This is a genomic window from Pseudomonas sp. LJDD11 (assembly GCF_024584215.1).
GTDB lineage: Bacteria > Pseudomonadota > Gammaproteobacteria > Pseudomonadales > Pseudomonadaceae > Aquipseudomonas.
The window spans coordinates 33,978-90,137 of record NZ_JANJFL010000020.1 but is presented as its reverse complement, the minus strand read 5'-3'; the positions used below and the strand labels follow the sequence as shown (position 1 = coordinate 90,137).

The window sequence follows — 56,160 nt, the reverse complement described above, 5'->3', positions numbered from 1 at the left end:
TGCTCGGGTTGACGCTGTTGGCAACTGCTGGCGCTGTAGCCGGGGCGGCTGGCGCAGCAGGTGCCGACGTGCTTGCAGTTGCAGCCGGGGCGGCTTCAGGTTTGGCGGCGGCTGGTTTGGCTGGGGCCTTGGCAGCAGCAGGCTTGGCAGCGGCTGGTTTGGCCGGGGCCTTGGCAGCAGCAGGCTTGGCGGCGGCTGGTTTGGCCGGGGCCTTGGCGGCAGCGGGCTTGGCAGCGGCTGGTTTGGCCGGGGCCTTGGCGGCAACAGGCTTGGCGGCGGCTGGTTTGGCCGGGGCCTTGGCGGCAGCAGGCTTGGCGGCGGCTGGTTTAGCGGCGGCGGCCTTGGCTGGTGCTTTGGCAGCAGCAGGTTTGGCGGCTGGTGCCTTGCTGGCAGCGGGCTTGGCTGCGGCTGACGCCTTGGCAGCAGCGGGTTTGGCAGCTGGCTTGGCGGCAGCAGGTTTGGCAGCTGCGGTTTTCGCTGGCGCCTTGGCAGCGGCAGATTTGGCAGCCGGCTTGGCTTCGCGCGAGCTCAACACTTTACTGACAGCTTCGCCTACGCGGCCCACGCCTTGGGCCAGCTTGAGGCTTTCCTGCACATCACGCTTGAGTTGCTGAATGTAGTTGCGCGTCTCGGTCTGACGATCTTTGAGGGTGTCGAGCAGCGTTTCAAGTTCTTCGACAGCGGTCTTGGCTTTGGCCTGAGCCTTGGTTTTTCCGGAGGCAGCAGCGTCTTGAATGCGGGTGCGCGACTTGTGCAGTTTTTCCTGGGCCTTGACCCGTTGTTTTTCCAGCTTGGCGAGCAGTTTCTCGGCATCGGCCTGAGCTTGAGTGCAGGCGTCTTCCAGATGCTCGAGCAAGCTGCTCGACAGTTGTTGGAGCAAATGCAATGGGGTATTTACTGGCTTCTTTTTGGCCGACATGATTTACCTCCTGGCTGACGAAATTGCGGCCCATACTAGCCCTCTGCCCGAAGCGCCGCTAGCGCATCTTGACAGCATTGCAAGCCCGCTGTTGCATCATCACCCGCAAGATTGTGCAAGTTCATGGCCTGTCTGAAAAATTTCACCTCTACAGGTTGCTCATCCAGCCCGCCAGCACTGGCATAATCTTCAGGCTTTTTCATTACTGGCCGGAGAGCAGCCATGTCGCGCTACCTGTTAATGTCGTTGGTTCTGGTTGTGCAACTGGCCCAGGCCAGTGAGCCCCCGGCGTCCAGCGATACCCGTGATCTGGCCTACAGCCTGGGCGCCAGCCTGGGTGAACGGATGCGCCAGGAGGTCCCGGACCTTGATCTGGATGCGTTGGTCGAGGGTTTGAAGCAGTCCTATCAGGGCAAGCCGCTGGCACTCAAACAAGCACGCATCGACAAGATCCTCGCCGACCACGATGCGGCCATGACCCAGGCCGAAGCCGCCGGCACCGATTCGCAGACCGAAGCCGCACTGGCTGCGGAGCGGCGTTTCATGGACGCGGAAAAAGCCAAGCCGGGCGTCAAGGTTCTGGCTGACGGAATCCTCATGAGCGAACTGGTCGCCGGCAGCGGCCCTCGACCCGACCCCAATGGCCGGGTCGAGGTGCGTTACACCGGGCGTCTGCCAGACGGCACGGTGTTCGATCAAAGCAGCCAGCCCCAGTGGTTCCGCCTCGACAGCGTGATCAGCGGCTGGACCACCGCCCTGCAAGGCATGCCGGTCGGAGCCAAATGGCGTCTGGTGATTCCATCGGCACAGGCCTATGGCGCCGAAGGCGCAGGTGACCTGATTGACCCGTTCACGCCGCTGGTGTTCGAAATCGAGTTACTGGCTGTTTCGCACTGAACGAAAAAGGGTGCCGAAGCACCCTTTTTCACAACGCTCTGAAAACTCTTTTAAACGCTCAGGCTTCAGCGCTGGCCTCTTCCTTGTGCGAGTTGTGCAGCACCTCGATCAGGCAGTCTTCGAGTTCGAAGCGCTCGTGCAGCAGCCCGCCAAGTTTCTTGAACTCAGTGGCGCAATCTGAAGATTCATTCTTGTCGCAGCGATCATTGAACGCCAGAGCAAACTGGGTGATGACCTCCAGACGCGGGAACAGTGTGTCGGCCAACTCAAGACCCCGCTCGTCGTTAAACGCCCGGGCTTCATCGCTGAGTTGTTCATAGACTTCGAAGTGACCGGCAGAGACATAGTCGACCAGCAACTGGCAGAAGCGTTGCTTTGCCTTGCGCTCGCCAAGCGATTGCGGAGAACCGCCAAGGGCATCATAGGCCCGGATCAGTTCATGACGTTCGAGGAGCCAACGATCAATCAGCAGGTTGACCCCACCCCAACGCTCCTGAGCACTCTCGCAGCTTTCCAGCATGATGTTCTCTCTTCCCTTAAGGGCATGCGGTCCTGTAGCGGCCTCAAGGCACGAAACAGGCCAGGTGAACCGAGCCTGACGGCGTCATGAGAGCCGAGTTTCTCGACGCTTGCGAGCCAGATTATGCCCGCAGGATAAGCCCATCAAGTCAAGAAAACGAGAAAGTTCATACAAGTGTTTGATCCTGATCCTGACCAATGCCCCGGATCCTGCGGCCTATCTGGCCTGACAAGGGATACAGTGCCAATAGCATCAGCCCTGCAAAACACAAAAGACTCCACTCCGGCAGGCTGATGCCGAACAGTGACCAGTTGATCTCGGCGCACAAGCGTGATTCGCCTTGCAGCAGGTCACCCCAGGCATCCAGCGCCAGATTATCGAAGCTACGCTCCAGCGCATTGGTGACCGCCAGAAATTGTTCGGGCGATGAGGTCTGCAACCAGACCTGAGCCCCGGCCACACCAGCCCCCGCAACAGCCGCAAGCAGAAGGCCCCCCGCATAACGGCGCCAGCCGCGCACCGAAGGGCCGTGTAAAGCGGCTGCCAGGCAGATCAGACCGGCAAGCGCCAGCAAGACCCGTTGCCAGCGGCAGAGCAGGCATGGCTCGAGGTTAAAGCCATGCTGCAGCCAGAGCGCCGCCCCCAGGGACAATGCGCATGCAATGAACGCCATGAGAAAGAGAACGCGTGTGCGGGCCAGATGCATGGCAAATCCGTAACAGAAAACGAAGGCCGCTACGGTAGAGGAAAGCGCCTTACGCTTTCAAGGCGCTGACCTTCCGATGTTTCGCTGAAAACAAAAGGAAAAATACACACACAAATGCAGGATTTTTACCTTATAGCGTAGGAATATTCCTGGACGCATTTCTGTCAACCACGCAACACCACTGAAAAATGCGGTCAATCGCCGCAGGAGCCCGCCATCGGCCCCTGCATGACGCATTTTCAGGCGCGACTCAATGCGGGCAACGGCCGGGCCAGCAGGCGCTCATCGAGCATGCCCAGACCTTGCTGGAACAACTGGTTGCTGCGCTCGGTTTCACCCAACTGAGCCAACAGCCGCGCCAGTTCAGCGCAGGTCTCCGGATTGGGCTCAAAGCGCAGGCTGCTTTCCAGATAATCCCGCGCCTTGCCCCATAGGCGCCCTTGCAGGCAAATGCGCCCCAGGGTCAGCAGCAGGCTGGGATCTTCGGGGTGCTGTTTCAGCCAGCCTTCGGCTGCCTGCAACTGCTTGCCGTTGTCGGCGCCACGCACCAGACCATACAGACGGGCCAGATGGCTGTTGTAGTCGCGCTTGAGCGCGGAGCGCAATACATCTTCGGCCTGAGCCTCGGCATTCAGACGTCGCAACTGCTCGGCGTAGGCCAACACCAGGGCCGGTTCCTGACGCTGCGCAGAACTGAGCGCCTTCCAGGCCTGGTCCAGCGACGCCAGGCCACTGGCGCTGGCATTGTCGGTTTCACGCCAGGCTGCCAGGCTGAGGTTTTCGCCCCAGGCACGGCGCTCCAGCTCGGCCAGCTCGGCCGCCGGCAGCACTTTGTCTTTGCGCAACTCAGGCATCAGACGCACCAGTTCGGACCAGTCGCCGCGCAGCAGGTACAGACGTTGCAACTGACGCAGCACCTGCGGGTTATGCCGGTGACGCTCCTGCATCGCCTGCAGGGTCACCAGCGCACCATCGGTATCGCCACGGTCCTGCTGCAACTGGGCATGACTCAGGGCTACTGCCAGTTCGGCTTGCGGCTGACGCTGCAAGGCACGCTCGAGCAGACTGTCGCAGTCCTCGTAACGGCCTTGCTCATTGGCGGCGCGGGCAGCCCCGAGGTAATAGAGCAGCGGCTGCGGATCAGCCTCTGCGGCGCGATGCAGATGACGCTGGGCGCTGGCCCAGCGGCCTTCAGCCAGGTCCATCTGGCCCTGTTCGACCGCGATCTGCACCCGGCGGCTGCGGTTGTGTCGCGACCAGGGATTGACCAGGCCGCTGGAGGCGCTGACCAACCCGATCAACAAACGCGCAACCAGCAGCACCAGCCAGAGCGCCAGCAACAGACCCAGGGCCGCCCAGAGGCTCGATTCGTAACGGAAGTTCTGATAGGAAATCAGTACATAGCCAGCGTGCTCGGCCATGGCGACCCCGATCAGGGCCGCGACAGCAATGGCAATAAAGAGCAGGATGTAAAAGCGCTTCATGGGCTGGTCCCCCGCTGCGTTTCAGCCGGCTGTGGCGACATCTGGCGACGCTCCAGGTAAGCCTGTACCGCGCTGAGGCTTTGCGCCAGGTCCGGAGTCAGCACCGACACCTGCTGGCCGGCCAGGGCCGCCAGACGCTCGGCGATGACCTTGCTCTGCGGATTGTCTTTGTTGAAGTTGGTATCCAGCACGCTGCGCGCCTCGCCAATCGACTTGGCGTAGACCTGCGGCTCGCCATTGAGCGCAGCCCACTGCGCCTGCTCCAACGCCAGGGTCAGGGCCAGACGCACCTGCGCCAGGCTCTGCCCGGCGAGCAGCGGGCGAATGTCCTTGTCGGCATTGAAGTCGATGCGGATGTAGTGGGAAATCTGCTTCCACCAGCGGCTCCAGTAGCTGTCTTCGCTCTGGCTGGAGGTCAGGCCGAACAGCGACTCGCCCTTGTCCTGGTACTCCGGCGCCAGCGCGTTGAGCTGCAAGGCCTGCTCACGCAGCGCCGACAGTTGCAGGAACAGGCCGGTACGGTCAGGTTGCTCGACACTGCGCAGCGCCGTCATGCTCCGCGCCAGCTGCTCGCGGGCAGCGAAAGCCCCCGGATCATCCTGCTCACGCAGGATTTCGTCGGCACCCTGGACCAGCGCGCGGGCACTGTTGATGTCCTGCAACGCCGACAGACGCAGGCTGGCCAGACGCAGCAGATGCTCGGCCTCAGCCAGACGCCAGTCTTTGCGGCTGGCACCGAGTACGGTTTCCAGGCGCTGGCTCAGGCGTTGCTGGTCACCCTGCAACTGCGCCACCAAGCGGCGGTTGTCTTCAAGCTGGGCGGCCGGCGGAAACTGCGCCAGACGCGCGTTCAGTTGCTGGTCAGTACGCGCCAGAGCCAGGGTCTGCTCGGCGATATCCTGCACCTGACTGCGCTGCTGCAGATGGCCCGCCTGGAGCATGCGTAATTGCCATACTCCCCAACCGGCTACACCGACACCGGCAATCCCCAGCAACAGGGCCAGAACCGCCAGACCACTGCCTCGGTTACCGCTGCGCTTGGGGGCGGGAGTTGCTGGCGAAGTCTTCGACAACGCTTCTTCGTCTTTGGGCAAGGCTGTTTCGCTCACGTGTCCATCCTTTGCAGTTAGGCGTCGTTTTCCACAACGCTTGATCGATCAGGGCGCCGCCACCGCGGGTTCAGGGGTTGCCTGTACGGCTTGTAACAAGGCCGCAGTACTGGCACCACGGCAATCGACGACAATACGGGCACCGGCATCACGTGCCAGCTCCGCGACCCGGGGGCTCGGTACGAATAACGGCAGACCCGCCAATTCAGGCCAGCAGTCTCCCGCCATCTGCAGCAAATGCTCAAGACCCTGCCCACTGCTGACCACCAGCCCGTTCAAGCGTTCCCCCGCCACGCGCTGTGGCAACGCAGCGACGGGGTAATCGGGCCTGAAGCGGCGGTACAATGGCAGGTAGTCGACCCGCACACCCGACTCGCGCAACCGCTCGGCCATCCACTCGCGTCCGTCTTCACCGCGCATGATTAACACACGACTTCCCGGTATGGCGATGGCCTGATGCAATTGCGGCAAATCGAGCAAGGCTTCGCTGTCGTCACCCTGCACTGGCCAGGTCACATCCAGCAGACCGTAATCAAGCAAGATCTGCCCGGTGCCGCGGCCTACGCAAAACCACGGCTGGATGGGCGGCTGCGGCCAGATTTCATCCAGCAGTTCGACGACCAGACGCGCTGCCGGCTTGCTGACCACGATCACCGCCTGGTAGTGCATCAATTCGAAGATCTTTGCGCGCTGCGCGTCATCGAGCACAAGCGGCTCGGTCTCCAGCAGCGGCAGGCTGCTGGAAAAGATCCCTGCTGCGGCCAGCTCATGCGCCACCTGCGCCGATTCTTCGGCAGGCCGGGTCAGCAACAGGCGCCAGGCGCTCATCACTCTGCGGCCTGACCATAAATGGCGTGCAGAATGCGCTCTGCGCCCTGCGCCAGCAGGTCCTCGGCCACCTGCACACCCAACGCCTGGGCCGCGTCCCGGGAGGCACGTGCCTCAGCGCGCAGCAGCACACCGCCAGCCGGCTCGCCGACCAGGCCGCGCAACCACAACTGTTCGCCTTCAAGCACCGCATAACAGGCGATCGGCACCTGGCAGCCGCCGTTGAGGTGACGATTGAGCGCACGCTCAGCACTCACCCGCGCCGCCGTGTCGGCGTGGTGCAGCGGCGCCAGCAACGCATGGATTTGCGCATCGGCGCTGCGGCATTCAATGCCCACCGCGCCCTGGCCGCCGGCAGGCAGGCTGTTTTCGATACTCAGGTTGGCGGTGATACGCGCCTCGAAGCCCAGCCGTATCAAACCGGCAGCGGCGAGGATAATCGCGTCGTACTCACCCGCATCAAGCTTGGCCAGGCGCGTATTGACGTTGCCGCGCAAGAACTGAATCTTCAGGTCAGGACGCAAGGCCAGCAACTGGGCCTGACGGCGCAGGCTTGAAGTGCCCACCACACTGCCCGGCGGCAGCGCATCAAGACTGACAAAATGGTTGGAAACGAACGCATCACGCGGGTCTTCACGCTCACAGATGCAAAACAGGCCCAACCCCTCGGGGAAGTCCATGGGCACGTCTTTCATTGAGTGCACAGCGATATCGGCCTGATTTTCCAGCAGCGCCGTTTCCAGCTCTTTGACGAACAGGCCTTTGCCACCGATTTTCGACAGCGGTGAGTCGAGCAGTTTGTCGCCACGGCTGACCATCGGCACCAAGGTCACGATCAGCCCCGGATGGGCCTGTTCCAGGCGGGCTTTGACATACTCGGCCTGCCACAGGGCCAGTGCGCTTTTGCGGGTAGCGATGCGGATCTCGCGAATGGACATGGATCAATCCGTACAGGGTAAAGACCGCCGATGATAACAGTTCGGCCGCGTGCGCTTGGAGTGCTGCCGGTGAACTCCCGGCAGGTCACTGACACGAATCAACGAAAACACTGCCCATACCCGTCCGGGGCCGCGTTTTGGCGAGGCCAGTGACGATAGTCGTCCTGCGCACAGTCTGCTTTGTCGAAAACAGCGTCGAAATGTCCATTTACGCCAGACAGGTACGGACGAGCCGCGAATCGTCCGTCCTGAAGAACGTCAAAGCTGCTGCATCATCTTGCGCACGCCGGCCACATGCCGACGACTGACCACCAGGGCATCGCCGTTGAGACCCTTGAGGTACAACTGAAAATGCCCAAGGGGCGTTCGCTGCAGGCGCTCGATTCGCTCACGGGCCACCAGAGCATTGCGGTGGATGCGCACGAATCGGTCGCCGAACTCGTCCTCAAGCGCCTTGAGCGGCTCATCGAGCAAGACCTCTCCCCCCTCATGGCGCAGGGTGACGTACTTGTGGTCGGCGATGAAATAGATCACCTGCTCCAGGGGAATCAGCTCGATTCCCTTGCGGGTCCGGGCACTGATATGCGTGCGCGGACCGTTGCCACTCTCGGCGGCAGGGCGGGTCATCGCGGCCAGTTGCACGCGATTGGGTCGTTCGGCTTTTTTCAGCGCTTCGGCCAGGTGCTCGGGGCGCACCGGCTTGACCAGGTAGCCGACCGCGCTGACCTGAAACGCATCCAGGGCAAATTCACCGTGTGCGGTGCAGAATACAACGGCGGGCGGGGTTTCCCGCTCGCACAGTCTGGCAGCGACCTGCAGGCCATCGAGGCCTGGCATAAGGATGTCGAGCAGCACGATATCGGGCTTGTGGCTTTCAATCAGCGCCAGGGCTTCTTCGCCATTGGCAGCGCTGGGTTCAAGAACCCGGTAGCCTTCGATTTCACCGACCAGGCGGCTCAATCGTTCGCGGGCCAGGGGTTCGTCATCAACGATCAGGACATTCATATTGCTTTGGCTTCCTGCGTGAGTCTCGCACAAGGATAGCGTAGACAGGTGTAGTGACGACCGTCACGGCGCTCCACGCTCAGACTGGCATGAGGACCAAAAAGTGCCGTAATTCGCGCACCTATGTTCAACAAAGCCTGCTGGGTGCCGTTGGACGTCTGCCGCGGGGCAACTTCGTCATAAGGATTGCTGACACACAATATGAACTCTCCCCCTTCGTAATCTGCCTCGACCCTGACCACCCCTCCATCAACACGAGGAGCAATGCCATAGGTCAAAGCGTTTTCCAGCAACGGTTGCAAGGTTAGCTGGGGAATCGGCAAGTCATCCGCGATTGCACTTACCGCCCAATCCAACTGTAGACGCTCGCCAAGACGATATTGTTCGATCGACAAATATCTTCTCGCCAGTTCCAGTTCCTCACCCCAGGTCACCAGCGTGCCCGGCCGGGCCAGGCTGGCACGAAACAGGTCAGACAGATCCAGCACCGCCTGCTCGGCCTTGACCGGGTTGCTCACCACCAGGCTGGCGATACTGTTGAGCGTATTGAACAGAAAGTGCGGCCGGATACGCGCCTGGAGCGCCTCGATCCTGGCCAGAGACTCGGCCTGTTGCTGCTTGCGCCACTGACTCTGTAGATAAAAATAGCGCAACATCAGCGCCGACATGATCAAGGCAATCACCGAATAGCGAATATAGCGCTCGACCATGCCCTCCAGGCTGATCCGCCCCGACAACTGACAGACATCGGTGATCACGGTACACAGCAGCGTCAACCCCACCACCATCAGGCACCCCGACAGCCCGGCCAGACCGCTTGGCAAGCGTGCCAGCCAGGGACGCAGGCCGCACAGCAGCGCCGCCGAGAGCAGCACGATCCACTGCACGAACAACGACATCAGGGCCAGCCGCACCCATGGAAAGCCGTCAGGGATCGGCTCGACCAGTATCAGTGCCAGCACCAGCAGCTCGGCCAGCAGTATCAGTACCAGCAGCGTCTGGGGCAGGCACAGTTCGGGTAAAAAGAAGTCCTGTTGCGCAGCGGATTGATCGTTTTCGGTTTTCATAGGGCCCTCACGCATGGCGTCCAGTCTCTGCCCGGCACATGACGGCAGCAAGCGCTGCAAGGATAAAAACACACCATCCTGCTATGATCGACGCACTTCGTAACCAAAAGCAGAGCAACGAGCGAAATCATGAGCACCGACAAGACCAACCAGTCCTGGGGCGGCCGTTTCAGTGAGCCCGTCGACGCGTTCGTCGCGCGATTCACCGCCTCCGTCAACTTTGACCAGCGCCTGTATCGTCATGACATCATGGGTTCTGTCGCCCATGCCACCATGCTGGCCAAGGTCGGCGTGTTGAGCGATGCCGAACGCGACACCATCATCGACGGCCTGACGACCATCCAGGGTGAAATCGAGGCTGGCCAGTTCGAATGGCGCGTCGACCTGGAAGACGTGCACATGAACATCGAAGCCCGCCTGACCGACCGCATCGGCATCACCGGTAAAAAGCTGCACACCGGGCGGAGCCGTAACGACCAGGTGGCCACCGACATCCGCCTGTGGCTGCGCGATGAAATCGACCTGATCCTCGGCGAAATCACCCGCCTGCAACAAGGTTTGCTGGAGCAGGCCGAGCGCGAAGCCGACACCATCATGCCCGGCTTCACGCACCTGCAGACCGCTCAGCCAGTGACCTTTGGCCACCATCTGCTGGCCTGGTTCGAGATGCTCAGCCGCGACCATGAGCGCCTGGTCGACTGCCGCAAGCGTACCAATCGCATGCCGCTGGGCAGCGCTGCGCTGGCGGGCACCACCTACCCGATCGACCGTGAGCTGACCTGCCAGTTGCTGGGTTTCGAAGCGGTCAGCGGCAACTCGCTGGACGGCGTGTCGGACCGCGATTTCGCTATCGAATTCTGCGCCGCCGCATCGCTGGCGATGATGCACCTGTCGCGCTTCTCGGAAGAGTTGGTGCTGTGGACCAGCGCCCAGTTCCAGTTCATTGACCTGCCGGATCGTTTCTGCACCGGCAGCTCGATCATGCCGCAGAAGAAAAACCCTGACGTACCTGAGCTGGTGCGCGGCAAGAGCGGCCGCGTGTTCGGCGCCCTGACCGGGCTGCTGACGTTGATGAAAGGCCAGCCACTGGCCTACAACAAGGACAACCAGGAAGACAAGGAACCGCTGTTCGACGCCGCCGACACCCTGCGCGACTCGCTGCGGGCGTTTGCCGACATGATCCCGGCGATCAAGCCGCGTCACGCCATCATGCGCGAAGCCGCGTTGCGCGGGTTCTCCACTGCCACCGACCTGGCCGACTATCTGGTGCGCCGCGGCCTGCCGTTTCGCGACTGCCACGAAATCGTCGGGCATGCCGTGAAGTACGGCGTCGAAACCGGCAAGGATCTGGCTGAAATGAGCCTGGACGAGCTGCGCCAGTTCAGTGACCAGATCGAGCAGGACGTGTTCGCGGTACTGACCCTGGAAGGTTCGGTCAACGCCCGTAACCATATCGGCGGGACCGCACCGGCCCAGGTTCGCGCCGCCGTAGCCCGCGGCCAGGCGCTGCTGGCTGCACGCTGAGCTATCGCCACCCGGTCGCCGTGGGAGCGAAGCTTGCTCCCACGAGCGCCTTCAGCCGCGATGCTTCACAGGAGAACCTCCATGAGCAACACCCCCGAACACGACATCGATGCCGATGACGAAGAGCAGTTCGCCGCTTCGACCCTGATCCAGGCCATCGAAAACCAGCTTGAGTCCGACAATCCGCCGGCCGCCAAGGCGGTGTACAACAAGCTGACCCTGGTGGGTTATGAACGTGACGACATTCTCGAAATGATGGCCCATGTACTGGCCGTCGAGATCGACGCCATGCTTGAAGCCGACCGACCCTTCGACAGCCAGTGGTACGAGACCGCCTTGCGCGCCTTGCCGGAGCTCCCGCCACAAGACTGATAGGCAAAGCTCCAGAACCGGGACTACACTGCCAAGGCCCCCTGCCACGATCTGTTCGAGGGGCTACGCTTGAAGATACCCACTATAAAAAGTCTGGAGCGCCTATGTCTTATACCCCTGAGCTGGTTGCTGAACTGGAAATCCTTGCCCTGTTCAACCTGGACAACACCCTTGAAGGCCTCAAGATCCATCACGTGGCAGCCCCCAGTGCGATTGCCGCTGCGCAGCGACTCAATGAAAAAGGCCTGACCACCCAGGTCGACGGTGGCTATCTGACCAGCCTGGGACTGGAAGCCGCACGCCACGCCCAGGCCCTGCTGACCATTCTCGACGTTTCCCGCAAGGCAGCCTGATTCGCGGCAGCCATCAGAGCCTGGCGATAAAAAAGCTTGCCGGGCTTTTCACCTGAACCACCCGAAGCGCTATAAAATTGGCGTCATTTTTCAATTACGCCGTTCAAGCCCAGCGCATCAGCCCGTTCGGGGTAACGGCATCAATACTTACAACAAAACCTGAACCGGGTTTGAGTGGCGATGACGCACCCATTTGAAATTCGCCCCGACCTTGATCAGGGCATTGACCGCAAAGTCCTCAGCCAACTCAAAGACCGCTTCCTGAGCCTCAACGAGCGCCGTCTGGCACGCGCCATGGAAGGACTCTCCTCACGCCAGCAAAGCGTCCTGACCCTGCTGCCGCTGCTGTTTCACGTCAATCACCCGCTATTGCCCGGTTATGTATCCGGCAATACGCCAGCCGGTGTGTCGAATTACGAGCCGGCGGCCCCGGTCCTGGCCGAAGCACAACGGCTGACCCGGTCTTTCTCGCACAAGCCACGCCATGGTCATGCGGTGCAGCCAATCCACGGACTGTTCCTGATGGGCAGCCTGGGGACGCTGGCACAGGCCGAGCAAAGCGATATGGACGTCTGGGTCTGCCACGACAGCGAACTGACACCCGAAGCCATTGCCGAGCTGCGCAAGAAATGCCAGGCACTGGAAGCCTGGGCCGCCACCCAAGGCGCCGAAGCACACTTCTTTCTGGTCGACCCACAACGCTTTCGCGAGGGCGAACGCGAGACGCAACTGAGTTCAGACGATTGCGGCACCACCCAGCACTACCTGTTGCTCGATGAGTTCTACCGCACCGCCATCTGGCTTGCCGGGCGCATTCCACTGTGGTGGCTGGTGCCAGCCTACGAAGAAGCCCGTTACGAGCAGTATTCGCACACCCTGCTGTCCAAGCGCTTCATCCGCGCCGATGAAGTGCTCGACCTGGGCAATATGGCCCACATTCCGGCGGGTGAGTTCGTCGGCGCCGGGCTCTGGCAGTTGTACAAGGGCATCGAGTCACCTTACAAGTCGGTGCTCAAGCTCTTGCTGATCGAGGTCTATGCCAGCGAGTACCCGCATGTTCAGTGCCTGAGCCTGCGTTACAAACAAGAGGTGTTCGCCCACCGCCTCGACCCGGACGAACTCGACCCCTACATCGTGGCGTACCGACGCATCGAAGAGCACCTGCTGGCCCGCAACGAGCCCGAACGTCTGGAACTGGTGCGGCATAGCCTGTACTTGAAGGTCAATAAAAAGCTGACCGGCCGGCAGCGCAGCAGCGGCTGGCAACGCCAGTTGCTGGAACATCTGACCCGGCAATGGGGTTGGAGTGAACAGCAACTGACCCTGCTCGACAACCGTAACCACTGGAAAGTCCGGCAAGTCAGCCACGAACGTCGCGCGCTGGTCAACGAACTCAATTACAGCTACCGCTTCCTGACCCAGTTTGCCCGCACCCGGCAGGTCGCCAACTCGATCAATACCAGAGACATGAGCGTGCTGGGCCGTCGCCTGTATGCCGCTTTCGAGCGTAAAGCGGGCAAGATCGAGTTCATCAACCCCGGTATCGCTCCGGATCTGGCCGAGGACACCCTGACCCTGATCCACCTGCCCAACCCGCGTGAGCCGGGCAAACACCAGTGGAGCCTGTACAACGGCAATCTCGGCGTGCAGGAGTATGAAAACCATGCGCCGATCAAACGCAGCCGCGAGCTGATCGAGCTGCTGACCTGGTGTCATCGTAACGGCGTCATCGACAGCACAACGCGCCTGGCACTGCATCCCGGCAGCAGCGATCTGAGCGAGATTGAGCTGTTCAACCTGATCGGCGCCTTGCAGCAGAGCATCCCGCTACCGTTGCCGAGCGTCAGCGACGAGCAACTGTTGCAACCCAGCGAGCCTGCGCAAATTCTCTTGTTGGTCAATGTCGGGGTCGACCCACTGCGCCATCACCGCGACCTGAATATCCTGATGACCACTGAGCGTACCGACTCGCTGAGCTATGCCGGGACGCGCGAAAACCTGGTGCTGACCCTCGACCAGGTGACCCTCAATAGCTGGAACGAGACGCTGGTCAGCCGCTATGAGGGGCCGCACGCGCTGCTCGACTGCCTGACCGAATTGCTCGGCAGCCTGCCCGACGGCGCCACGCAGCCGCGCATCCAGGTGCGCTGCTTCTGCCATAACCGCGCACCGGCCATTGCCCAACGAGTCGAGGAAATCATCGATACCGCCCGCTTGTTGCAGGCCCGTCGCCTGAACCACCGCTACCTGTTCCAGGTCCAGCAGCAGTACCACGTTCTGGCCTTGCTGCCCGACCAGACAACCCAGGTGGTGGTCAACAGTGTGGCGGGGCTGTTCACCTATCTGGGCGAAGAACTGCCTTGCTACAGCCCGCTGTATCTGGACCCGCATGCCCTGGACGATCAAGACCTGCCGTTGATCATGCCCTACGGTCAGCCAGAATGCCTGCAGGTGTTCTATCGGGTTATCGACCGTTACGCCGACCTTTATGTGCTCGACGAGCACAACGCACTCTGGCATCAGCGCCTGCCATGGCACGACGAGCAAAGCCTGTTAATGCCCTTGCAGCGTTTCTTCCACTCACTCATTTACCGGCGCGGCGCCTCGCTGCCCCTGGATAATCCGCACGAGCCGGTGTCGCTTGAGGTGCTGTATTACCAGATCCTGCCTTCAGGCAGCGGCCATGCCCGCAGCATCGAACCGCGTCAGGCGCCGACCACAGCGGACAAGCCGTTCTATGACGTGCAGGCGATTATCGAAGAGGCTTCACCGGGGCAGATGAACGTCTCGCTGTACTGCAATAACCGGGAGTTCACCGAACTGGAGCATGGCGACCAGCTGTACGCCGTGGTCGCCCGGCAGATCCTTGCCCAGCGTCAGGAACCGGAGCGCTACCGCTGCTACATCACCGACCTGGACTTGTCAGGGCTGCTCGATGACGGCCACGGCCAGAGCATCCTTTACCTGCGCCACAAGGCGCGGCTGGAAAAGCTGCTGAATGAGGCGATGGATCAGGCCTGAGCCTGCAGCCTGCGCTGCTCGGCGGCATGACGGATCTGCCGGCGCCGCTCGTCATCGGCCGAGCGCCACTCGCGAATGTCTTCCACATGCCGGAAACAGCCCAGGCAGACCTTGTCTTCATCCAGCCGGCAGAGGCTGACGCACGGCGAAGCAACAGCCGGGCTGACGTTGCTGTACAGCGGTTTGGGAGGTCGTGGAGCGGCGCCGGTGGTCATCATCAGATCTCGTCGAATTCCAGTTCGACGCCCGCCTGCTCAAGAGTGATGCGCGGCAGCATTTCGCTCAGCAGTTCATCACTGGTATCACAGACCCAGCGATTTTCTTCCTGGTCGTAGTCGAAGTGATAACCGCCTGAGCGCGCCGCCAGCCACAGCTGACGCAGGGGTTCCTGACGGCTGAAGATCAGTTGCGAGCCATTTTCGAACTTGACGGTCAGCACGCCGGCCGAATTTTCCAGATCAAGGTCCAGATCGCTCTCGTCGAAGATGTCCTCCAGGGCCTGCTGGGTGGCATCGACCAGATCGTGAAAACGCGCTTCGGTCAAACTCATGGGGGAACCTCGCAAAAGTGGTCAGGCATCACATGCCGCGCACGATACGGGCGCAGCCGGGCAAATGCAAAGCCTGGCCGCCTGCTTGTTCGTCAGGCGTCGATAATCCGCCATTTTTCTGGCCCGGCCAGTCATTGCCGCGCTAACCCCGCCAGACGGAAAGCCCGCTGCATAGGCAAGCCGTCAGGTGGCCGGTATACTCGGGCCCAATCAAAGCTTATACAAAGGATTTCGCCATGAAGCGCCTGATCTCTTCGCTTGCTGCGCTCGTCGCGGTTGCCTGTCTTGTCACCGCCTGCGGCCAGAAAGGCCCGCTGTACCTGCCTGACGACACCAAGTCTGCCGACGAACAAGCCAAGTCGCACTCGCACAAGCACAACTAAGGGACCTCAATGGACGCTTTCAACTACCGCGACGGCGAGCTGTTCGCGGAAGGCGTGGCGCTGTCTGCCATCGCCGAACGCTTCGGCACGCCGACCTACGTTTATTCGCGCGCGCACATCGAGGCGCAGTACAACGCCTATGCCGACGCCCTGAACGGCATGCCGCACCTGGTCTGCTTTGCAGTCAAAGCCAACTCCAACCTCGGCGTGCTCAACGTGCTGGCCCGCCTGGGCGCCGGCTTCGACATCGTTTCACGCGGTGAACTCGAACGCGTTCTGGCGGCTGGCGGGCGGGCTGACAAGATCGTCTTCTCTGGCGTGGGCAAGAGCCGCGACGACATGCGCCGGGCGCTGGAAGTCGGCGTGCACTGCTTCAACGTCGAGTCCACTGAAGAGCTGGAGCGCCTCCAGCTGGTGGCCGCCGAGCTGGGCGTACGCGCGCCGGTATCGCTGCGGGTCAACCCGGACGTCGACGCGGGCACCCACCCTTACATTTCTACGGGCCTGAAAGAGAACAAGTTCGGCATTGATATTGTTCAGGCCGAAGACGTCTACGTCCGCGCCTCGCAGTTGCCGAACCTGGAAGTGGTCGGCGTCGACTGCCATATCGGCTCGCAGCTGACCACTCTGGAACCGTTCATCGACGCGCTGGACCGCCTGCTGGATCTGGTCGACCGGCTGGGTGATTGCGGTATCCACTTGCGCCATATCGACCTGGGCGGCGGCCTGGGCGTGCGTTATCGCGATGAAGAGCCGCCTCTGGCCCAGGATTATATCCAGGCAGTGCGCAAGCGCCTTGAAGGCCGCGACCTGGGCCTGGTATTCGAGCCGGGCCGTTTCATTGTCGCCAATGCCGGCGCCTTGTTGACCCGTGTCGAGTACCTCAAGCACACCGAGCACAAGGACTTTGCCATTGTCGATGCGGCAATGAACGACTTGATCCGCCCGGCCCTGTATCAGGCCTGGATGGACGTTTCGGCGGTGCAGCCGCGTGACAGCGCGCCCCGCCTTTACGACATCGTCGGCCCGATCTGCGAAACCGGCGACTTCCTGGCCAAAGACCGCGAGCTGGCCCTGGCTGAAGGCGACCTGCTGGCCGTACGCTCGGCGGGCGCCTATGGTTTTGTCATGAGCTCGAACTACAACACCCGTGGCCGCGCCGCCGAGGTGCTGGTCGATGGCAATCAGGCCCATGAAGTGCGCCGCCGCGAAACCCTGACCGAGTTGTTCGCCGGCGAAAGCCTGCTGCCGGAGTAATCCATGCTGCTGCGTTTTACCAAAATGCACGGGCTGGGCAATGACTTCATGGTTCTGGACCTGGTCAGTCAGCACGCGCACATCCAGCCCAAGCACGCCAAACAATGGGGTGACCGGCATACCGGCATCGGCTTCGATCAACTGCTGATCGTCGAGGCACCGAGCAACCCGGACGTGGATTTTCGTTACCGGATCTTCAACTCCGATGGTTCCGAGGTCGAGCAGTGCGGCAACGGTGCGCGCTGCTTCGCGCGCTTCGTGCTGGACAAGCGCCTGACCGCCAAACGCAAGATCCGCGTCGAGACCAAGAGCGGGGTCATCGAGCTGGACGTCCGCAATGACGGCCAGATCAGCGTCGACATGGGCCCGCCACGGCTGGTTCCCGAGCAGATCCCGTTCCAGGCGCCGCAACAGGCCAGCAGTTATGATCTGCAGGTCGACGGCCAGACCGTGCAACTGGCGGCCATATCGATGGGCAACCCGCACGCGGTACTTCGCGTTGAAGACATCAACAAGGCCCCGGTGCATGAGCTGGGGCCGAAGATCGAACACCACCCGCGCTTCCCGGCCAGGGTCAATGTTGGTTTCCTGCATGTCGTAGACCGCCAGCGCGCGCAGTTGCGCGTCTGGGAGCGTGGCGCCGGGGAAACCCAGGCCTGCGGTACCGGTGCCTGTGCAGCCGCCGTCGCAGCCATCAGTCAGGGCTGGATGGATTCGCCGGTCATGATTGACCTGCCCGGTGGCCGCCTGAGCATCGAATGGGCCGGGCCGGGCCAACCGGTGTTGATGACCGGGCCGGCGGTACGGGTCTACGAGGGTCAGGTTCGTCTATGAGTGAGCAAATGCGATGACCGATCAGCCTCCAGCTTCAACCCTAGTCGAGCAGCCATCCACTGCGGATGCGCGGCTCAATCCTGAAGCGGAGGCGGTCATCGCCTACCTGCTTCAGCACCCGGAGTTTTTCTCCGAGCACGACGAACTGCTGGTAAGCATGCGCATCCCGCACCAGCGCGGCGACAGCGTGTCGCTGGTCGAACGCCAGCTCAAGCTGCTGCGCGAACGCAACATCGAGATGCGTCACCGACTGTCGCAGTTGATGGATGTCGCCCGCGACAACGACCGGCTATTCGAAAAAACCCGACGCCTGAACCTGACGCTGATGGACGCGGGCAGCCTCGAAGAGCTGATCATGGCCGTCGAAGACAGCCTGCGCCACGACTTTCAGGTGCCCTTTGTCAGCCTGATCCTGTTTGGCGACAACGGCATGCCAGTCGGCCGCTGGATCAGCAGCAGCGAAGCGCAGAAGGCCATCGGCGGGCTGATGGGCGACAAGGCTGTGTGCGGCGCACTGCGCGATCACGAGCTGGCATTTCTGTTCGGTGCCGAACCCGCCAAAGAAGTCGGCTCTACCGCGCTGGTGACCCTCAATCATCAGGGCCTGCATGGCGTGCTGGCCATCGGCAGCCGTGACCCGCAGCATTACAAGAGTTCCGTGGGCACGCTGTTTCTAGGCTATATCGGCGAAGTGCTGAGCCGTCTGTTGCCGCGCTTCACTCATGCCTTGCGCTCGGTGCGCTGAGATTGGAACAGCAACTGCAAGCCTACTGCGAACATCTGCGCAGTGAGCGTCAGGTGTCACCGCACACCCTGCTGGCTTATCGCCGCGACCTGGACAAGGTCCTGGCCTTCTGCCAGAAACAGGCGCTCGGCGACTGGAGCGCTCTGGACATTGCGTTGCTGCGCAGCTTTATCGCCCGCCAGCATCAGCAAGGCCAGTCTTCACGCAGCCTGGCGCGCCTGTTGTCGGCCGTGCGCGGGCTGTATCAGTATCTGAACCGTGAAGGCCTGTGCCAGCACGACCCGGCGGGCGGCCTGGCGCCCCCCAAAGGCGAACGGCGACTGCCCAAGACCCTTGACACCGACCGTACAGCGCAACTGCTCGATGGCGCGGTGGAAGACGATTTTCTGGCCCGTCGCGATCAGGCCATCATGGAGTTGTTCTACTCCTCAGGCCTGCGCCTCTCGGAGTTGACCGGCCTGGACACCGACCAGTTGGACCTTGCCGATGGCCTGGTACAAGTGCTGGGCAAAGGCAGCAAGACCCGGGTTCTGCCAATCGGCAGCAAGGCGCGTCAGGCGCTGGACGAGTGGCTCAAGCTGCGCGCCCTGGCCAACCCGCGCGACAACGCGGTGTTCATCAGCCAACAGGGCAAACGCCTGGGCCAGCGCGCGGTGCAGGTGCGCCTCAAGGCCGCCGGCGAGCGCGAACTGGGCCAGAATTTGCACCCGCACATGCTGCGCCACTCCTTCGCCAGCCACGTGCTGGAGTCCTCCCAGGACCTGCGTGCGGTGCAGGAGCTGCTCGGCCATGCCGACATCAGCACCACGCAAATCTACACTCATCTGGACTTCCAGCACCTGGCCACCGTGTACGACAGCGCCCATCCACGGGCCAAACGCAAAGGCAATGCCCATGATTAAGCTGATCACCTTCGACCTGGACGACACGCTCTGGGATAACGCCCCGGCCATTGCCGGCGCCGAAACCCTGCTGCGCGACTGGCTGATTGAACACGCACCGCGCCTTGGGCCAGTACCGGTCGAGCACCTGTGGGAAATCCGCACCCGGCTGATCAACGCCGAGCCCGGCCTCAAGCACCGGATCAGCGCCCTGCGCCGCAAAGTGCTGTTTCATGCCCTGCGCGACGTGGGTTACGACGAAGACCAGGCACTGGACCTGGCCGAGCGCAGCTTCGAAGCGTTTCTCCATGGCCGCCATCAGGTGCAGGTGTTCCCGGAGGTCCAGCCGACCCTGGAAATCCTTGCCAAGACCTATGCACTGGGCGTGATCACCAACGGCAACGCCGATGTGCGGCGCCTGGGCCTGGCCGACTACTTCAGGTTTGTGCTGTGCGCCGAGGACCTGGGCATCGGCAAACCCGACCCCGCACCGTTTCGCGAGGCGCTGCGCCGCGCCAACTGCGAGGCAGACCACGCGGTGCATATCGGTGACCACCCGGACGATGACATTGGCGGCGCCCAGCGCGCCGGGCTCAAAACCATCTGGTTCAACCCGCAGGGCAAGGTCTGGGAAGCCACCCATCGTCCGGATGCAGAGATCCATAACCTGTCGCAATTGCCCGAGGTGCTGGCTCGCTGGGGCTGACGAATTAGCGCCGCCGCGTCACAACTGCGATTGCACGAGGGGCCGGCGACGCTGCGCTTTAGCGGCGAAAAGCTTCGCAGCTAAAGCTGCTCCTGCGAGGGCCATGCGCGGATCACAGGCAAGAAAAAGCCCGCAGCGACAGCGGGCTTTTTCTTTACGCTCAAGACGCCTCAGATAGGGCGGCTGCCGTACTTGTTGTCCGGCTTCTTGGGCGGGTCGGCCACCACATTGGCCTCGACTTCCTGCACTTTGCCGCCACGAGAGAGAAACTCTTCCATGGCGCGTGCCAGAGCGTCGCGATCCTTTTGTTTGGCCTCGATGCTGGGCAGTTCATCGACCGATACTGCAGCCTTGGACTTGCCTTTGGCAGGCGCGGCCGTAACTTCGCCGCCATCATCAGCATCAGGAGCGTCGTCTTCAGGCGCTGCGCTGAGCTCCTCGCCTTCGTCCTCGCCTTCCAGGTCGTCTACCAGATCATCGTTATCGTTGTCGTCGTCGCTCATGTTCTACCTCATGACTTGCGAAAGCAGATTAGTTATAGCTCAGCAACCCGGAAAATCGAGCCGCCGTGAGAACCAGCAGCCGCTCAAACCAGCGGCTATTCCCGCTCACCCTGAAGGGTGGCCAGGACCCGGCGAGCACCACCGCGATCACGATGCTCACCGAGATAAACACCTTGCCATGTACCCAGCGCCAAACGTCCGGCCGTCACCGGCAAAATCAACTGGCAGCCTAGCAAACTGGCCTTGAAGTGCGCCGGCAGGTCATCAGGACCTTCATCGTTGTGTTCGAAGCCCGCCACACCCTGAGGCACCAGGCGGTTGAAAAATCGCTCGAAGTCACGACGCACAGCCGGGTCGGCGTTTTCGTTGACGGTCAACGACGCCGAGGTATGTTGCAACCACAGATGCAGCAATCCAACCCGACACTCCCGTAGCCCGGACACGCCGGCAACGATCTCATCGGTGACCAGGTGAAACCCGCGCGACCGCTCTCGCAGGGTGACCACTGATTGCTGCCACATACCGTTCTCCACACGTTCGGCGCGCATTCTAACTCGCCTGAGAAAAAAGCAAAGCGCCATAAACCTACATTACTGTCAGCAATAGCCGTTGCTGGCAAAAGTGCCGTCGAGACCGGCGCAAACGATCTATAACACTGCGTGATGCACAATCAATGACAGCATCGCAGCGCGGGTGATCCATAAATTTCAGACAAAAAAAATGCCCGGCTAGCCGGGCATTTTTCGCAGAAGGCTTACAGGTTGTAGCCGCGCTCGTTGTGTTGCGCAAGGTCCAGACCAACGACTTCTTCTTCTTCGTTGACCCGCAGCCCCATGACCACGTCCAGCACCTTGAGGATCACGTAGGTCACGATTGCGGTGTACACCACGGTGAAGGCGACACCCTTGAACTGCACCCAGACCTGGGTGCCGATGTCAGTCACGGTGCCGAAGCCGCCCAGAGCAGGGGCTGCAAACACGCCAGTGAGGATCGCACCGACGATACCGCCGACACCGTGCACGCCGAAGGCATCCAGCGAGTCGTCATAACCCAGTTTGCGCTTGAGGCTGGTGGCGCAGAAGAAACACACCACACCCGAGACCAGGCCGATCACCAGAGCGCCCATCGGGCCTGCGGTACCGGCGGCCGGGGTGATTGCCACCAGGCCTGCCACCACACCCGAGGCGATGCCCAGAGCACTTGGCTTGCCGTGGGTCAGCCACTCGGCGAACATCCAGCCCAACGCTGCAGCCGCGGTTGCGATCTGGGTGACCAGCATCGCCATGCCAGCGGTGCCGTTGGCGGCGGCAGCGGAGCCGGCGTTGAAGCCGAACCAGCCGATCCACAGCATGGCCGCGCCGATCAGGGTGTAACCCAGGTTGTGCGGAGCCATTGGCGTGGTCGGGTAGCCTTTACGTTTGCCCAGTACCAGGCAAGCCACCAGGCCCGCGATACCGGCATTGATGTGGACCACGGTGCCACCGGCAAAGTCCAGTACGCCCCAGTCCCACATCAGGCCACCAACACCGCCCCAGACCATGTGAGCGATCGGTGCGTAGACCAGGGTGAACCAGATGGCCATGAACACCAGCATCGCGGAGAACTTCATGCGCTCGGCGAAGGCACCGACGATCAACGCCGGCGTGATGATCGCGAAGGTCATCTGGAAGGTAATGAATACCGCCTCAGGGAACAGCGCAGCAGCGCCAGTCAGGCTCGAAGGGGTCAGGCCCGCCAGGAAGGCTTTCTCGAAGCCGCCGACAAACGAACTGAAGTTGACCACGCCTTCTTCCATGCCGGTCGTGTCGAACGCCAGGCTATAGCCGTAGACCACCCACAGGATGCTGATAAGACCGGTAATGGCAAAACACTGCATCATCACCGAGAGAACGTTTTTCGAGCGAACCATGCCGCTGTAGAACAGTGCCAGGCCCGGAATGGTCATGAACAGGACCAGCGCGGTGGCGGTCAGCATCCATGCGGTGTCACCGGAATTGAGTACAGGTTCTGCAGCAGGCTCAGCCGCCAGGGCCAGACCAGGTAAAGCGAGGGACAACAGGGCTCCAAGCCCTGCGAATTGACGCAGAGTCATAGTGTTTCTCCTGGGGCTTTAGGGGGGTTGGCGGCTTAGATCGCGTCGGTATCGGTTTCGCCGGTACGGATGCGGATCGCCTGTTCCAGATTCACGACGAAAATCTTGCCGTCGCCAATCTTGCCGGTGTTGGCAGCCTTGGTAATGGCTTCGATAACCCGGTCCAGATCCTTGTCGTCAATGGCGACATCGATCTTCACCTTGGGAAGGAAGTCGACAACGTATTCAGCACCGCGATACAGCTCAGTGTGACCTTTCTGACGTCCGAAGCCTTTGACCTCAGTGACAGTGATGCCCTGCACGCCGATCTCGGACAACGATTCGCGTACGTCATCGAGTTTGAACGGCTTGATGATTGCAGTGACTAGTTTCATGAAACTCTCTCCCGAATTGGTGGACTTGCCCCAGGAAAACAAACCCGTCTCAAGTCTAAGCTCAGTGCCTGGCTTTGTAACGTGTCGGTCGCCTGTTCAGGTCGACACCGACGCCAGATAAACGCATCTGACGATCTACTTCTCCGTTGTGCCTGCCGCACTGCATTTGTCACGTCGACTGCATCAGTGCAGGAGTCACGAAGGTCTATTGCAGAAAGCTTGCCATGTCGGAAAAAGTCACTGAATTCAGGTGGTTGTTGCCTTACAGGCCTGCAACACCTGGCATAGGCGGCCGCCGCCCGCACAATAACGGTGCGTCCGTGCACACCCTTGTGCGCAATAAACGTGCATCTGACCGAGGGAAAATGCCCCACAGCAGCTCGTGCTACACTGCCAGCCCTCTTGAGTCCGGGAATTGATCATGCTCGCCCCCAAAGCCCTCCTCGATGCCCTGAGCGACCACGCTTCGCGCCTGTTCAATGGCGAGACGCCGCTGCCGCGCAGCGAGTTCGAAAGCCAGTTCAAGATTGTGCTGCAAAGTGCTTTCAGCAAACTCGATCTGGTCAGCCGGGAAGAGTTCGACAGCCAGATGGCCGTCCTCGCCCGCACACGTGCGCGCCTTGAAGCACTGGAAGCCAAAGTTGCGCAACTGGAAAGCAAAATCAGCCCGACCACGCCGGACTGATCGGGGTCATGGTGCCCTTTGGCGCATGCCGGATAACGGCATGTTCGCCATCATCAACATGCCATCAACACACTAATTGCCAAGACCCTATCTATTAGAGGTCTTTATCACGGGCGTTTTCGTCTAAAATGCCCGGCTGAATCGTTCAGGCCCTGTTTCTGACGCCTCTAAAGCGCGCAGCACAGACTGCGACAGCCTGACGAAAGGGACTCGTGATCCACTGATGGGTGTGAGTTAAACAGGCTTGCCCTGGCGCCACGACGCCAGCCAGACCTGAGCAGACAAGTGTCATCGAAGTCGCTGAAGCCAACAACTTATAAGAAGTCAGCACGGGAGGGACATAACAATGAGGTCGATCGTTATCGATCTGGTGAGTCGCCCTTCCAGTCTTGTTGAGGATGGGTCCGGCCCCAATGGCATCTGATATGCCTGCGGCCAGGCCAGTCTCAGCCCAAGAATGGTGGGAGGACGGCATTAATCCTAGGAACTACAACATGTTTAAGAAAGTGAACACGGCCTTGCTGGGCTTGGCACTCTCGGCGGGTTTCATGTCTGCCCATGCTGCCGAAGCCAAAAAAGTGGATGTACTGCTGGTCGGCGGCGGCATCATGAGTTCGACCCTGGGTATCTGGCTTAACGAGCTGGAACCAGGCTGGTCGATCGAAATGGTCGAGCGCCTCGACGCGGTAGCCGAAGAAAGCTCCAACGGCTGGAACAACGCCGGTACCGGCCACTCCGCCCTGGCCGAGCTGAACTACACGCCAGAAGGCAAAGACGGCAAGATCGACATCTCCAAGGCGATCGAGATCAACGAGTCGTTCCAGATCTCCCGTCAGTTCTGGGCCTGGCAGGTCAAGAGCGGCGTGCTCAAGGACCCTCGCTCGTTCATCAACTACACACCGCACATGAGCTTTGTCTGGGGCGACGAGAACATCGCGTTCCTGAAAAAGCGCTATGAAGCGCTCAAAGCCAGCCCGCTGTTCAGCGGCATGGAATATTCCGAAGATCCGGCGCAAATCAAACAGTGGGTTCCACTGATGATGGAAGGCCGCGACCCGAGCCAGAAGATCGCCGCCACCTGGAGCCCGATCGGTACGGACATGAACTTCGGTGAGATCACTCGCCAGTTCGTCGGCCACCTGAAAACCAAGCCTAACTTCGACCTCAAGCTGTCCAGCGAAGTCGAAGAGATCAAGCGCAATGCCGACGGCACCTGGCGCGTGACCTACAAAAACCTCAAAGATGGCACCGAGAACTCGACCGACGCCAAGTTCCTGTTCATCGGCGCCGGCGGTGGTGCCCTGCACCTGCTGCAGGCATCCGGTATTCCTGAAGCCCAGGAATACGCCGGCTTCCCGGTGGGTGGCTCGTTCCTGGTGACCGAAAATACCGAAATCGCGGCAGCTCACCTGGCCAAGGCTTACGGCAAAGCTTCGGTCGGCGCACCACCGATGTCGGTTCCGCACCTGGACACCCGCGTGCTCGATGGCAAGCGCGTCATCCTGTTTGGCCCATTCGCGACCTTCTCGACCAAGTTCCTGAAGAACGGCTCGTACCTGGACCTGCTGACCAGCACCAACACCCACAACATCTGGCCAATGACCAAGGTCGGCATCAAAGAGTACCCGCTGATCGAGTACCTCGCCGGCCAGGTCATGCTGTCTGACGAAGATCGCCTGGAAGCCCTGCGCGAATACTTCCCGAACGCCAAGCAAGAAGACTGGCGTCTGTGGCAAGCCGGCCAGCGCGTACAGATCATCAAGCGTGATGAAGAAAAAGGCGGCGTGCTGAAACTGGGCACCGAGATCGTTGCATCCAAGGACGGCAGCATCGCCGGCCTGCTGGGCGCATCGCCGGGTGCTTCGACTGCCGCTCCAATCATGCTGAGCGTGCTGGAGAAGGTCTTCAAAGACAAAGTCGCCACCCCGGCCTGGCAGGAAAAGCTGCACCAGATCGTGCCTAGCTATGGCACCAAGCTCAACAGCAGCCCTGAAGCAGTTGCCAAAGAGTGGGCCTACACCGCTGAAGTGCTGCAACTGCCGACCCCGCCGGCAGTGAACGGCAACACTGCAGTTGCCCCGGCAGCAACACCGGCCAAGCCACGTGAGAGCAACGCAGCGACCGATATGGCGCTGTAAGGCGGCACATTGTTGCGACTGCTACATCCCGAGCCCCGTCAGGCCTTGCCTGGCGGGGCTTGTTTTTTTTGCCGTAAACGCTGCCAGGGCCGGGCGACGGAAAAATGTTACAGCCGTCGTTACCCGGTAACGGTCGCGCAATGTCCAGCCAACGCCAATCACGATGATACGCTCGAACTAGAGCGACCAAAGCCCAACTAAGCAAACCTCATCACACAACAAAAGAAAAGTTACCATTCTACTCACGCACTAACCCGTCACTATTCAGCCCCTCGCCAACAAAACCTTTAAAGCCAACCAACAGACTCATTAACCAACTGAATTTAATAGATTTATCTATAAAGCCTGACTATCTATGGGCGCTCTTTCAAGCTCTTTGGTGCGCGCACTCAGGCACTATCAACCATGAACGGGATAGCGTGAAAGAGTGCTCACTTTTGCCAAAAAAGTCATACGACAACACACCAATAAACTGCTAGGCTGCTTCTCGCAGCGGACGTTATTCGCTGCTAGAAGGCGATAAGGACGTCCGCTCGAGCAACGTTCCGGTTACCCGGTGCGTTAAATACTCAAGTTAATCAAGGATCCGATTACTTATGACCAAGCCTGCAACTTTCACTGCCAGCAAATTGGCGAGCGCTGTTGTCGCCTCGCTGTTGTTCACCAGCCTGGCTGCCCAGGCCGATATCGCCACCGACGTCGCCACCACCGGCTGGGCCACCCAAAACGGCGGCACCAAAGGCGGCTCGCGTGCTGCGGCCAACAACATCTACACCGTCAAGAACGCCGCCGAGCTAAAAAGTGCGCTGAGCGCGTCAGTTGGCAGCAATGGCCGGATCATCAAGATCAGCGGCATCATTGATATCAGCGAAGGCAAGGCCTACACCACCACCGCAGACATGAAAAAACGCGGCCGCCTGGACATTCCGGGCAAGACCACCATCGTCGGCATCACCAACAATGCCGAAATCCGCGAAGGCTTCTTCTACGCCAAAGAAAACGACGTGATCATCCGTAACATCACCATCGAGAACCCATGGGATCCCGAGCCGATCTGGGATGCCGATGACGGCAGTGCAGGCAACTGGAACTCCGAATACGATGGTCTGACCATCGAAGGTGCCAACAACGTGTGGGTGGACCACGTGACCTTCACCGATGGTCGCCGCACCGATGACCAGAACGGCACCGCCAATGGTCGTCCCAAGCAGCATCACGACGGTGCGCTGGACGTCAAGAATGGCGCCAACTACGTCACCATCTCCTACACGGCGTTCAAGTCCCACGAAAAGAACAACCTCATCGGCTCCAGCGACAGCCGCACCACCGATGACGGCAAACTCAAGGTCACCATTCATAACAGCCTGTTCGAGAACATCTCGGCCCGCGCACCACGGGTGCGGTTCGGCCAGGTGCATCTGTACAACAACTACCATGTGGGCAGCACCAGCCATAAGGTCTACCCGTTCAGCTATGCCCATGGCGTTGGCAAGAACTCGAAGATCTATTCCGAGAAGAACGCCTTTGAAATCTCCGGTATCAGCGGCTGCAGCAAGATCGCCGGCGACTACGGTGGCAGCGTCTACCGCGACCAGGGTTCGACCCTCAATGGCAGCACGCTGAGCTGCTCGTGGAGTTCGAACATCGGCTGGACCCCACCCTACAGCTACAACCCGTTGAACGCCGACAAAGTGGCCGCCGACGTCAAAGCCAAGGCCGGTGCCGGCAAACTCTGACCCAGCCCGGTGACCCGCGCATGAAGAACCCTCGGCAACGAGGGTTTTTTTATTACGCCTGACGCGTCACTGCACCAGCTGGTTGATCTCGATGATCGGTAGCAGCACGGCCATGACGATCAGCAGCACCACCGCGCCCATGACCACGATCATCAACGGCTCCAGCAGCGCGGTCATGCCCATTGCCCGGCGTTCGATATCCCGCGACAGGGTCTGCGCCGCACGGTCGAGCATGGGCGGCAGCGAGCCGGTTTTCTCACCACTGGCAATCAGGTGAATCAGCAGCGGCGGGAATACATTCTCCATGCGCAGCGCGGTGGCCAGGTTCACACCTTCACGCACCTTGGCAGTGGCTTCGCTGACGCTCAGGCTCAACCGGTCGTTGGACAAGGTCTGACGCGCCGCCTCCAGCGCCCTTAACAGCGGCACCCCGGCGCCGCCAAGGATCGCCAGGGTCGAGGCGAAACGCGCGGTGTTCAGGCCCAGTACGAAGCGGCCAAACAGCGGTAGCCGCAGCACCCGGCGATGCCAGCTCAGGCGCGCCGCCGGCCGGCGCAGGTACAGCCGCCAGGCCCAGAAGCCACCGGCCAGCATCGTGGCGCACAGCCAGCCCCAGGCGCGGATGAAATCGCTGGCTTCGAGCATCGCCACGGTCAGCCCCGGCAGGTCCTGGCGCGCCTGGGAAAACGCACTGACCACCTGCGGCACCACATAGCTGAGCAGAAAGATCACGATGCCGACCGACAGCAGCCCGACCACGCCGGGATAGATGAACGCGGTCAGAATCTTGCTGCGCAGGTTGTTGCGCTCCTCGATGTAGTCGGCCAGTCGCTCCATGACCTGGGCCAGGTCGCCGGACTCTTCACCGGCCGCAATCAGCGCTCGGTAGATGTCCGGAAAATCCTGGGGCCGCGCCGCCAGCGCGTCGGCCAGGCGCATACCGCCACGCACATCAGTGCGCACTGCACTGAGGGTCTGGGCGACGTGCTTGCGTTCAGCCTGCTCGACGGTGGCGCTCAGGGCGGCTTCCAGCGGCAGGCTGGCACCGAGCAGGCTCGCCAGTTGGCGGGTGGCCCAGGCCAGATCGTTGTCCGTCAGCCGCGCGCTGAACAGTCCTGCGCCACCGTTGCTGGCCGTGCTGTCTTGCTGGTGCACCGACAACGCCGTCAGGCCGCGGCTGCGCAGAATGCCAAGCGCCGCGCTCTGGCTGTCTGCGTCCAACAGACCGGACTCAAGCTTGCCATTGGCGTCGGCGGCTTCAAACCGGTAGCGATTCATCACACGTCCCGTGTCACGCGCAGGATTTCCTGCGGCGCGGTAGTACCGTTGCGGATCCAGCGTTCGCCATCGTCACGCATGCTGAGCATGCCGTTACGCTGCGCCGCGGCCCGCAGAGCCAGTTCACCCGCGCCCTGATGGATCAGGCTGCGGATATCGTCATCGATACAAAACAACTCATGAATCCCGGTACGGCCGCTGTAGCCGGTGTGGTTGCATTCAACGCAGCCAAGCGGCCGCCAGGTGCCGGGCGCAGCCGGGTCTGGTTGCCGGCAATGCACGCACAGGCAGCGCACCAGGCGCTGGGCCAGCACGCCGAGCATGGATGAGGCGAGCAGAAAAGGCTCGACGCCCATGTCAATCAGACGGTTGACCGCCGACACCGCATCGTTGGTGTGCAGGGTGGCCAGCACCAGGTGGCCGGTGAGTGAGGCCTGGACCGCGATCTGCGCCGTTTCCAGATCGCGAATCTCGCCGATCATGATGATGTCCGGGTCCTGGCGCAGGATGGCGCGTAACGCCAGGGCAAAGGTCATGTCGATTTTGGCGTTGACCTGGATCTGGCTGATGCCCGGCAAGTCATATTCGACCGGGTCTTCCACGGTGATGATGTTACTGATGGTCGCATCAAGCCGAGCCAGCGCGGCGTACAGGCTGGTGGTCTTGCCGCTGCCGGTGGGGCCGGTGACCAGCACGATGCCGTGGGGCTGGCGGATCAGCGTATCGAGCCGGGCCAGCAACTGTGGGTCCATGCCCAGGCTTTCCAGGTGCAGACGCCCGGCCTGTTTGTCGAGCAGGCGCATCACCACCCGCTCACCGTGGCCGGTGGGCACGGTCGAAACACGAATGTCGATCGGCCGCCCGGCGACCCGCAAGGCAATACGGCCGTCCTGGGGCAAGCGTTTCTCGGCAATGTCGAGCTGGGCCATGATCTTGATCCGCGACACCAGCGCGCCGTGCAGCGCCTTGCGCGGCGAAACCACCTCGCGCAGCGTGCCATCGACCCGATAACGCACCACCGAATGGGTTTCGAACGGTTCGATGTGCACGTCGCTTGCCTGGTCACGCGCCGCCTGGGTCAGCAGGGCATTGATCATGCGGATCACCGGCGCGCCGTCCTGAGTGTCGAGCAGGTCGGTGACTTCCGGCATGTCCTGTATCAGCCGGTCAAGATCGACTTCATTTTCCGCCGCACCGACCACTGCCGCCGCGCTGCCGGTATCGGCGTAGGCACTGGCCAGCAAACCGTCAAGCTCGTCATCGCGTACCCGCTGCAAGCGCGCCGGGCCGAACTGGCGCCGCACCTCGCTGATCGACCAGCCCGGGGTCGACGGGCAAACCGTCAGTACCGCCCCATCCGGGTCTGCGCTGAGCAAAATGCGCTGGGCCTTGGCCCAGGCATAGGGCAAGGCGCTCATAACGCTGGCGTTCCTTGCACGGGCAGCGCACTGCCACGCGGCGCCGGCACACCCAACGCGGCAGGCGGCAACTGCGGCGCCTGCATATCCGGCATTGCCCAGTTGCGTTCCGGTTGCAGCGCGCTCTGGGCACGGCGGATAAAGTCATAACGATTGAGCGTGATGCTGCGTCCTGCCGCGCTGTCGCGGATGATGTAAGGGCGCAGGAACACCATCAGGTTGGTCTTGTTGAGCGAGCGCCGCTCATTGCGAAACAGCGCGCCGACGCCCGGCAGGCTGCCCAGCCACGGCACCGCTTCGTTGCTCTGGCTGTAGCCATCCTGCAGCAGGCCGCCCAGCACCATGATCTGCCCGTCATCGAGCAGGATGCTGGTATCAATGGCACGCTTGTTGGTGACAATGCCTGCGGAACTGGAAGTCGACGACGCACGCTCGTCGATGCTGCTGACCTCCTGATAGATGTCGAGCTTGACCGTGCCGCCTTCGGAAATTTGCGGCCTTACATTGAGTTTCAGGCCGACCTCTTCGCGGGTCACGGTCTGGAACGGGTTGTTGCTGGTGCCACCGCCACCGGTCACGTAACTGCCACTGACAAACGGAATGGTCTGGCCGACGAAAATACTCGCCACCTCGTTATCCAGGGTCAGCAGGTTAGGCGTCGACAACACGTTGGAGCCGCCCTTGCTCTTCAAGGCGCGGGCCAGCACCTTGAGGTCGAGGATGCGGCCAATACCGGGGATCTCCACGGTGCCATTGACGTAGCCCAGGTTCAGCCCCTGGGGCAGCACATCGACACTGCTCTGGCCATTGAGGTTGAGCCCCGAGCCGCCCAGGTTGGCACCGCCGATCACCCCATTGCCATTGAGGTTGCCGGTCTGCCATTGCACACCGAATTCGTTGGCGTCGTCCTCGGCCACCTCGACGATCAGGCTCTCGATCACCACCTGTGCACGGCGCTGGTCGAGCAGGTCGATGACCTCGCGCAGGTTGCGGTACAGCGGCTCCGGCGCGGAAATCAGCAAGGTATTGGTGGTGGTATCGGCCTGGATGGTCACGCCACCGGCGCTGAACGCGACGTTCTGCTCGCCTGCCGCCGCGGTGCCCTGGCCGTAAGCAGCGCCGCTGGACTGGCCAAAACCACTGGTCACGGCGCTGCTCGACGCACTGGCTGACGCTGCACTGCTGCTGCCGGATGAGCTCTGGCTTTGCCCGTTCTGCGCGGAGTTGCTGCCCATCGAGCTGAGGATCGAGCGCGCCGGGTCACCATTGCCGCTGTCACTCTCGCCAGTCAGCAGACCGCGCAGCGCTTGCGCCAGTTTGCTGGCCTGGGCGTTGCGCAGGTAAACCACATGCAGATTGCTCGGGTTACTTTGCGCATTGTCGAGCTTGTAGATCAGGTTGCGCGCCAGGTGCGTGCGTTCGGGGCTGCCGGCGCGCAGGATGATGGTGTTGGAGCGCGCATCGCCGATCACCGAAATCTTCTGGGTCGGGTCACCACCCGGTACATCAAGCAGCTCGGCCACCAATGGCGCGATGTCCACGGCAATGCCGTTCTGGATCTGCACAACATCGGTGTCAATGGCGCTGGGGGTGTCGATCTGCTCGATCAGTTGCGCGACCCGCGCCAGGTTATCGGCCTCGTCAGTGATGACGATGGTGTTGTTGCCGGGGTAAGCGTTGATCGGGTTATTGGGGGCCACGATCGGGCGCAACACCGGAATCAGGTTCACCGCGTTTTCATAACGCAGCCGAAAGGTGCGGGTGATCATGCCGTTGCCGGCCGGTTTGTCGGCACTGTAGATCGGCCCGCCGAGCAGCTTGGCATCGGCTTCCGGCACCACCTGCGCGACCCCGCCGACATCCACCACACTGAAGCCCTGCATGCGCAGCGCCGCCAGCAGCATGCTGTAAGCCTGACGCGCCGGCACCTGGCCTTCGGAAACCAGGGTCAGGTTGCCCTTGACCCGCGGGTCGACCAGAAACTGCTGGCCGGTGGCGCGCGACAGCGCACGCACCACAGCCTGAATATCGGCCTCGACAAAATTCAGCGTCACCGGCTGCTCGCCCAACCCCAGACCGGCCGCTGATCGGCCACCGCTGCTGGCGGCGGTACGGCCGCGCTCGCTGATGTTATGCAGTTGCCGTGGCGCAGGCCGCGCTTGCTGTTGCGCACGCTGGCGATCAAGCAGCGCATCGCCGCTGCGCGGGGTATCGGCCAGCGGCCGGCCCAGCTCGCTGTCGACCAGCAAAGGCGGCTGGTGCGGCGCGCGGCTGCTGGCGCAGCCGCTCAATGCCAGCAACAACAGCAGCGGCAATACCCTGCGTCCTGCCTTGGATTGTGACCCCTTCATGAAGCTTCCTTAGCGCCCTGCGCCTGATCCATGCGAACAGTGCCAGACAAGGTCCCAGCGCTGTCATCGGTAGCGTTATCGCCGGCCCGTTGCAGGTGCGCTTCGACGACCGGCAGCGCGCCGGGCCGTTGCCGCCCCAGCAGCCAATCGATCAGCGCATCGGCCGGGGCCGCATCGAACGTCAACTGCCAGCCGCCATCGGGCCCGGCCTGCAACTGGTAATGCCCGGCCAGCCCGTAAGCCTCCAGGCCCTGCCTGAGCGCTTGCTCGGTGTCGCCGCCAGCGGCCTGCACACCGGCTTCGCGCAGCAAGCTCTCCAAGGCCTGGGCCTGGCCTTGCAGCTTGGGCGTTTGCGCTTGCCAGTAGGCAATGGTCTTGAGCGGTGGCTGAATCAACAGTGCCCACAACAACAGCCCGACCAGCAGCAGCGCCCCACCCGTCAGCACCCGCTGTTCGCGCAGCGACAGAGCCTGCCAGGCCGCCTGGCCGCGCGTACGCCAGCGCAGCCAGTGGGCGCGAATAATGGCCGGCGACCGCTTACTCATCGATGTCCTCCAGCGGCTGGTCACGAATGTCCGCCGTGGCTGGCGCCGCATTCAGGGTCCAGATCCGGTCAGTGCGCGCGGCGCTGAGCCCCGCCTGGGCCAGGGTTGCCTGCACGGTCTGGTCAGGCGCCAGTGCCGCACTGTCCGCCGCCAGCTCCAACTGCAATTGGCCGTTGCTGAAGCTCAGCCGCTGGACGCTGCCGACCAGTGCCGGCAGCGCCTCGCCGGCCTGCTGCAGCATGGGCACAAAGCTCTGCGCTGGCATGTGCCCCGAGCCACCCTGCCGCGCCGCCAACTGCTGGCGGGCTTGCTGTAGCGGGTTGAGAATCACCGGCAGTTCCGGGAAGGCCTGGCGGACTTGCGCACTCATCTGCGCCTTGAGTTGCTGGCCGTGCTGCGCTTCACGCGCGGCGTAAAAATTCAGGCCCAGCAACCATACCGTGATCGCCAGCGCGCTACAGGCCAACGCCTTGCCCCAGCCCGGTGTCGAGGCGCCTGCACGGCTTGGCGAACCCTGCAGCCCCCAGCCCGGCACCGGCCCCGACCAGCGCTGTTCAGGCGCCGTGTGCGGTTGCGCACCTTGCGGGGCCGGCTCACCGATCCAGTGCACAAGGCTGCCGCGCAGCGCCAACGGCTCCAGATGATCCTCAAGCATCGGCTCGACCGCCGCGTGATCCAGGCCATGACGCACCAGCAGGTGCCCGTCTTCGACGCTGGCGCTGATCGACCCTTGCGGGGCCAACGCCAGCCGGTACGGCGCCGGATACAAACCGGCCAGCTTCAGACGGTGCTGGGTCAATGCCAGGCTCAGACGCTGCAGGTCGGCCTTGGCCAGCCATCCGACCGGCACCTGCCCGTCATCGCCGCGGCGGCCATGGGCGACCTGCAGCGCCTGACGGCTGCCCAGCACCATCGCCTCGACGGCGCACGCCACGGCAGCGCCGAGCCGGCCGGCCGAGAGCGGCGGTAACGGTAAACGGGTGAGCACGGTGTCTGAAGGGTGCAAAAAACACTCGGCGCTGGCCGGCCCGGTGCTGCCCAACTGCCGGACTGTGCTGTGGGCAGCTTCCAGCAGCTGCCCATGACGGTCGAGGCGGGCAAACTCCAGCGGGCTGTCGGGGGTCAGCTCACGCAGCGGCGGCAGGGCAATGCGCAGCCGGCTCATACCCCAGGCCTCGCCCAGATCACTCGCGGCATCTCGTGCTGCGTACGATACAGCAAGGCTTCCAGCGAACTGCGCCGACGCTCTTGGCGGGTCTGGCCCTGATACAGAAACCATTCGCTGGTGATGCCGACATTCAGGCTGTCGATCGACACCTGCGCAAGCCCCAGGCGGTTGACGAAGTCACCACGGTTGATGAACCACTGGCCACGATCACGCGCCTGCACCAGCACCCTGGCCTGGTCCAGCGCCAGCCCCGGCACCACGGCCGCCAGTACTTCGGCACTGGCCGTGTTGCTGTTGACCCAGGTATTGCCCGGAATGATGCTGACGTAACGGCCCAGCCGCTCCAGCACCGCCTCATCAATACCCGCAATGCTGCGCAGGTCGCTCAACTGACTGAGTATTGGCAAGCTTGCCGGCACTGGCCGGCGCGCCGCATCAAGCCGATTGGAAAAACCGCCCGAATCGCGCCCCGTGGCCAGGCTGTCAGCGCCCTCAGGATAATGCGGGAAAGACGCAATGACCCTGGCACTGATGCGCCGCGCCAGGCCGGGGTCGATATCAATCATTGCGCACAACCGCTCGAAGCTGCGCAGTTGACCGCTGTCGAGCCGTTCGTTAAGCAACAGATTATGCAGGTTGAACTTGCCCTGCTGGTCTTGCAGGCGCGCCTCAAGCGTCTGGCCGGCATTGCCGGGGCCGTACTGCCCGAGCGGCTGATTCCAGAGCTGATCGGGCCGGGTGACCGAATCTTGCTGGCCGGCAACCCACAACAAGCGGCGGCCCGCCTCCAGGCCGCCCAGCAGCACCTGGCTGCCCTGCACCCGAAACTGCTCGGCCTCAAGCGTACGGGTGAACACCCCTTGGCGCGCCAGCATGCCGGCGGCAATCACCGCCACTACGGTGACAATCAGCAAGGCGCTGATAATCGCGACGCCGCGCTGGCGGGTGGGCAGATGAGGGCTCACGGCGGCGCTTACAGCTGCCAGGAACCGATATCGGCATTTACGCCGTCGCCGTCAGGCTGCCCGTCGGCGCCCAGCGAGAAGACATCGATCTCACCATTGGCACCGGGGTTGAGGTAATAGTAAGGACGTCCCCAAGGGTCGTTGGGCAAACGTTCAAGGTAGGCGCGCCAGTTATTGTTTCTGGCATTGGCGGGGCGCTCGACCAGCGCCTTGAGGCTCTGGTTCTGGCTCGGGTAGCTGCCGTTATCCAGGCGGTAAAGCTTCAGCGCCTGCATCAGGCCGGCAATGTCCTGCTTCGCGGCGGTGGCTCTGGCCTGGTCTGGCCGGTCAAGCACCTTGGGCACCACGACGGCGGCAAGAATACCCAGAATCACCACCACCACCATGATCTCGATGAGGGTGAAACCACCTTGACGACCACGGCCTGACGGCGTGGATTTGAGGCACGCGAAATCCATTTCACTCTTCCTTGACTTGTTTCAATCCTCCACGCAGTGTAACAAAACTAACACTGTTGAATAGCCCAATACCCAGCCCCTCAGGCCAGGCCGATACGCTGTTGATCCGCCGCCTGTTTCGAGCAAGAGTCAGCCATGGAGCGGTTGCGCAAGGAGCGAGGTTTTACCCTGATCGAGGTGCTGGTCGCCCTGGCGATCATTGCCGTGGCGATGTCAGCGGCCGTGCGCGTCGCCGGCCTGATGACCCAGAGCAACAGCCTGCTGCACGACCGCGCCATTGCCCTGCTGGCGGCCCAGAGCCGCATCGCCGAATTGCGCCTGGAAAACCGGCCGGCGCGGGGCGTGCGCAGCGTGCGTTGCGATCAGGGACGCCTGCAACTGCGCTGCGAACAAAGCATTGCCGCCATGCCTGACGGGCAATTGCTGCACGTTCAGTTACGGGTGCTGGATAACCAGCGCCAGGCACCGCCGCTGGCCAGGCTCGAAACCCTGCTCAACCCGCCGCAGGACACCCCGCAATGAACCGCTCAGGGCCGGGTCAGACGCGACAGCGCAGGCGTCTGGGGCAAGGGCGTGATATACAACCGGGTCTGCTCCGCACCCCGCTCGATGAGCACCGCCCCCGCTTCGATGGCCGCCAGGCGCACCCCTTGAGTCAGTGCTTCACCCGCCCGGAAACTGCGCGGCGGGCCGCCATTGATGGCGAGAATTGCGAACGCGCCCTGCGCGCCGGCCATGACCCCGGAGACGCGGATGTCCACTGCCGCCGGCTGGTTGGAAAACCACTGCAACGCAGGATTGTCGGAGCGCGCCAGCGGCGCGGGGCTGTCAATGACCGGGGTATGCGACTCGGCCGGCGTCAGAAACACCGAAGACCACACCAGCACACCGGCCAGCGCGGCCAGCAGCGCCGTGGCCTGGACCAGTTGCGGCGCCGATAAACGAAAGGCAAATGCCACGGGTAAACCTCCTTGTTGTCCGGTATGGCAGTCTACAGGGCACCTCTAAAAACTACCTACGTTGCCATTGCTGCGTTGAAACCAGGCTCAGAATGCTCATTTACAACCTGTAGACTCCACTTCTTCGCCTGCTTTCGCCTTGCACTGGCTGCCTCGCTTACGTTTTTAGAAGTACCCTACAAGACGCCTGTATCTTGGCCGAACCAGCAAGGACGTCAAGTTATCCACACAGGAATGCCGCATTCATGGACAGAGACAGGCAACAGGGTTTTAGCATGATTGAGTTGATGGTCGTGTTGGTGATCGTCGGCATTCTCAGCGCCACGATCAGCCTGAGCATCAAACCCGCCCCGCAGGAGCGCCTGCGCAAAGACGCACAGCGGCTCGTGCAACTGCTGCAGATCGCCCAGGCCGAAGCCCGCGCCGACGGTCGCCCGATCAGTTGGCAGGCCGACGGCCAGGGCTTTGGCTTCAGCCGCCTGAACGACGCAGGCACCGGCACTGAACACTTTGCCGAAGATCCACAACTACGGCCACGCAGCTGGGACTCGGCGCCCGTCAAAGTGCGCACCACGCCTACACCCAGACTGGTACTGGGCAGCGAATGGATCAGCACACCCTGGCAAGTGCAGTTGTCTGACGGCCAGCACCGGGTCAGCATCCGGCGCTCCGCGACCGGGCAGATGCAGGTGGTCAACGAATCATGAACCCGCGCCAGCACGGCTTTACCCTGATCGAAGTCATGGTGGCAATCATGCTGATGGCCATCGTCAGCCTGATCGCCTGGCGCGGCCTGGATAGCGTCAGCCGCGCCGACAGCCATCTGCAGGCCAGCATGACCCAGACCGAAGAGCTCCTGCGCACCTTCAACCAGCTCGAACGCGACCTGGCCTCTCAGGCCAGCAGCGCGCTGGGCGAACCCGAATTGGGCGACCAGGCCGCAGACCGCGAACCGCGCATGGGCGCGCCTGCGGCCATCAGCGTACACAGCGCCGATGACCAGACCTTCGAGCTGGACGTGATCCGCCACGCACCCGCCCCGGAACACGGCCTGCAACGGGTCCGCTGGTGGCTCAAGGGCAAGACCCTGTACCGCGCCGCCGCCGCACCGCGCAACCGCTATCCGCTGCCGGCGCCAGACAACGGGGTGGCGGTGCTGAGCCGGATCAAAGACTTGCAGATCCGGGTCTGGGACCGGGAGCAGGGCTGGCGGCAATTGAGCGGCAATCGGGTGCTGAAGCCAGTGGGGCTGGAGTTGCGATTGACGCGGATGACTGAGCAGGGGGATGAGCACTACCGGCAGGTTTGGGGGCCGTTTTATTAGGCTGGGCTCAAGCAGCGTTGATACATTTCGTTCGGGCTTTGGGCACTTTGTAGCGATTGATTTGCCTGCCGATCTTGTAAATCCCCCACGATCTCCCTTCCCGCTTCATCAAGGAAGATCGGATGTCCCTCGCCATCGTTCACAGCCGCGCTCAGGTCGGCGTACAAGCACCTGCCGTCACCGTTGAAACCCACTTGTCCAACGGCCTGCCGACCCTGACCCTGGTCGGCCTGCCCGAAGGCGCAGTCAAGGAAAGCAAGGACCGGGTGCGCAGTGCCATCGTCAATTCCGGGCTGAAGTTTCCCGACCGGCGCATCACCCTCAACCTCGCCCCGGCCGATCTGCCCAAGGACGGCGGGCGCTTCGACCTGGCCATTGCGCTGGGCCTGCTGGGTGCCAACGGCCAGATTCCTTTGGCTGCATTGCAAGACATCGAGTGCCTGGGTGAGCTGGCATTGTCTGGCGCGGTGCGGCCGGTGCAGGGCGTTCTGCCCGCTGCGCTGGCGGCCCGTGAGGCGCAGCGGACGCTGATCGTGCCGGCCGCCAATGCCGAGGAAGCCTGCCTGGCCTCCGGGCTGACAGTGATTGCGGTCAATCACCTGCGCGAGCTGGTCGCGCATTTCAATGGCCAGACACCGATGACGCCCTATCGCGCCAATGGCCTGTTGCCCCAGGCCCAGCCGTACCCGGACCTCAGCGAGGTGCAGGGCCAACTGGCGGCCAAGCGGGCGCTGGTGGTGGCGGCAGCGGGCGGCCACAACCTGCTGTTCAGCGGCCCGCCGGGCACCGGCAAGACCTTGCTGGCCAGCCGTTTACCAGGGCTGTTGCCGCCACTGGATGAGCGCGAAGCGCTGGAAGTGGCGGCGATTCATTCGGTGGCCAGCCAGGTGCCGTTGAATAGCTGGCCGCTCAGGCCATTTCGCCAGCCGCATCACTCGGCATCCGGGCCGGCGCTGGTCGGCGGTGGCAGCCGCCCACAACCTGGCGAGATAACCTTGGCACACCACGGAATCTTGTTTCTTGACGAGCTGCCGGAGTTCGACCGCCGGGTGCTGGAGGTACTGCGCGAGCCGCTGGAGTCAGGCCATATCGTGGTGTCCCGCGCCCGCGACCGGGTGCGCTTCCCGGCGCGTTTTCAACTGGTGGCGGCAATGAACCCCTGCCCCTGTGGATACCTTGGCGAGCCCAGTGGCCGCTGCCGCTGCTCCACCGATCAGATCCAGCGTTATCGCAACAAGCTGTCTGGCCCGTTGCTGGACCGTATCGACCTGCACCTGACCGTGGCCCGCGAAGCCACCAGCCTCACCGCCTTGCCGGCAAGCGGCGAAACCACCGCCAGCGCCGCAGCCAAGGTGGCCGCAGCGCGGGACCGCCAGTTGCAGCGTCAGGGCTGCGCCAACGCCTTTCTCGACCTGCCCGGCCTGCGCAGCCACTGCACGTTATCCACAGCCGATGAAAAATGGCTTGAAACAGCCTGCGAACGCCTGACCCTGTCGCTGCGTGCGGCGCACCGTCTATTGAAGGTGGCGCGCACCCTGGCCGACCTGGAGCACAAAGACGCGATTGAACGCGGCCATCTGGCCGAGGCGTTGCAGTATCGGCCGGCGAGCAAGTAGCCCGGTCGTCAGGCCAGCAGTCTTGCACCACTCGGACAATCAAAAATCCTCTGCCCGACTGCGTGCCAGACGTACCCTTCTGTCGCTGTTGGCTTCCAGCTCTTCGGTCTCGAACACCGGGTCTTCCTGCAGTGCCTGGAAAACCCGATCTGAAACCCCGACGGTGAACAAGACCAGCATGAAATCAACACCACAAAGTGCCAGTTCAGGCCCTGCGTCACCTATCTATAATCACTCTATAGTTCTCTATAAATAGCGATAAACAGGCCTGCGCACGCCTTTCTATAATTGCTCTATAATCGCTCTATAATTCCCTATAGAGCAACATTGAGAGGTTGGTGATGTCTACTGAAATCCTCTACCACCGCCCGGCGCTGGCGCAGCGACTTGCCAAATTGATCATGCAGGTTGCTGTTGGCAGTGCGGCAAGCTCAGGGGTATTTCTTGCGGCCCCCAGGCGTACGGGCAAGTCGACCTTCGCGCGAGAAGACCTGCGTCCCGCGCTTGAGGCAGCCGGCGCCATCGTGCTGTACGCCGACCTGTGGAAAGACCTGACCAAGGACCCTGGGGTCGTCATCGTCGATGCCGTACGTGAAACCATTGGCCGTAACCAGGGCTACGTCACCCGCCTGGCGAAGGCCAGCGGCATGGATAAAGTCACCGTGGGCGGATTGAGTTTCAGCCTGGACAAGATAGGCATGGGCAAAGACATTGACCTGACCACGGCACTCACCGCGCTCTCGGATGAATCCAGGCAGATGATTGTGCTGATGATCGATGAGGCCCAGCACGCGATCACCACCGACGAAGGCGTAGCTGCCCTTTTTGCGCTCAAAGCCGCCAGGGATGAGCTCAACAGCTCGAAACACCATGGCTTGCGGGTGGTTTGCACCGGGTCGAACCGTGACAAGCTGGCCATGTTGCGCAATAGCAAGGACCAGGCGTTCTTTGGCGCCGCGATGGTGCCGTTCCCGACACTGGATAGGGACTTCGTTGAGTGGTTTTGCACTCATGTGGATCTGCCCCAGCCACTCGATCCCGCCAATGTTTTTGTGCTGTTTCAGGAAAGTGGCTATCGCCCGGAATTGCTCGGCGCCGCTGCCGATGAAATTCGCTTCGATCTGATGCTGGCCCCGGAAAACGTCCCGGAGCGCTTTGCAGAGCTGGTACGCGCTCAGGCAGAGGAGCTCAATGCCAACCTCAAGAAAGTCATCCACAGCCTCACGCCTATCCAGTCTGCAGTGATTCGTGTGATGAGCGCCAAGGGCGAAGACTATGCGCCCTTTGAAGCACCAACCATGGAGCTGTATGCCAAGGCGATGCAGCGAGCAGGCATTGATCCAGCCGAGATAAGGGTCGAAGTACCCGGTGTCCAGCAGGCGCTTATTGCCCTGCAAGAGAAGAAGCTGGTCTGGAAAGCATCCAGAGGCGTGTATGCGGTCGACGAAAACGTGATTGTCGATCTGCTGCGCGGGGACGGCCTGCTGGAGGGCCTCTACTGAGACCCGCCAGCGCCATTGACTCAAACCATCGACTTACCTGAAGCGATCCACCTCGCCCAGCAATTCAGCCGCAAGGTCGTTGAGTTCCTTGGCGGTCACGGCCAGGTTGGCAACCACTTCGCGCTGTTCGCCGTTGGTCATGGCGATGCTTTGCAGGTTGCCGCTCAGCGCCGTGGCGGTGCTGCTTTGCTCCTGCGTAGCGGTGGTAATGGCGGCGAACTGCTGGCCGGCCGAGCGGCTTTGCTCGTCGATCTGAGCCAGGGCTTCGGCGACCTTGGCGTTGCGTGCCAGGCCGTCCTGCATCAGCGAGTTGCCTTGCTGCATGGTGTTGATGGCCATGCCGGTTTCCTGCTGGATGCTGGCGATCATGGTCGAGATTTCGTCGGTGGCCTGACGGGTGCGCGAAGCCAGGCTGCGCACTTCATCGGCAACCACGGCGAAACCGCGCCCCTGCTCACCGGCACGTGCCGCTTCGATGGCCGCGTTCAGTGCCAGCAGGTTGGTCTGCTCGGCGATCGAGGTGATCACCCCGACGATGCTGCCGATTTCCTGAGAACGCTGCCCCAGGGTATCGACCACCTTGGCGGTGCTGTTCAAGGATGCCGCGATCTGTTGCAGCGAAGCCGAGGCTTCGTCCATTGAGCTGCGACCAATGCGGGTCTGGCGAGCGTTTTCCTGGGCCATGCGCTCGGTGTCTTTCATGTTGTCAGCGATGTTCAGCGAGGTGGCGCTGAACTCTTCCACCGCACCGGCCATGCTGGTGATTTCCCCGGACTGCTGCTCCATGCCGGCGTAGGCGCCGCTGGACAGCCCAGAAAGGGCATGGGCACGGTCGCTGACCTGCCGCGACGCGGTACGAATATGCTCGACCATGTTCGACAGGGCTTCACCCATGGTATTGAAGCTGCCGGCCAGCAGGCCGATTTCATCGTGGCTGGTCACCGCCAGACGCACCTTCAGGTTGCCCGACCCCAGCGCTTCGGCCTGGCGTACCAGTTCCGACAGCGGACGCAGTTTGCTGCGCAGCAGCCAGATTGCACCGCCTACCGCAATCAGCATGGCCAGCAGGCTGCCGATCGCCAGTTGGGTGCCGACGCTCCAGGTTACCGAGGCGATCTCGTCCTTCGGCATGCTCGCCACCACCGTCCAGGGCCCACCACTGAAAGGGGCGCCAACGCTGTAGAAGGTCTCGTCGGTGTCTTGCCAGTACTGCCCTTTGCCAGGCTGCTTGACGGCTTCGGCCACCGCCTTGCCGGCCTGTTCCGCCGCCTTGACGCCGGCCGGCGGCACCAGCCATTTGCCTTGATCGTCGAGCAGCGCCAGCGAGCCGGTCTTGCCGATACGGAAGTTCTTCAGGTCTTCGAACTGGGCGTTCTGCGCATCGGTGTAGTCAAAGCCGACGAACAGCGCGGCGATGATCTTGCCACTGCTGTCGCGCACCGGGCTGTACTGGGTCATGTAGTAACGGCCGAACAACACGGCCTTGCCCACATATTCCTGACCGGCCATCAACCGCGCATAGGCCTGACCCTGGCGGTCGAGCAAGGTGCCGATGGCGCGGGAACCGTCCTGTTTCATCAGCGAGGTGCTGATCCGCGCGAAATCATCGCCGCTGCGCACGAACACCGTCGCCACACCCGCCGTGAGGCGGCGGAAGTCATCGACTTCACTGAACTCGTTGTTCAGTGGCTGACCATCGAGAAACAGACCCGGGGTTTGCGTGCCGGCCACTGTGTAGGTGGTGCCGGTCTGCAAGGTCAGACCCGAGGAAAAGCGCTTTTCGAACAGGCCCGCCAGACGCTGGGTACTGTCACGAAGCGTGGTATGAAAGGTGTTGAGCTGGTCTGACAGCAAGCGTGATTCGCTGGCCAGGTGTTCTTCGCGGATGACCAGGTTGGCAGCATCGAGCGAGCGCAGGGCAAATAGGGTGCTGCAACTGATCACCACCGCGAGGATGATGGTCAGGGCAATACCTAACTGAGAGGCAATCCGGGCACGAGGCTTGGACATGGCAACTCCATACTGAAGCGTTCGACTACCCATCCGGGGCAGCGCCGTCCAGCAATATTATGTTGAAGGGAATATTTCCTTGAGATCGACAGCTCCATGCAAAGGATTCGGCCTCGCGGGCACATACTTGAGCGGGCCGCGCGGAGAATCGCAAACGATTGCGTATCTGTCTGTAACTCTTAAAGATTTAGTTGCACGGCTAGTTGAACAGTCCCTTCAGCCTCACTGGTCACCTGGAGGTTCAAGTAGGCCGAGGAACGAACTTATTAGTTGGTGTCCAAACGCCATACTGCCCAGAATAGGCAGCTTTTATCCTTTTATCGAATCGAGCCTGAAAAAATATGCAGCCGGCTGCCCTCAAGGAACTCTGGACCATCCTGCGCCTGGCAGGGCCGCTGATCGCCTCGCAATTGGCGCACATGCTGATGGTCTTCACCGACACGGTGATGATGGGCAAACTCGGCCCCGACGCGCTGGCCGGCGGCGGTCTGGGCGCGGCGACCTATAACTTCGTGACCTTTTTCTGCATCGGGGTGATGGCGGCGGTCGGCACGCTGGTCGCGATCCGCCAGGGCGCCGGCGACACCGAGGGCGCCACCCGGCTGACCCAGGCCGGGCTATGGCTGGCCTGGGGCATGGCGGTAGTGGCGGCCGTGGTGCTGTGGAACCTCGAACCGCTGCTGCTGCATTTCGGCCAGACCCCGAACAACGTGCACATGGCCATGCAGTTCCTCAGCACCTTGCCGCTGGCGCTGCCGGGCCTGCTCAGTTTCATGGCCCTGCGCGGTTTTACCAGCGCGCTGGGCCGGGCCGGGCCGGTAATGGTCATCAGCCTGGTGGGCGCTGCGGCCAACTTTGTTCTCAACTACGCGCTGATCGAAGGCTGGTTCGGCTTGCCGCATCTTGGCCTGTGGGGTATCGGGCTGGTCACTGCGGTGGTCACCAACGCCATGGCCATTGCCCTGGCGCTGCACATCCGTCGGCATCCGGCCTATGACGCCTACCCGATCCGGGCCGGCCTCGGCACATTGTCGCGCAGCCATCTGAGCGAGCTATGGCGCCTGGGCCTGCCGATTGGCGGCACTTATGCGGTGGAGGTCGGGCTGTTCACCTTCGCCGCCTTTTGTATGGGCGCGCTGGGCACCACCCAGATGGCCGCCCATCAGATCGCCCTGCAGACCATTTCCATGGCCTTCATGATTCCGGTAGGCATTTCCTATGCGGTGACCATGCGCATCGGCAAGCACTACGGCGCCGGTGATTTGCTCATGGCACGCACGGCTGGCCGGGTGGGCATCGGGTTCGGCGGTGCATTGATGCTGCTGTTTGCCCTGCTGTTCTGGCTGGCGCCCCGCACCATCGTCGGACTGTTTCTGGACATCAACGATCCGGCTTTCAATGACATCGTGGTCCTGGCGGTGAAATTGCTGGCGATTGCTGCCTGGTTCGAACTGTTCGATGGCACCCAGACCATTGCCATGGGCGCGATTCGCGGTCTCAAGGACGCCAAGACCACCTTCCTGATTGGCCTGGGCTGTTATTGGCTGATTGCCGCGCCAGCGGCCTGGCTGTTGGGCTTCCAGAGCCCGGCCGGCGCCGAAGGTGTGTGGTGGGGGCTGGCGCTGGGTCTGTTGTGCGCGGCGGCGACCCTGACCTGGGCGTTCGAGCGGCGTATGGCCAAGATGCTGCGCAGGGCTGACAGGCAACCGGCAAAGGCCGCCTGAACATCAAACCCCGCCGAGCACCGTCCGGCCTTGGTCGGCCAGTAGATAATCGGTCAGTTGCAGGATCGGCAGCGGCCGCTGAATCAGAAACCCTTGGGCCTGATCGCAGCCGAACTCGCGCAGCAGGGCCAGTTGCGCCGGGGTTTCGATGCCCTCGGCGACCACTTCAAGCCCCAGGTTGTGCGCCAGGTTAATCATCGCGTGGACCAGCTTGCGATTCTCTTCGCGCTGTTCCATTTCACCGACGAAGCTGCGGTCGATTTTGAGCAGGGTAATCGGCAGGCTGTTGAGGTGCACAAAAGATGAGAAGCCAGTGCCGAAGTCGTCCAGCGAAAAACGCACCCCCAGCACGCGCAAGGCATCCATGGTCTTGCTGACCAGATCACTGCGGCGCATCACTGCGGTTTCGGTCAGTTCGAACTCCAGCCAGCGGGCATCGATGCCTTGCTCGGCAATCAGGCGGCTGAGGGTGTCGAGCAACTGGCTGTCCTGGAACTGGCGAAACGACAGATTGACCGCCATGTGCAACGGCTCGATACCCTGCTCGCGCAGGACGCGCATGTCACGCAGGGCCCGGAAGATCACCCAGTACCCCAACGGCACGATCAGGCCGCTCTGCTCGGCCAGCGGCACGAACTCACTGGGCGGCAACAACCCGCGCTCGTGATGGCGCCAGCGCACCAGCGCTTCGAGGCCGACAATCCGCCCGCTGGTCATGCACAGCCGCGGCTGGTAGTGCAGCTCCAGCTCGTCGCGGCGCAACGCACGGCGCAGTTCGGCTTCGAGGTCGGCCAGGCTGCGGGCATTGCGGTTGATGTGTTCGTCAAACTGATGCCAGGTACAGCCCTGCCGGCTCTTGGCCTGGCGCATGGCGATATGCGCGTGCCACATCAAAGGGTCGGCACCGAAACCGCTGCGGGCGTGAGCAACCCCCAGGCTGCAGCCGATCAGCAGGCTTTCGCCATCGACCCAGTAGGGTTCGGACAACGCCTCGATAATCCGCTCGGCCACTTGCGCGGCGCGTTGCGGTGCGTCGCGGGTGTCGATCAGCAAGGCGAACTCGTCGCTGCCCAGGCGGGCGACCTGGTCGTTGACGTCCAGTTGCCGCTTGAGCCGTGTCACCACTTGCAGAATCAGCCGGTCGCCGGCCTGATGGCCCAGCGCATCGTTGGCACGGCGGAAATTGTCGAGGTCCAGATGCCCGAGCGCCAGCCCGGCGCTGCCCGGTTCAGCCAGGCGGGCCGTCAGCAGAGTCTGGAAGCCCTGACGGTTGGCGATGCCGGTCAACGGGTCCTGTTCCGCCAGACGCTGTAGCGTGTCCTCCAGGTGCGCGCGTTCACGAACGTGGCGCAGGCAGCGGCGCAGCGCATCGGGGCTCAGGCTGTCGCCCACCAGCCAGTCGCTGACACCCGCCAGCGGGGCATCGGGTTCGATATCCAGCAGCATCACGATCGGGACATTGCAGGTGCCGGCCGCCGGTTGCAGTTCAGGGGTGGTCAGCAGCACCGTGTGACGCTCGCCAGCGTAGCTGGCGCCGTCAACCTGCCAGTCTGCGATCTGCTGCAACACGATATCGCTGGGCAACGCCGCAACGCAGGAATTCAGCCGTACCAGCCAGGCTGGTTCATGAACCAGCAGCAGTAACCGCAAGGGCTCGACAGGCGTTGACAAGCTGACTCCCTATTCCGAAGAAAAACAAGGGGGCGACGCACCTCGACATGAGGTGTCGGCTGCACGTAATTGAGTGCTATGCGCAAATGTAACAAAACCAAGAAATTAAGATAGGCCATCGGTGCAAAACGCTTGAAGGTCGCTGCACATTGCCGCGAGCCTGTTAAAATGCCCGGCCATTCGTCCATGACCCGTCCTATCTCTCATGTCCCGACTCAACCCCCGGCAGCAGGAAGCCGTGAACTACGTCGGCGGGCCGCTTCTGGTGCTCGCCGGGGCAGGTTCCGGCAAGACCAGCGTGATTACGCGCAAGATCGCCCATCTGATCCAGAACTGCGGCGTGCGTGCCCAGTACATCGTGGCCATGACCTTTACCAACAAGGCCGCCCGAGAGATGAAAGAGCGGGTCGGCACCCTGCTGCGCAAGGGCGAAGGGCGCGGCCTGACGGTCTCGACCTTCCATAACCTGGGCCTGAACATCATCCGCAAGGAGCATTCGCGGCTGGGTTACAAGCCGGGCTTCTCGATCTTCGATGAGGGCGACATCAAGGCCCTGCTGACTGACATCATGCAGAAGGAGTACGCCGGCGACGACGGCGTCGACGAAATCAAGAACGTCATCGGCTCGTGGAAGAACGACCTGATCCTGCCCGAAGAAGCCCTGGCCAATGCCCGCGGCCCCAAGGAGCAGACCGCCGCCATCGTCTACGCCCACTACCAGCGCACCCTCAAGGCTTACAACGCGGTGGACTTCGACGACCTGATCCTGCTGCCGGTCAAGCTGTTCCAGGAGCACCCCGACATTCTGGAGAAATGGCAGAACCGCGTGCGCTACCTGCTGGTGGACGAATACCAGGACACCAACGCCAGCCAGTACCTGCTGGTGAAAATGCTGATCGGCACGCGCAACCAGTTCACCGTGGTCGGCGACGACGATCAGTCGATCTATGCCTGGCGCGGCGCACGGCCGGAAAACCTGATGCTGCTCAAGGACGACTACCCGTCGCTCAAGGTGGTGATGCTTGAGCAGAACTACCGCTCTACCAGTCGCATTCTGCGCTGCGCCAACGTGCTGATTGCCAACAACCCGCACGCCTTCGAGAAGCAGCTGTGGTCGGAGATGGGGCACGGCGATGAAATCCGCGTGATCCGCTGCCGCAACGAAGAGGCCGAGGCTGAACGGGTGGCGATGGAAATCCTTACCCTGCACCTGCGCACCGAACGGCCCTACAGCGATTTCGCGATCCTGTATCGCGGCAACTACCAGGCCAAGCTGATCGAGCTGAAGCTGCAACACCACCAGGTGCCGTATCGTCTGTCCGGTGGCACCAGCTTCTTCAGCCGCCAGGAAGTGAAGGACCTGATGTCCTACTTCCGCCTGCTGGTCAACCCCGACGACGACAACGCCTTCTTGCGGGTGATCAACGTGCCGCGTCGGGAAATCGGCTCCACAACCCTGGAAAAGCTCGGCAACTACGCCACCGAACGCAAGATCTCGATGTACGCCGCCACCGATGAACTGGGCCTTGGCGAACACCTCGACAGCCGCTACACCGACCGCCTGCAACGCTTTAAACGCTGGATGGACGGTGTGCGCCAGCAGTGCGCACAAAACGATCCCATCGCCGCCCTGCGCAGCATGGTCATGGACATCGACTACGAGAACTGGATTCGCCAGAACAGCTCCAGTGACAAGGCCGCCGACTACCGCATGGGTAACGTGTGGTTTTTGATCGAGGCGCTGAAGAACACCCTGGAAAAAGACGAAGATGGCGAGATGACCATCGAAGAGGCGATCGGCAAGCTGGTGCTGCGCGACATGCTCGAACGCCAGCAGGAAGAAGAAGACGGCGCTGAAGGCGTGCAGATGATGACCCTGCATGCTTCCAAGGGCCTGGAGTTTCCTTACGTGTTCATCATGGGCATGGAAGAAGAGATTCTTCCGCACCGCTCCAGCATCGAAGCCGACACCATCGAAGAAGAGCGCCGCCTGGCTTACGTGGGCATCACCCGCGCCCGCCAGACCCTGGCCTTCACCTTTGCCGCCAAGCGCAAACAATACGGCGAAATCATCGACTGCACGCCCAGCCGCTTCCTCGACGAACTGCCGCCGGACGACCTGGCCTGGGAAGGCCAGGAAGAACAGCCGGTAGAGGTCAAGGCCGCACGGGGCAACAACGCCCTGGCGGATATCCGGGCAATGCTCAAGCGCTAGCGGCAGTACAGTACGAAATCTTTGTGGGAGCGACCTTGGTTGCGAAAGGGCCGGTAAAGTCACAGCATCTACTGCGAATGTGCCGCCGTCGTCGCCGGGATGCCGGACCACAGCAACCGGAGCGCCGGCCGGCTGCTCCCACCGGTCTAATAGAACAGTATTGCGGCTAAAGCCGCTCGTATGGGGTTGCGTGTTGGCCGCGCACTCAGTCCGGGCGCTGGATGACCTTCAGGCGCTCGGCAGACGAGGCGCTGAAGATCTCGGCATAGCGCAGGGTGGCGTTGGCGTGCTCACGCATCAGCGCTTCGGCCCGAGCCCCCTGGCGGCTGATCAGGGCATCGACGATTGCGTGATGCTGCATGTGCGCGTAGTTGAAGCGCCGGTATTCGCGGGCCATCTCGTTACGGTCCACCGCCAGGGCGCTGACCGAGGCAAACGGCAAGTGGTCGTTGCGGGCCAATGCGTCGGCAATCGCCGGGTTGCCGCTGCCTTCGACGATGACCTGATGAAAGCGCATGTTCAGGTCGTGATAGACCTCCAGATCCTGCTCGGTCACGTAGCCCTTGTCGAACAGTGCGTCCCCATCGGCCAGACACCTCTGCAACTGCTCGCACGCCTGAGCAGTCAGGCCGCGTTCGGCGCTTTGCCGGGCAGCCAGGCCTTCGAGCACGCCGCGCACTTCAACCGCACCGGCAATGTCCTGAGTACTGACCGAGCGCACCTGAAAGCCGCGCCCGCCATGACGGACCAGCAAGCCTTCCTGCTCCAGGGTCCGAAACGCCATGCGCACCGGCATGCGTGACACGCCGAACAACTCGGCGGTGGGCACTTCCATCAGCCGTTCGCCGGCTGGCAGCTCGCCTGAGGCGATCATCTTGCGCAACGCAACCAATACCGTTTGGCCAGGCTTGCTCATCCAGGCAGCTTCCGTGAGTCGAGAGGCGGCTATGGTAGCTCAGCTGGCAGAGCCCAGAAACGGCAACGGGCTACGCGCGCTGTAGAGCCCGGCCAGATGCCGGTCGGCGTCGGGCAGCAGCCAGGTGAAGAAGAACTGCGCGGTTTGCAGCTTGGCGCTGCGTTGCGGGTCGCTGGCGGGCAGGTTCTGCGCCACCCGCGCCGCACGGCACCAGGCAAACGCCAGCAGGGTCAGGCCGCACAGTTTCAGGAAGTCGCCGGCGGCGCGGTAAGGGTATTCGGCGTCCTCGGCGCTGTGCTGCACGACGCCATGCCAGGCCTGCGTCAGGCTCTCAGCGCGACGCTGCAACTCGACACCCAACCCGCTGCATGGGGGTACGGCGATCGCCAGTCGCGCCTCTTCATCCAGGATGTGCAACCACTGTTGCAGCGCCTCGCCGTTATCGCCAAGTACTTTGCGCAGCAGCAGGTCGTTGGCCTGAATCTCGTTGGTACCTTCGTAAATCATGGCGATGCGGCTGTCGCGCAGAGTCTGTTCGATCGCAAACTCCGCCACATAGCCGTAGCCACCAAACACCTGTAGCGCCTGGCTGGCCTGGCGAAACCCCTGTTCGGTGAAGTACGCCTTGATGATCGGCGTCAGCAGCCCGCTCAGTTGCGCCGCCTGGGCGCGTGCTTGCGCTTCGCTGGCCTGTTCGGCCTGATCGAGCAGATGCGCGGCCCAATAGCCGGCCGCCCGCAAGCCTTCGCTAATCGCGCGCAACTCCAGCAGGGTGCGGCGCATCGCCGGGTGGTAGTGCAAGGGGTCGGCGGCACTGGCCGCCACCCCGTCCGGACGTAGTGGTGCACGCATTTGCCGGCGTTCGCCGGCGTACTGCAAGGCGTTCTGCCAGGCCGCCTCGGTATGCCCCAGGCCTTGCAGGCCGACATGCAGGCGGGCCGAGTTCATCATCACGAACATCGCCGCCAGCCCCTGATGCGGCTGGCCGATCAGCCAGCCTTGGGCCTCTTCGAAGACCAATGAACAAGTGGCACTGCCTTTAATGCCCATCTTGTGTTCGATGCCGTCGCAGCGCACCCCGTTGAGTCGGCCGTCATCCAGTTGCCGGGGCACCAGAAACAGCGAAATGCCCCGGCTGCCGGCCGCTGCGTCTGGCAAACGGGCCAGCACCAGGTGCAGGATGTTGCCGCTCAGGTCGTGATCGCCACCGGAGATGAACAGCTTGTTGCCGCTCAGCGCATGGCTGCCATCAGCCTGGGGTATGGCGCGGCAACGCAGCAGGCCGACGTCGCTGCCGGCCTGGGGCTCGGTCAGGCACATGGTCGCCAGTGCCTGCCCGCTGACGATATCCGGCAGGTAGCGGCTCTGGATCCACTGCGGGGCGTGATGCTTGAGGCACAGGTAGGCGCCATGGGCGATGCCGGTGTACATCGCCCAAGCGTGATTGCTGGCGTAGAGCATTTCCTGCAGCGCCGCCTCCAGCACCTGCGGCAGCCCTTGGCCGCCCAGCTCTGCAGCGCACGCCAAGGCCGGCCAGCCGCCTTCGACATAAGCACGATAGGCCTGGGCAAAACCGTCCGGGGTCTGCACCTTGCCGTCCGTGAAGCGGCAGCCCTGGCGGTCGCCGCTGGCATTGAGTGGCGCCAGCACCTCACTGCAGAACAGCCCGGCCTGCTCCAGCACCTGCATGGCCAGTGGTGTATCGAGCCCGTCGAAAGCGGCGCTCTGGCGCCAGGCCTGTGGGGCATCGAGCCAGTGTTCAAGGACGAACTGCATGTCGCGCAGTGGGGCCTGGTAAGTCCACATGGCAATCTCCTTTGCCGGTCATGTTCTCAGTGTTGCCAATCCGGGTTTTCGATCAGCACCGCCATGCCCTGCCCGCCGCCGACACAGGCCGCGGCAATGCCATAGCGCAGGTTGTTGTCGCGCAGTTGCCGGGCCAGGCTCAGCACCAGGCGCAAGCCGCTGGCGGCTAACGGATGGCCGAGGCCGATGGCGCCACCCCGGCGGTTGAGCCGTTCGCCGTCCAGTTCCAGCTCACGGGCCACGGCCAGTACCTGGGCGGCCTGGGCTTCGTTGATTTCCAGCAAGCCGATGTCATGCAGTTGCAGGCCGCTGCGCTGCAACAGCAGGCGGATCGCCGGCGCAGGACCGATGCCCATGTATTCAGGGGCTACGCCGACCACCGCACTGGCGCGCAGCCAGGCCAATGCTGGGCGGCGGGCAGCCGATGCAGGGCCAACCAATGCAGCCGCCGCGCCATCGACCACCGCGCAGCTATTGCCAGCGGTCTGCACCCCGCCCTCATGCACCGCCCGCAGCCGTGCCAGGGCGGCCAGTTCGGTGCTGCGCGGGTGGCTGTCCTGGCTGACGCTCTCGACTCCGCGCGGCAAGCGGATGCCGCGTGGCTGATAGCCGGCCAGCTCGAAGCATTCGTTGCTGACCGGCAGAATTTCTTCCGCCAGCCAGCCGCTGGCCTGTGCTTGCAGCGTCAGTTGGTGACTTTGCAAGGCGTAGCTGTCTACCGCCTCGCGCGCCAGCTCATAGCGCACAGCGAGACGATCAGCGGTGGCGATCATATCGATGCCCGGTGCCGGATCGTGCAACGCCTCCCAGAGAAAGTCCTTGAACCCCACTTCGCCGCCCAGACGAAAGCCGTCGCGATGGGTGTAGGCGGCAATCGGGTTGCGCGACATCGATTCGGCCGCCACGCACAGCGCCAGTTGCGCGCCTTCGCCCACTTGTATGGCCGCCTGGCGCAGCAGTTCGAAACCGGTGGCGCAGATCCGCTGCACCGCCAGTGCCGGAACCTGCTGCGGCACGCCGCTGTACAGGCCGATATGCCGGGGCAGCAGGTAGGCATCAAAGCTGGCCTGGGCCATGGAGCCGGCCAGCACGCTGTCGACATCGGCTGCCTGCAAGCGGGCCTGCGCCAGTACACCGCGACCGACCTTGATCCCCAGATCGATCGGTGACACTTGAGCCAGCGCACCGCCCAGGTCTGCCCAGGGGGTGCGCAAGGCAGCGAAAATCGCCACGTCGGAAAACGCCGAGTACTGGCCGGCGCGGTTCATGCCGGTGTGCCTGGCAGCAGCGCTTCGGCGCGCAGGATCGAGGCGTCTTCGCCCCGGTACAGCGCCTCGACCAGGCTGGCGCGCCATTGCAGCACGGCGCGCTGATTGATCGAGCCCTTGTCGGTGATTTCGCCACGGTCAATCGAAGGCGCTTCGGCCAGCAGTGCGACCCACTCCAGGCGGCTGGCATTGCCGCTGGCGTCTTTGTTCAGGCGCCTTAGCCAGGCCGCAAACCACTGGCGCACGGCGGGGCTGGCCAGCACCTGAGCATCGCTGGCGCTGGCGTCCAGGCCGGCCAGTTGCCGGCACTCATGCAGGCGCGGGAATACCAGTGCGCCAAGGCATTCGCGGTCAGGGGCGGTGACCACGATATCCTGCACATAGGGCGAGCCTTCCAGCACGGCCCGGTTGCGCAGCGGCCCGACGCTGACAAACACCCCCGACGACAGCTTGAAGTCCTCGGCAATCCGCCCGTCGAACATCAGGCCCAGTTGCGGGTCAGTCGGGTCAGCGAGTTTCAGCGCGTCGCCCGAGCAATAGAAGCCTTGCTCATCGAAGGCCTCGGCGGTCTGCTGCGCCGAGCGCCAGTAGCCGGGCATGATGTGCGGGCCGCGAAAGCGCCCTTCCAGCTTGCCGTCCACCGGCACCAGCCGCACTTCGCAACCCGGCGCCGGCAAGCCGATGTAGCCGGCCTGGGACAGCGGCCCGGTGGTGAAGGTGCAAGACGGCGAGGCTTCGGTCATGCCCAGCCCGGCCATCATGCGGATACGCTCGCCGCAGTGTTGTTCCGCGACCCGGTCCAGGCGGTCCCAGATGCTCTGCGACAACCCGGCGGCGGCGAAGAAGAACAGTTTCATGCGGGCAAAGAACCGCTCACGCAATTCAGCGTCTTTTTCCAGTGCATTGACCAACTCTTCCCAACCCTTGGGTACGGTCAGGTAGGCGGTGGGCGAGATTTCCTTGAGGTTGCGCAGGGTCTCGGCAAAGCCCTGAGCGGTAGGTTTACCGTTATCCAGATAAAAGGTCCCGCCGTTGTACAGCACGATGCCCAGGTTATGGCTGCCACCGAAGGTGTGGTTCCACGGCAACCAGTCGACCAGCACCGGCGGCTCTTCGCCGAACACCGGAAAGGTCTGCAACAGCATCTGCTGGTTGGCGCAGAGCATGCGCTGGGTGGTAATCACCGCCTTGGGCAGCTTGGTGGAGCCTGAGGTGAACAGAAACTTGGCAATGCTGTCTGGCCCGGTGGCAGCAAACGCGGCATCGGCTTCGGCACCGCCAGGTTGTTCAAGCAGCCTGGCGAAGCGAATGCCGACCCTGCCAGCAACCTCGCCGCGCACGCTGATGACCGGCACATCCGCTGCCAGCACCGCGTCGATGGCTTTCTGGTAGGGCGCGCTGTCGCTGACGAATACCAGACCGGGCTGCAACACTTCACAGACATGTCGCAGCTTGGCGAAATCCTGGGACAGCAGCGAATAGGCCGGCGACACCGGGCAGTAGGGAACGCCGGCATACATGGCGCCCAAGGCAATCTTCAGGTGTTCAATATCGTTGCCTGACAGCAGTGCCAGCGGTCGCTCGGCGCTCAGGCCATAGCCCAACAGGCTCTGGGCGATGGCGCGTACGTCAGCCAGCATCTGCGCATAGCTGACGTGCTGCCATTGGCCTTGTGCATCGCGGGCGGCAATAAAGGTTTGCTGGCCGCGCACATCGGCCCAGTGCAGCAGACGGTCGAGCAGCCGTGCGGGACGGTCGGCCAAAGGTTCCAGGGTGCGGATATGCACGATGCCCTGGCTCTGGGTGACCTCTACTTCGGGGTGCCCGATAGACACCTGGCGATAGCGTGCCTGGGCGGGCCGGGCAGTTGCGGGTTGCGGATTCACTTGCTGTTCCTCCATCGAGGCCGGCGGGCGTCTTGTTTTTGTCAGGGGCGCACGATCGGGTGCCTGTTGGCGCTAGATCGGGTAATGCCGTGGGCCGTTCTGCAGGGTGACCCAGCGCAACTGGGTAAAGAAATCCACCGAGGCGCTGGCGCCGAAACTGCCGTAGCCGCTGGACTTGACCCCGCCGAACGGCATTTGCGCTTCGTCGTGCACGGTCGGGCCGTTGATATGGCAGATCCCCGACTCGACCCGCTGAGCCAGCGCCAGGGCACGGCTGGTGTCGCGGCTGAAGATCGCCGCCGACAAGCCGAACTCCGAGTCGTTGGCAAGGCGCAGCAATGCTTCGTCGCCCTCTGCACGCAGCACCACAGCCACCGGGCCGAAGGACTCTTCGCGGTACAGGCGCATGCTGTCGGTCACCCGATCAAGCAGGGTCGGCTGCATGATGCTGCCACTGCACTGCCCGCCCGCCACCAGGGTGGCGCCCTGACTGACGGCATCGTTGACGAGGCCAAGAATGCGTTCACCGGCACTGGCATCGACCAGCGAACCGAGTACCGACGCCGGATCATCCGGGTTGCCGGCGCGCAGGGTGGCGATCTTGGCTGCCAGCTTGGCGACAAAGGTGTCGGCGACCTTGCTGTCGACAATCAGCCGCTCGGTAGACATGCAGATCTGCCCCTGATTGAAGTAGGCGCCAAACGCGGCAGCCTCCACAGCGGCATCCAGGTCGGCGTCATCGAGCACCAGCAACGGCGCCTTGCCGCCCAGCTCCAGCAACGCAGGCTTGAGGTGGCGGGCCGCCAGTTCGCCGACAATCCGCCCGACATGGGTCGAGCCGGTGAAGTTGACCCGGCGTACGGCGGGGTTGGCGATCAGCCGTTCGACGATTGCCGGGGCGTCGGCCGGCGCGTTGCTGATGACGTTGACCACGCCATCGCCGAGCCCGGCTTCATGGAGGATCTGGCCGATCAGCCGGTGCACCGCCGGGCTCAGTTCCGAGGCCTTGAGCACCACGGTATTACCGCAGGCCAGCGGCATGGCGATGGCCCGGGTGGCAAGAATCACCGGGGCGTTCCAGGGAGCGATACCCAGCACCACGCCGCACGGCTGACGCAAGGCCATGGCGAAGCTGCCCGGTACATCCGAGGGGATGACCTGACCATTGATCTGGGTGGTCATCGAGGCGGCTTCGCGCAGGATGTTGGAAGCCAGCTTTACGTTGAAACCATACCAGTTGGCCATGGCACCGGTTTCGCCGGCCGCCGCGATAAAGCGTGCGCTGTTGGCCTGAAGCTGGTCAGCCGCCTTGAGCAAGCGGGTGCGGCGCTCGTTGGGCGCCAGAGCAGACCAGCCAGGAAACGCCGCCTGGGCGGGGGGGACCGCCGCGGCGGGGGGTTTCTCGGGGGGGGCGGGCAACCCCGGAGCACCCCCCCCCCGCCCCGAGGTAACG

53 protein-coding genes and 1 pseudogene (2 of these 54 running past the window's edge) are annotated in these 56,160 nt (G+C 62.6%); 22 read left to right on the top strand and 32 right to left on the bottom strand.

The window, feature by feature from the left end; translation table 11 throughout:
• Nucleotides 1-12, top strand: the end of a protein-coding gene (locus NRB16_RS20770; RefSeq protein ID WP_045484840.1) for a TIGR02444 family protein. Its footprint begins 483 nt before the window's first position; the window shows 12 of its 495 coding nt (coding positions 484-495); its start codon lies off the left edge, out of view; the stop codon is at nt 10-12.
• Here the strand turns inward: NRB16_RS20770 and NRB16_RS20765 are convergent.
• Nucleotides 1-919 carry the 5' portion of an AlgP family protein gene (locus tag NRB16_RS20765; RefSeq protein ID WP_257106834.1) on the bottom strand. 11 nt of this gene lie to the left of the window's left edge, so the window shows 919 of its 930 coding nt (coding positions 1-919); the start codon lies at nt 917-919; its stop codon lies beyond the left edge, outside the window. The two genes, NRB16_RS20770 and NRB16_RS20765, sit on opposite strands and share 23 nt — an antisense overlap.
• Before the next feature lie 222 nt (nt 920-1,141).
• On the opposite strand from NRB16_RS20765, the gene NRB16_RS20760 reads away from it, so the two are divergent.
• Nucleotides 1,142-1,816 carry an FKBP-type peptidyl-prolyl cis-trans isomerase gene (locus NRB16_RS20760; protein WP_253114146.1) on the top strand — a complete coding sequence of 225 codons (675 nt, stop codon included), beginning with the start codon at nt 1,142-1,144 and terminating at the stop codon, nt 1,814-1,816.
• Nucleotides 1,817-1,874: 58 nt separating this feature from the next.
• Here the strand turns inward: NRB16_RS20760 and NRB16_RS20755 are convergent, their stop codons facing one another.
• From NRB16_RS20755 to NRB16_RS20720, 8 genes are all read right to left on the bottom strand, one after another.
• Nucleotides 1,875-2,336: an Rsd/AlgQ family anti-sigma factor gene (locus NRB16_RS20755; protein WP_045484844.1), complete on the bottom strand. Its 462-nt coding sequence runs from the start codon at nt 2,334-2,336 to the stop codon at nt 1,875-1,877.
• A 166-nt stretch (nt 2,337-2,502) separates the two neighbouring features.
• The gene (locus NRB16_RS20750; RefSeq protein WP_257106833.1) at nt 2,503-3,042 is read right to left on the bottom strand and encodes a disulfide bond formation protein B; all 540 of its coding nucleotides are present in this window, start codon (nt 3,040-3,042) and stop codon (nt 2,503-2,505) included.
• 239 nt (nt 3,043-3,281) lie between these two features.
• Nucleotides 3,282-4,526, bottom strand: a complete 1,245-nt coding sequence (locus tag NRB16_RS20745) for a heme biosynthesis protein HemY (RefSeq protein ID WP_257106832.1) — start codon at nt 4,524-4,526, stop codon at nt 3,282-3,284.
• Nucleotides 4,523-5,635 carry a uroporphyrinogen-III C-methyltransferase gene (locus tag NRB16_RS20740; protein WP_253114138.1) on the bottom strand — a complete coding sequence of 371 codons (1,113 nt, stop codon included), beginning with the start codon at nt 5,633-5,635 and terminating at the stop codon, nt 4,523-4,525. Before NRB16_RS20740 ends, NRB16_RS20745 begins: the two co-directional genes overlap by 4 nt.
• A 48-nt stretch (nt 5,636-5,683) precedes the next feature.
• Complete coding sequence (locus tag NRB16_RS20735) at nt 5,684-6,463, bottom strand: uroporphyrinogen-III synthase (protein WP_045484852.1); 780 nt, start codon at nt 6,461-6,463, stop codon at nt 5,684-5,686.
• A complete protein-coding gene (hemC, locus tag NRB16_RS20730; RefSeq protein ID WP_045484855.1) occupies nt 6,463-7,401 on the bottom strand; it encodes a hydroxymethylbilane synthase in 939 nt (312 codons plus the stop codon). The genes NRB16_RS20735 and hemC overlap by 1 nt, the downstream gene beginning before the upstream one ends.
• A 258-nt stretch (nt 7,402-7,659) precedes the next feature.
• Nucleotides 7,660-8,406, bottom strand: coding sequence for a LytTR family DNA-binding domain-containing protein (locus tag NRB16_RS20725; protein WP_045484858.1), 747 nt, complete (start codon nt 8,404-8,406; stop codon nt 7,660-7,662).
• Nucleotides 8,403-9,488, bottom strand: coding sequence for a sensor histidine kinase (locus NRB16_RS20720; RefSeq protein ID WP_045493990.1), 1,086 nt, complete (start codon nt 9,486-9,488; stop codon nt 8,403-8,405). The genes NRB16_RS20725 and NRB16_RS20720 overlap by 4 nt, the downstream gene beginning before the upstream one ends.
• A gap of 114 nt (nt 9,489-9,602) precedes the next feature.
• On the opposite strand from NRB16_RS20720, the gene argH reads away from it, so the two are divergent.
• From argH to NRB16_RS20700, 4 genes are all read left to right on the top strand, one after another.
• Nucleotides 9,603-10,997, top strand: coding sequence for an argininosuccinate lyase (gene argH, locus NRB16_RS20715; RefSeq protein ID WP_045484861.1), 1,395 nt, complete (start codon nt 9,603-9,605; stop codon nt 10,995-10,997).
• Between the two features lie 81 nt (nt 10,998-11,078).
• Nucleotides 11,079-11,369, top strand: coding sequence for a hypothetical protein (locus tag NRB16_RS20710; RefSeq protein WP_253139906.1), 291 nt, complete (start codon nt 11,079-11,081; stop codon nt 11,367-11,369).
• 104 nt (nt 11,370-11,473) lie between these two features.
• Nucleotides 11,474-11,722: a TIGR02647 family protein gene (locus NRB16_RS20705; RefSeq protein ID WP_253114132.1), complete on the top strand. Its 249-nt coding sequence runs from the start codon at nt 11,474-11,476 to the stop codon at nt 11,720-11,722.
• A gap of 180 nt (nt 11,723-11,902) precedes the next feature.
• A complete protein-coding gene (locus NRB16_RS20700; RefSeq protein ID WP_257106831.1) occupies nt 11,903-14,743 on the top strand; it encodes a class I adenylate cyclase in 2,841 nt (946 codons plus the stop codon).
• Here NRB16_RS20700 and NRB16_RS20695 read toward each other — a convergent pair.
• On the bottom strand, nt 14,734-14,958 hold the full coding sequence (locus tag NRB16_RS20695) for a DUF1289 domain-containing protein (protein ID WP_045493993.1): 225 nt from the start codon (nt 14,956-14,958) through the stop codon (nt 14,734-14,736). The genes NRB16_RS20700 and NRB16_RS20695 overlap by 10 nt on opposite strands.
• A 2-nt stretch (nt 14,959-14,960) precedes the next feature.
• Entirely contained in the window at nt 14,961-15,293 is a 333-nt protein-coding gene (gene cyaY, locus NRB16_RS20690; RefSeq protein WP_045484869.1) for an iron donor protein CyaY, read from the bottom strand.
• 236 nt (nt 15,294-15,529) lie between these two features.
• On the opposite strand from cyaY, the gene NRB16_RS20685 reads away from it, so the two are divergent.
• The 6 genes from NRB16_RS20685 to NRB16_RS20660 are packed head-to-tail and all read left to right on the top strand — an operon-like array spanning nt 15,530 to nt 20,099.
• The gene (locus tag NRB16_RS20685) at nt 15,530-15,676 is read left to right on the top strand and encodes a lipoprotein (protein WP_045484871.1); all 147 of its coding nucleotides are present in this window, start codon (nt 15,530-15,532) and stop codon (nt 15,674-15,676) included.
• Nucleotides 15,677-15,685: 9 nt separating this feature from the next.
• On the top strand, nt 15,686-16,933 hold the full coding sequence (gene lysA, locus NRB16_RS20680) for a diaminopimelate decarboxylase (RefSeq protein ID WP_257106830.1): 1,248 nt from the start codon (nt 15,686-15,688) through the stop codon (nt 16,931-16,933).
• Between the two features lie 3 nt (nt 16,934-16,936).
• The gene (dapF, locus tag NRB16_RS20675; protein ID WP_253114125.1) at nt 16,937-17,767 is read left to right on the top strand and encodes a diaminopimelate epimerase; all 831 of its coding nucleotides are present in this window, start codon (nt 16,937-16,939) and stop codon (nt 17,765-17,767) included.
• Nucleotides 17,768-17,780: 13 nt separating this feature from the next.
• The gene (locus tag NRB16_RS20670; RefSeq protein ID WP_045484875.1) at nt 17,781-18,512 is read left to right on the top strand and encodes a DUF484 family protein; all 732 of its coding nucleotides are present in this window, start codon (nt 17,781-17,783) and stop codon (nt 18,510-18,512) included.
• Nucleotides 18,513-18,514: 2 nt separating this feature from the next.
• Nucleotides 18,515-19,414: a tyrosine recombinase XerC gene (gene xerC / locus NRB16_RS20665; RefSeq protein WP_253139900.1), complete on the top strand. Its 900-nt coding sequence runs from the start codon at nt 18,515-18,517 to the stop codon at nt 19,412-19,414.
• Nucleotides 19,407-20,099 carry an HAD family hydrolase gene (locus NRB16_RS20660; protein ID WP_045484877.1) on the top strand — a complete coding sequence of 231 codons (693 nt, stop codon included), beginning with the start codon at nt 19,407-19,409 and terminating at the stop codon, nt 20,097-20,099. The genes xerC and NRB16_RS20660 overlap by 8 nt, the downstream gene beginning before the upstream one ends.
• Before the next feature lie 170 nt (nt 20,100-20,269).
• Here NRB16_RS20660 and sutA read toward each other — a convergent pair whose 3' ends face one another.
• The 4 genes from sutA to glnK form a co-directional block, all read right to left on the bottom strand.
• Nucleotides 20,270-20,602 carry a transcriptional regulator SutA gene (sutA, locus tag NRB16_RS20655; protein ID WP_045484878.1) on the bottom strand — a complete coding sequence of 111 codons (333 nt, stop codon included), beginning with the start codon at nt 20,600-20,602 and terminating at the stop codon, nt 20,270-20,272.
• Between the two features lie 95 nt (nt 20,603-20,697).
• The gene (locus NRB16_RS20650; protein ID WP_045493996.1) at nt 20,698-21,123 is read right to left on the bottom strand and encodes a secondary thiamine-phosphate synthase enzyme YjbQ; all 426 of its coding nucleotides are present in this window, start codon (nt 21,121-21,123) and stop codon (nt 20,698-20,700) included.
• Between the two features lie 233 nt (nt 21,124-21,356).
• Nucleotides 21,357-22,694 (bottom strand): ammonium transporter, encoded by a 1,338-nt coding sequence (locus NRB16_RS20645; protein ID WP_045484880.1) that lies wholly within the window; start codon nt 22,692-22,694, stop codon nt 21,357-21,359.
• Nucleotides 22,695-22,729: 35 nt separating this feature from the next.
• Nucleotides 22,730-23,068 carry a P-II family nitrogen regulator gene (gene glnK, locus NRB16_RS20640; RefSeq protein ID WP_002555808.1) on the bottom strand — a complete coding sequence of 113 codons (339 nt, stop codon included), beginning with the start codon at nt 23,066-23,068 and terminating at the stop codon, nt 22,730-22,732.
• A gap of 421 nt (nt 23,069-23,489) precedes the next feature.
• On the opposite strand from glnK, the gene NRB16_RS20635 reads away from it, so the two are divergent.
• From NRB16_RS20635 to NRB16_RS20625, 3 genes are all read left to right on the top strand, one after another.
• The gene (locus NRB16_RS20635; protein ID WP_045493999.1) at nt 23,490-23,753 is read left to right on the top strand and encodes an accessory factor UbiK family protein; all 264 of its coding nucleotides are present in this window, start codon (nt 23,490-23,492) and stop codon (nt 23,751-23,753) included.
• A gap of 494 nt (nt 23,754-24,247) precedes the next feature.
• Nucleotides 24,248-25,891 carry a malate dehydrogenase (quinone) gene (gene mqo, locus NRB16_RS20630; protein WP_045484883.1) on the top strand — a complete coding sequence of 548 codons (1,644 nt, stop codon included), beginning with the start codon at nt 24,248-24,250 and terminating at the stop codon, nt 25,889-25,891.
• Nucleotides 25,892-26,487: 596 nt separating this feature from the next.
• A complete protein-coding gene (locus NRB16_RS20625; RefSeq protein WP_253139898.1) occupies nt 26,488-27,627 on the top strand; it encodes a polysaccharide lyase family 1 protein in 1,140 nt (379 codons plus the stop codon).
• Between the two features lie 66 nt (nt 27,628-27,693).
• Here NRB16_RS20625 and gspF read toward each other — a convergent pair whose 3' ends face one another.
• Genes gspF through gspG form a run of 7 tightly spaced genes read right to left on the bottom strand, consistent with a single transcriptional unit; the run spans nt 27,694 to nt 35,810 of the window.
• Nucleotides 27,694-28,905 carry a type II secretion system inner membrane protein GspF gene (gspF, locus tag NRB16_RS20620; protein ID WP_045484889.1) on the bottom strand — a complete coding sequence of 404 codons (1,212 nt, stop codon included), beginning with the start codon at nt 28,903-28,905 and terminating at the stop codon, nt 27,694-27,696.
• Complete coding sequence (gene gspE, locus NRB16_RS20615; protein ID WP_253139897.1) at nt 28,905-30,323, bottom strand: type II secretion system ATPase GspE; 1,419 nt, start codon at nt 30,321-30,323, stop codon at nt 28,905-28,907. The genes gspF and gspE overlap by 1 nt, the downstream gene beginning before the upstream one ends.
• A complete protein-coding gene (gene gspD, locus NRB16_RS20610; protein WP_257106829.1) occupies nt 30,320-32,674 on the bottom strand; it encodes a type II secretion system secretin GspD in 2,355 nt (784 codons plus the stop codon). Before gspD ends, gspE begins: the two co-directional genes overlap by 4 nt.
• Entirely contained in the window at nt 32,671-33,219 is a 549-nt protein-coding gene (locus tag NRB16_RS20605) for a type II secretion system protein M (protein ID WP_257106828.1), read from the bottom strand. Before NRB16_RS20605 ends, gspD begins: the two co-directional genes overlap by 4 nt.
• Nucleotides 33,212-34,384, bottom strand: a complete 1,173-nt coding sequence (gene gspL, locus NRB16_RS20600; RefSeq protein WP_257106827.1) for a type II secretion system protein GspL — start codon at nt 34,382-34,384, stop codon at nt 33,212-33,214. The genes NRB16_RS20605 and gspL overlap by 8 nt, the downstream gene beginning before the upstream one ends.
• Nucleotides 34,381-35,352, bottom strand: a complete 972-nt coding sequence (gene gspK / locus NRB16_RS20595; protein ID WP_257106826.1) for a type II secretion system minor pseudopilin GspK — start codon at nt 35,350-35,352, stop codon at nt 34,381-34,383. Before gspK ends, gspL begins: the two co-directional genes overlap by 4 nt.
• 8 nt (nt 35,353-35,360) lie before the next feature.
• Nucleotides 35,361-35,810, bottom strand: coding sequence for a type II secretion system major pseudopilin GspG (gene gspG / locus NRB16_RS20590; protein WP_045484903.1), 450 nt, complete (start codon nt 35,808-35,810; stop codon nt 35,361-35,363).
• 135 nt (nt 35,811-35,945) lie between these two features.
• Between gspG and gspI the strand changes: the two genes are divergently transcribed.
• Nucleotides 35,946-36,332, top strand: coding sequence for a type II secretion system minor pseudopilin GspI (gene gspI / locus NRB16_RS20585; RefSeq protein ID WP_045484905.1), 387 nt, complete (start codon nt 35,946-35,948; stop codon nt 36,330-36,332).
• Nucleotides 36,333-36,337: 5 nt separating this feature from the next.
• Here gspI and NRB16_RS20580 read toward each other — a convergent pair whose 3' ends face one another.
• Nucleotides 36,338-36,769: a type II secretion system protein N gene (locus tag NRB16_RS20580; protein WP_253139888.1), complete on the bottom strand. Its 432-nt coding sequence runs from the start codon at nt 36,767-36,769 to the stop codon at nt 36,338-36,340.
• A gap of 245 nt (nt 36,770-37,014) precedes the next feature.
• Between NRB16_RS20580 and gspH the strand changes: the two genes are divergently transcribed.
• The 3 genes from gspH (at nt 37,015) to NRB16_RS20565 (ending at nt 39,709) form a co-directional block, all read left to right on the top strand.
• Nucleotides 37,015-37,476, top strand: a complete 462-nt coding sequence (gene gspH / locus NRB16_RS20575) for a type II secretion system minor pseudopilin GspH (RefSeq protein ID WP_045484911.1) — start codon at nt 37,015-37,017, stop codon at nt 37,474-37,476.
• Nucleotides 37,473-38,093, top strand: coding sequence for a type II secretion system protein J (locus NRB16_RS20570; protein WP_257106825.1), 621 nt, complete (start codon nt 37,473-37,475; stop codon nt 38,091-38,093). Before gspH ends, NRB16_RS20570 begins: the two co-directional genes overlap by 4 nt.
• A gap of 122 nt (nt 38,094-38,215) precedes the next feature.
• Nucleotides 38,216-39,709, top strand: a complete 1,494-nt coding sequence (locus tag NRB16_RS20565) for a YifB family Mg chelatase-like AAA ATPase (RefSeq protein WP_257106824.1) — start codon at nt 38,216-38,218, stop codon at nt 39,707-39,709.
• 39 nt (nt 39,710-39,748) lie between these two features.
• Here the strand turns inward: NRB16_RS20565 and NRB16_RS20560 are convergent, their stop codons facing one another.
• Complete coding sequence (locus NRB16_RS20560; RefSeq protein ID WP_158497584.1) at nt 39,749-39,889, bottom strand: hypothetical protein; 141 nt, start codon at nt 39,887-39,889, stop codon at nt 39,749-39,751.
• 161 nt (nt 39,890-40,050) lie between these two features.
• Here NRB16_RS20560 and NRB16_RS20555 point away from each other — a divergent pair, with 161 nt between their 5' ends.
• Complete coding sequence (locus NRB16_RS20555; RefSeq protein ID WP_045484975.1) at nt 40,051-41,211, top strand: ATPase; 1,161 nt, start codon at nt 40,051-40,053, stop codon at nt 41,209-41,211.
• Between the two features lie 33 nt (nt 41,212-41,244).
• On the opposite strand, the gene NRB16_RS29825 is transcribed toward NRB16_RS20555, so the two are convergent.
• Both NRB16_RS29825 and NRB16_RS29820 read right to left on the bottom strand, forming a co-directional pair.
• Nucleotides 41,245-41,967 (bottom strand): methyl-accepting chemotaxis protein, encoded by a 723-nt coding sequence (locus NRB16_RS29825; protein WP_373568491.1) that lies wholly within the window; start codon nt 41,965-41,967, stop codon nt 41,245-41,247.
• A 132-nt stretch (nt 41,968-42,099) separates the two neighbouring features.
• Nucleotides 42,100-43,221 (bottom strand): annotated as a pseudogene (locus NRB16_RS29820) (Cache 3/Cache 2 fusion domain-containing protein); the annotation flags it as partial.
• 341 nt (nt 43,222-43,562) lie between these two features.
• Here NRB16_RS29820 and NRB16_RS20545 point away from each other — a divergent pair.
• A complete protein-coding gene (locus NRB16_RS20545; protein ID WP_045484980.1) occupies nt 43,563-44,945 on the top strand; it encodes a NorM family multidrug efflux MATE transporter in 1,383 nt (460 codons plus the stop codon).
• Between the two features lie 3 nt (nt 44,946-44,948).
• Here the strand turns inward: NRB16_RS20545 and NRB16_RS20540 are convergent, their stop codons facing one another.
• On the bottom strand, nt 44,949-46,616 hold the full coding sequence (locus NRB16_RS20540; RefSeq protein ID WP_045484983.1) for a bifunctional diguanylate cyclase/phosphodiesterase: 1,668 nt from the start codon (nt 46,614-46,616) through the stop codon (nt 44,949-44,951).
• 205 nt (nt 46,617-46,821) lie between these two features.
• Here NRB16_RS20540 and rep point away from each other — a divergent pair, with 205 nt between their 5' ends.
• Complete coding sequence (gene rep / locus NRB16_RS20535) at nt 46,822-48,831, top strand: DNA helicase Rep (protein ID WP_045484985.1); 2,010 nt, start codon at nt 46,822-46,824, stop codon at nt 48,829-48,831.
• 205 nt (nt 48,832-49,036) lie between these two features.
• Here rep and NRB16_RS20530 read toward each other — a convergent pair whose 3' ends face one another.
• From NRB16_RS20530 to NRB16_RS20510, 5 genes are all read right to left on the bottom strand, one after another.
• Complete coding sequence (locus NRB16_RS20530) at nt 49,037-49,747, bottom strand: GntR family transcriptional regulator (RefSeq protein ID WP_253139875.1); 711 nt, start codon at nt 49,745-49,747, stop codon at nt 49,037-49,039.
• Nucleotides 49,748-49,786: 39 nt separating this feature from the next.
• The gene (locus tag NRB16_RS20525) at nt 49,787-51,553 is read right to left on the bottom strand and encodes an acyl-CoA dehydrogenase (RefSeq protein WP_253139873.1); all 1,767 of its coding nucleotides are present in this window, start codon (nt 51,551-51,553) and stop codon (nt 49,787-49,789) included.
• 26 nt (nt 51,554-51,579) lie between these two features.
• Nucleotides 51,580-52,821 (bottom strand): thiolase family protein, encoded by a 1,242-nt coding sequence (locus NRB16_RS20520; RefSeq protein WP_257106823.1) that lies wholly within the window; start codon nt 52,819-52,821, stop codon nt 51,580-51,582.
• Nucleotides 52,818-54,722 carry a feruloyl-CoA synthase gene (locus NRB16_RS20515; RefSeq protein WP_373568490.1) on the bottom strand — a complete coding sequence of 635 codons (1,905 nt, stop codon included), beginning with the start codon at nt 54,720-54,722 and terminating at the stop codon, nt 52,818-52,820. Before NRB16_RS20515 ends, NRB16_RS20520 begins: the two co-directional genes overlap by 4 nt.
• 57 nt (nt 54,723-54,779) lie before the next feature.
• Nucleotides 54,780-56,160, bottom strand: a 1,381-nt coding sequence (locus NRB16_RS20510) for an aldehyde dehydrogenase (protein ID WP_257106821.1), incomplete at its 5' end; no start/stop codon positions are given.

What these genes read in the sequence shown, in the direction of transcription:
- NRB16_RS20735 (WP_045484852.1), bottom strand. Translation starts at nt 6,463, where the DNA reads ATGAGCGCCTGGCGCCTGTTGCTGACCCGGCCTGCCGAAGAATCGGCG.
- NRB16_RS20685 (WP_045484871.1), top strand. Translation starts at nt 15,530, where the DNA reads ATGAAGCGCCTGATCTCTTCGCTTGCTGCGCTCGTCGCGGTTGCCTGT.
- NRB16_RS20700 (WP_257106831.1), top strand. Translation starts at nt 11,903, where the DNA reads ATGACGCACCCATTTGAAATTCGCCCCGACCTTGATCAGGGCATTGAC.
- gspL (WP_257106827.1), bottom strand. Translation starts at nt 34,384, where the DNA reads ATGAGCCGGCTGCGCATTGCCCTGCCGCCGCTGCGTGAGCTGACCCCC.
- NRB16_RS20750 (WP_257106833.1), bottom strand. Translation starts at nt 3,042, where the DNA reads ATGCATCTGGCCCGCACACGCGTTCTCTTTCTCATGGCGTTCATTGCA.
- argH (WP_045484861.1), top strand. Translation starts at nt 9,603, where the DNA reads ATGAGCACCGACAAGACCAACCAGTCCTGGGGCGGCCGTTTCAGTGAG.
- NRB16_RS20710 (WP_253139906.1), top strand. Translation starts at nt 11,079, where the DNA reads ATGAGCAACACCCCCGAACACGACATCGATGCCGATGACGAAGAGCAG.
- gspH (WP_045484911.1), top strand. Translation starts at nt 37,015, where the DNA reads ATGGACAGAGACAGGCAACAGGGTTTTAGCATGATTGAGTTGATGGTC.
- NRB16_RS20520 (WP_257106823.1), bottom strand. Translation starts at nt 52,821, where the DNA reads ATGAACCGCGCCGGCCAGTACTCGGCGTTTTCCGACGTGGCGATTTTC.
- NRB16_RS20625 (WP_253139898.1), top strand. Translation starts at nt 26,488, where the DNA reads ATGACCAAGCCTGCAACTTTCACTGCCAGCAAATTGGCGAGCGCTGTT.
- NRB16_RS20530 (WP_253139875.1), bottom strand. Translation starts at nt 49,747, where the DNA reads ATGAGCAAGCCTGGCCAAACGGTATTGGTTGCGTTGCGCAAGATGATC.
- NRB16_RS20555 (WP_045484975.1), top strand. Translation starts at nt 40,051, where the DNA reads ATGTCTACTGAAATCCTCTACCACCGCCCGGCGCTGGCGCAGCGACTT.
- NRB16_RS20745 (WP_257106832.1), bottom strand. Translation starts at nt 4,526, where the DNA reads ATGAAGCGCTTTTACATCCTGCTCTTTATTGCCATTGCTGTCGCGGCC.
- gspI (WP_045484905.1), top strand. Translation starts at nt 35,946, where the DNA reads ATGGAGCGGTTGCGCAAGGAGCGAGGTTTTACCCTGATCGAGGTGCTG.
- sutA (WP_045484878.1), bottom strand. Translation starts at nt 20,602, where the DNA reads ATGAGCGACGACGACAACGATAACGATGATCTGGTAGACGACCTGGAA.
- NRB16_RS20705 (WP_253114132.1), top strand. Translation starts at nt 11,474, where the DNA reads ATGTCTTATACCCCTGAGCTGGTTGCTGAACTGGAAATCCTTGCCCTG.
- NRB16_RS29825 (WP_373568491.1), bottom strand. Translation starts at nt 41,967, where the DNA reads ATGGCCGGTGCGGTGGAAGAGTTCAGCGCCACCTCGCTGAACATCGCT.
- NRB16_RS20670 (WP_045484875.1), top strand. Translation starts at nt 17,781, where the DNA reads ATGACCGATCAGCCTCCAGCTTCAACCCTAGTCGAGCAGCCATCCACT.
- gspG (WP_045484903.1), bottom strand. Translation starts at nt 35,810, where the DNA reads ATGGATTTCGCGTGCCTCAAATCCACGCCGTCAGGCCGTGGTCGTCAA.
- lysA (WP_257106830.1), top strand. Translation starts at nt 15,686, where the DNA reads ATGGACGCTTTCAACTACCGCGACGGCGAGCTGTTCGCGGAAGGCGTG.
- NRB16_RS20650 (WP_045493996.1), bottom strand. Translation starts at nt 21,123, where the DNA reads ATGTGGCAGCAATCAGTGGTCACCCTGCGAGAGCGGTCGCGCGGGTTT.
- NRB16_RS20755 (WP_045484844.1), bottom strand. Translation starts at nt 2,336, where the DNA reads ATGCTGGAAAGCTGCGAGAGTGCTCAGGAGCGTTGGGGTGGGGTCAAC.
- NRB16_RS20695 (WP_045493993.1), bottom strand. Translation starts at nt 14,958, where the DNA reads ATGACCACCGGCGCCGCTCCACGACCTCCCAAACCGCTGTACAGCAAC.
- glnK (WP_002555808.1), bottom strand. Translation starts at nt 23,068, where the DNA reads ATGAAACTAGTCACTGCAATCATCAAGCCGTTCAAACTCGATGACGTA.
- NRB16_RS20760 (WP_253114146.1), top strand. Translation starts at nt 1,142, where the DNA reads ATGTCGCGCTACCTGTTAATGTCGTTGGTTCTGGTTGTGCAACTGGCC.
- NRB16_RS20720 (WP_045493990.1), bottom strand. Translation starts at nt 9,488, where the DNA reads ATGCGTGAGGGCCCTATGAAAACCGAAAACGATCAATCCGCTGCGCAA.
- NRB16_RS20660 (WP_045484877.1), top strand. Translation starts at nt 19,407, where the DNA reads ATGATTAAGCTGATCACCTTCGACCTGGACGACACGCTCTGGGATAAC.
- NRB16_RS20560 (WP_158497584.1), bottom strand. Translation starts at nt 39,889, where the DNA reads ATGCTGGTCTTGTTCACCGTCGGGGTTTCAGATCGGGTTTTCCAGGCA.
- NRB16_RS20635 (WP_045493999.1), top strand. Translation starts at nt 23,490, where the DNA reads ATGCTCGCCCCCAAAGCCCTCCTCGATGCCCTGAGCGACCACGCTTCG.
- gspE (WP_253139897.1), bottom strand. Translation starts at nt 30,323, where the DNA reads ATGAGCGCCTTGCCCTATGCCTGGGCCAAGGCCCAGCGCATTTTGCTC.
- hemC (WP_045484855.1), bottom strand. Translation starts at nt 7,401, where the DNA reads ATGTCCATTCGCGAGATCCGCATCGCTACCCGCAAAAGCGCACTGGCC.
- NRB16_RS20565 (WP_257106824.1), top strand. Translation starts at nt 38,216, where the DNA reads ATGTCCCTCGCCATCGTTCACAGCCGCGCTCAGGTCGGCGTACAAGCA.
- cyaY (WP_045484869.1), bottom strand. Translation starts at nt 15,293, where the DNA reads ATGAGTTTGACCGAAGCGCGTTTTCACGATCTGGTCGATGCCACCCAG.
- gspF (WP_045484889.1), bottom strand. Translation starts at nt 28,905, where the DNA reads ATGAATCGCTACCGGTTTGAAGCCGCCGACGCCAATGGCAAGCTTGAG.
- NRB16_RS20605 (WP_257106828.1), bottom strand. Translation starts at nt 33,219, where the DNA reads ATGAGTAAGCGGTCGCCGGCCATTATTCGCGCCCACTGGCTGCGCTGG.
- NRB16_RS20515 (WP_373568490.1), bottom strand. Translation starts at nt 54,722, where the DNA reads ATGGAGGAACAGCAAGTGAATCCGCAACCCGCAACTGCCCGGCCCGCC.
- NRB16_RS20525 (WP_253139873.1), bottom strand. Translation starts at nt 51,553, where the DNA reads ATGTGGACTTACCAGGCCCCACTGCGCGACATGCAGTTCGTCCTTGAA.
- dapF (WP_253114125.1), top strand. Translation starts at nt 16,937, where the DNA reads ATGCTGCTGCGTTTTACCAAAATGCACGGGCTGGGCAATGACTTCATG.
- NRB16_RS20570 (WP_257106825.1), top strand. Translation starts at nt 37,473, where the DNA reads ATGAACCCGCGCCAGCACGGCTTTACCCTGATCGAAGTCATGGTGGCA.
- NRB16_RS20545 (WP_045484980.1), top strand. Translation starts at nt 43,563, where the DNA reads ATGCAGCCGGCTGCCCTCAAGGAACTCTGGACCATCCTGCGCCTGGCA.
- NRB16_RS20725 (WP_045484858.1), bottom strand. Translation starts at nt 8,406, where the DNA reads ATGAATGTCCTGATCGTTGATGACGAACCCCTGGCCCGCGAACGATTG.
- gspD (WP_257106829.1), bottom strand. Translation starts at nt 32,674, where the DNA reads ATGAAGGGGTCACAATCCAAGGCAGGACGCAGGGTATTGCCGCTGCTG.
- mqo (WP_045484883.1), top strand. Translation starts at nt 24,248, where the DNA reads ATGTTTAAGAAAGTGAACACGGCCTTGCTGGGCTTGGCACTCTCGGCG.
- NRB16_RS20645 (WP_045484880.1), bottom strand. Translation starts at nt 22,694, where the DNA reads ATGACTCTGCGTCAATTCGCAGGGCTTGGAGCCCTGTTGTCCCTCGCT.
- rep (WP_045484985.1), top strand. Translation starts at nt 46,822, where the DNA reads ATGTCCCGACTCAACCCCCGGCAGCAGGAAGCCGTGAACTACGTCGGC.